The organism is Streptomyces sp. NPDC053560, assembly GCF_044544605.1.
Classification (GTDB): Bacteria; Actinomycetota; Actinomycetes; order Streptomycetales; family Streptomycetaceae; genus Streptomyces.
Genome location: NZ_JBITXI010000004.1, coordinates 1 through 55464 on the forward strand (window position 1 = coordinate 1; position 55464 = coordinate 55464).

Consider the following 55464-nt stretch of genomic DNA (forward strand, 5'->3'; position numbering starts at 1 on the left):
CCTCGTCCCAGCGGATGCTGGAGACGGGGTATCAACATATCTGGCGTTGACTTTTGGCACGCTGTTGAGTTCTCAAGGAACGGACGCTTCCTTTGTACTCACCCTCTCGGGCTTTCCTCCGGGCGCTTCCCTTCGGTCTTGCGTTTCCAACCTTACCAGATCCTTTTCGGTGATCCGGCCCCCTGCTGGAGCGGGGTTGCTTTCCGGTCCGGCCCTTTCGGGCTTTCCCTTTCGGCGGTTCCGACTCTATCAGATCCTGGTCCGTGCCTTTTCCGGCTCGAATTCGTTTCCGATTCCCCGTCGGGCGGGGTTACGCCTTTCGGCGTGCCGCCACTTTAGCGGATTCCCTTGATTGCTCATAATCGGCGCCGATCCGGTCGGCCCGGTACAACCGAAATCCGATTTTCGGCAACGCGAAAATGAACCCGGTTGAGGGAGTCGTTCGAAGTGATGGTTGTGCCGCCTGCGGCGTGCGCACACAGCGCTGCCCGTCTCAAGCGGCTCGGGCCACATTACGGGCGTGCTGCGGCAGAGTCAAGCAGCCCTGGTCCGTCGTTTCCGCGGGACGTGCGCGCGGTACGGACTGACCGTCGGATCGCCGTCGATCCAGAAGCGCCAGGGGTGGGTCGCCCCTTCGCCGCCGACCCCGGTGCGCGGGCCGTTGCGTACCCGGTCCCGGTCCGCCGGTGTGCCCGTCAGGACGGAGAGCGGCGCGTCCGGGCCCGCGCACACGTCCGTGCCGTTGAGTTGCCGGTCGACGGCGAGGCCGGTGGCCAGCCGGGCAGGGCCTTGAGCCAGTTCGCTCTCGCGGCGGGACTTCGGGCGGCGCTCCGCCACCTGGTCCGTGCCGGACAGCACCTCGCCGGCGCGCAGCAGGACACCGCTCGCGTAGCCGTCGGGGCCGCAGACGAGGTTCAGGCTGAACCACATGCCGTAGATGAAGTACACATACGCGTGGCCGGGCGGGCCGAACATCGATGCGTTCCGCTCCGTGCGTCCCCGATAGGCGTGCGAGCCCGGGTCGTTCTCCCCGTCGTACGCCTCGACCTCCGTGAGGCGCAGCTCGACGGGGCCCTCCGGGGTGTTGCGCACCAGAGTGCGGCCGAGCAGGTCGGGGGCTACCTCGAGGACGGGGCGGTCGAAGAATGTCCGCGGGAGCGGCATTCGTGCGGGTTCGGAGATCATGCGTTCCCAGGGTAATGGACCTCGGCGCGTTTCTTCCGAGGCTCCGGAGTGGCCGGTGTGCACCGCGTCTTGGCAGGGTGTGGGCGTGCGGCGGCCGGCCGCCCGGGGGAACCGCCGTACGCCGTTTCGCGTTCGTAGGGGTCAGGCCCGGGCCGGGCGGGATCGTCGCGGCCGGAGAACAACGGAGTACAGGCACGTGCCTGGGGAGGACGATCAATGGGGTTCAAGAAGCTGCTGGCGAGTCTGGGTGCGGGGGGCGCGTCCGTGGAGACGGTGCTCTTCGAGGAGAACGTCGTGCCCGGTGGCGTCGTACAGGGTGAGGTGCGCATCCAGGGCGGATCGGTCGCGCAGCAGATCGAGGGCCTCTCGGTCGGACTGCAGGCCGTGGTCGAGGTCGAGACCAGCGAGGGGGAGAGCAAGCGGAACATCGAGTTCACCAAGCAGCAGCTGGGCGGCGCCTTCGAGGTGCAGGCCGGTGCCACGCACACGGTGCCGTTCGGGCTGGAGATCCCGTGGGAGACGCCGGTCACGATGTTCCTCGGGCAGCACCTGCACGGGATGAGCGTCGGCGTCACCACGGAGCTGGCGATCGCCCGTGCGGTCGACTCCGGTGACCTCGATCCGGTGAACGTGCACCCGCTGCCGGCGCAGCAGGCGATCCTCGACGCCTTCGGGCAGCTCGGGTTCCGGTTCAAGAGTGCGGACCTGGAGCGCGGGCACATCCGGGGGACGCGGCAGAAGCTGCCCTTCTACCAGGAGGTCGAGTTCTTCGCGCCGCAGCAGTACCGGGGCCTGAACCAGGTCGAGCTGTCCTTCGTGGCGGACGACCGGGCGATGGACGTCGTCCTGGAGATGGACAAGAAGCCGGGGCTGTTCACCGAGGGCAGCGACACCTTCCGCTCCTTCGAGGTGGGGCTGCACGACTTCCAGAACACGGACTGGGCGGCGTACCTGAACCAGTGGCTGGCCGAGGTCGGCGGCAAGCGGAACTGGTTCTGAGCCGGTAACGGGTACTGAGCCGACAGCGCAGCGGTGTCCGGCGCGCGGGCATGAGTTCCGCCGGGCCGGGCACCGGTTCTGTCGCGAGCAGGTTCTAACCTGGCCGGACGGTCTCCGAACGCGATCAGGAGGTGTCGAAGTGTCCGAGCAGAAGCGCCGGCCGCTCCCGCACGACTTTCATCCGCAGGTGCCCTCGTTCACGGTGGTGAGCGACGATGTGCAGGAGGGCGGGACGCTGGCGGACGCCCAGGTGTTCAGCGCGGGGAACACCTCGCCGCACCTGCGGTGGGAGGGTGCCCCCGAGGGCACCAAGAGCTACGCCGTCACCTGTTACGACCCGGACGCGCCGACCGGCAGCGGTTTCTGGCACTGGTCGGTGTTCGACATTCCGGCGTCGGTGACGGAGCTGCCGGCCGGTGCGGGCTCCGGTGAGATGAAGGGGCTCCCCCAGGGCGCGGTCCACGCGCGCAACGACTACGGGTCGCGGGACTTCGGGGGCGCCGCACCGCCGCCCGGTGACGGCTCGCACCGCTACGTCTTCACCGTGTACGCGGTGGACCAGGAGAAGCTCGGTCCGGACGCGGACGCCTCGCCCGCCGTGGTGGGCTTCAACCTGCGGTTCCACACGCTGGGCCGGGCCCAGCTGATCGGCGAGTACGAGATTCCCGCCGAGAGCTGACCGCGGGCCCGTACGCCCGTACCCGCCCGCATGCCGTGCGCGGGTCCGTGCGTCCGTAATTCCGTTGCGCCCCGGCGCCCCGGATCGCACAGTGGTGTTCGGCCGACGGTTGCCACATGGCCGTCGGGCAGTCGGCACCGCAGTGGCGGGGGTGGCGGGGCGCAGGTGTGTCCCCCGCCGCCTGCCGGAGCCCGCCTCGTGTCGGGCGTCCGCGCCGGCTGCCGTGGGCGCTCCGGGTCCCTTGTCACGGGGGACGGGGCCCGGAGCGTTCCCTTGCCCTTCCTCTTCTCCCCGCGTGCCTCTCCCCTCGCCACGCGCTCCCGTACCCGGTTCGCCGTTCGTTCGTCTTCCGCTCACCTGTCATCTCCCTTGCGGCATACGGAAATTGCGTTGTCCAGGGGATCACTGGAACTGCACAGTGGAGCCACTTCGCCGAGCGGCGGACGGATGCGGGAGGTGGTCGGGATGCGCGAGACGCTGGTCCTCAATGCGAGCTTCGAGCCGCTGTCGACGGTGTCGCTGCGGCGCGCGGTGGTGCTGGTCATGCAGGACAAAGCCGTGGTCGAGCAGGCGCACCCGGGGCTGCGTGTCCGGGCCGCTTCGCTGGATCTTCCGGTGCCACAGGTGATCAGGCTGAGCCAGTACGTACGGGTGCCGTTCCGAAGACAGGCGCCGTGGTCGCGGCGGGGTGTGCTGGTGCGGGACCAGCACCGCTGCGCGTACTGCGGGCGGCGCGCGACGACAGTGGACCACGTCGTGCCGCGGGCGCACGGGGGCGGTGACACCTGGCTGAATACTGTCGCGTCGTGTGCCGCGGACAACCACCGCAAAGCGGACCGTACGCCGGAGCAGGCGGGGATGGAGCTGCTGCGGCGGCCGTTCGTGCCGACGCCGGCCGACACGATGCTGGCGGCGCTGGGGGTGTCCGCGCGGGAGTCGCTGCCGGACTGGCTGGCGCAGCCGGCGTAGGGGCGGGCGCACTGGTGCGTGTACGGGGGCGCGGGGAGACCCGCGCCCCTTCGTCGTACGTGTCCGTCGGCTCGTCGTACGCGCGGCTCGGCTTCGTCGTACGCGTCGTTCAGCTTCCTCGCACGTGCGGCTCGGCTCCCTCGTACGCGCCGTTCAGCGCAGCAGCAGTTGGGCGATGGCCACGATGCCGACGGTGACGATGACGCCGCGCAGGACGGTGGGCGACAGCCGGCGGCCGATCTTCGCGCCGATCTGGCCGCCGAGCGCGGAACCGACGGCGATCAGTACGACGGCGGTCCAGTCGAAGTCGGCGACGAAGAGGAAGAAGAGCGCGGCGACGCCGTTGACGAGCAGCGCGAGCACGTTCTTGAGGGCGTTGAGGCGTTGCAGGTCCTCATCGAGCAGCAGACCCATCAGGGAGATGTAGAGGACGCCCTGGGCGGCGCCGAAGTAGCCGCCGTACGCGCTGGCGAGCAGCAGTCCGGTCAGCAGGCCGAGGCCGCCGTCGCGGTGCGGTGTGGTGCCGTTGCGGGCGCGGCGGGCCTTGACCGCGGCGGAGAGCCGGGGCTGGAGGACGACGAGGACGAGCGCGACGGCGATGAGCGCGGGGACGATCGCGTCGAAGGCGTCGGAGGGCAGGGCGAGCAGCAGTACGGCGCCGGCCAGGCCGCCGAGGAGGGCGGCGATGCCGAAGCGGACGACGCGGCGGCGCTGGCCGCGCAGTTCGCGCCGGTAGCCTATGGCGCCGCTCACGGAGCCCGGTACGAGGCCGAGGCTGTTGGAGACGTTGGCGGTGATGGGCGGCAGGCCGACGCCGAGCAGTACGGGGAAGGTGATGAGCGTCCCGGACCCGACGACGACGTTGATGGCGCCCGCGCCCATACCGGCGGCGAGGACGGCGAGGGCTTCCCAGACGGTCATGCCGAACCCCCGGCGCGTGATCGATGCGTCATGAACCGATCATGCACCAGGGGTTCGGTGGGTGTGCTGCGGGACCACGGTCCGAGACGGCCGCGGTGGGGCGTCAGTCGATGGGCGGCTGCTGGCGGGGCGGGGCCGCCGGGGCGGCCGGGGCCGCGGGGGCGGCCGGGGCCGCGGGGGCGCCGCCGGTCGGGGCGAAGCTGTTGATGGCGCCGCCGAGGCCCTTGAGCGCGTCGCCGATCTCGCTGGGCACGATCCAGAGCTTGTTGGCGTCACCCTCGGCGATCTTCGGGAGCATCTGGAGGTACTGGTAGGAGAGCAGCTTCTGGTCCGGGTCACCGGCGTGGATGGACTCGAAGACCGTACGGATCGCCTGCGCCTCACCCTCGGCGCGCAGGGCCGCGGCCTTGGCCTCACCTTCGGCGCGCAGGATCGCGGACTGCTTCTCACCCTCGGCGCGGAGGATCTCGGACTGCCGGACACCCTCGGCCTGGAGGATCGCGGCGCGCTTGTCACGGTCGGCGCGCATCTGCTTCTCCATCGAGTCCTGGATGGAGGTCGGCGGCTCGATGGCCTTGAGCTCGACGCGGTTGACGCGGATGCCCCACTTGCCGGTGGCCTCGTCCAGGACGCCGCGCAGTGCCGCGTTGATCTCCTCGCGGGAGGTCAGGGTGCGCTCCAGGTCCATGCCGCCGATGATGTTCCGGAGCGTGGTGACGGTGAGCTGCTCGATCGCCTGGATGTAGCTGGCGACCTCGTACGTCGCGGCGCGTGCGTCGGTCACCTGGTAGTAGATGACGGTGTCGATGTTCACGACCAGGTTGTCCTGGGTGATGACCGGCTGCGGCGGGAACGGGACGACCTGTTCACGCAGGTCGATGCGGTTCCGGATGGAGTCGATGAACGGCACGACGATGTTCAGGCCCGCGTTCAGGGTGCGGGTGTAGCGGCCGAAACGCTCGACGATGGCGGCGCTGGCCTGCGGAATGACCTGGATCGTCTTGATGAGTGCGACGAACACCAGCACCACCAGGATGATCAGGACGATGATGATCGGTTCCACAGTGGCTCCCCGTGTCCCTTTCGTAGCTGTCGGCCGGTCCCGCCCGGCGTGTCGTTGATCGAGTCTTTCAGAGACTCACCCTCTTGTGCAGGCCGTTCTCCGGTCCCGCGAGGGCCTGTTGATCAAGAGGGTCACATCACGACGGCGGTTGCTCCCTCGATGTCCACGACGTCCACTTTCTGCCCTGGTTCGTAGACCTGGTCGTCGTCCAGGGCGCGCGCGGACCACACCTCGCCGTTCAGCTTGATCCGGCCGCCGCCGGAGCTGTCGACCCGTTCCAGGACGGTCGCCTGGCGGCCCTTCAGGGCGTCGACGCCGGATGCCATGCCGGGCCGCCGGGAGCGGGCGCGGTTGGCGATCGGGCGCACGACGGCGACGAGCGCGACCGAGACGGCGGCGAAGACGATGACCTGCATCACCGTGCCGCCGCCGAGGGCGGCCACGGCAGCACCGGCCACGGCGCCGACCGCGAACATCCCGAATTCCGGCATCGCGGTGACGACGAGAGGAATACCCAGCCCTACGGCGGCGATGAGCCACCACACCCATGCATCCACGGTGTCATGGTAGATCGGCGGGCGGCTTCGCGGACAGGGTCCGATCGATCGCGGCCGGATCGTGCGGGGCTTTTCGGCCCCGGCCGCGCGCCGGGGCCCTGCGCCGTGTCAACTGTCAGGCGAGCGGCAGACCTTGAGCCGTCCAGCGGTCGCCGTTGCGCTCGACGACCAGCGGGAGGCCGAAGCAGCGCGAGAGGTTGCTGGAGGTCAGCTCCAGGTCGATGGGGCCGGCGGCGAGCACCTTGCCCTGACGGATCATCAGTACGTGGGTGAAGCCCGGCGCGATCTCTTCGACGTGGTGCGTGACCATGATCATCGACGGCGCGAACGGGTCACGGGCGAGCCGGCCGAGGCGGCGTACGAGGTCCTCGCGACCGCCGAGGTCCAGGCCCGCGGCCGGCTCGTCCAGGAGGAGCAGCTCGGGGTCGGTCATCATCGCGCGGGCGATGAGGGTCCGCTTGCGCTCGCCCTCGGAGAGCGTGCCGAACTTCCGGTCGAGGTAGGCCGTCATGCCCAGCCGGTCGAGGAAGGCGCGGGCGCGCTGCTCGTCGACCTCGTCGTAGTGCTCCTGCCAGGTGGCGGTCATGCCGTACGCGGCGGTGAGCACGGTCTGCAGCACGGTCTGGCGGCGCGGCAGCTTGTCGGCGAGCGCGATGCCGGCCATGCCGATGCGCGGCCGCAGGTCGAAGACGTCGACCTTGCCGAGGGTCTCCCCCAGGACCGTGCTGGTGCCCGTGGTCGGGAAGACGTAGCTGGAGGCGACATTGAGGAGGGTGGTCTTGCCGGCGCCGTTCGGGCCCAGGATCACCCAGCGCTCTCCCTCCTTCACCGACCAGGAGACCTGGTCCACCAGAGCCCGGCCCTCGCGGACCACGGATACGTCCACCAGCTCCAGAACATCGCTCATGAGCGCGTTGTCTCCCATTGCATCTCGGTCCTCGCGTGCACCTGTAGGCGCAGCCCCCCTGCAAACCTACGCCACCCATTGTCAGTGCCTGTCCTTAGGCTGGGTCCATGCTCGATGAACCTCGCTCAGGACGGCTGGCCGCGTGGGGAAATGCCCTGTTGGCCGGATTGGTCCCACCTGATGACGCAGCGGAGCGGATCGCGGAGGGTGACGCGGTGCACCGCGTCACCGGGCTGCCCGGCGAATCGGGGCCGGTGGGGCTGACGCTCGCGCTGGGCCGGCTGCGGGCGCTGGGCGCGACCGGCCTGCGCGTGGCGCTGCCGGTGCCGGGCCATCCGCTGGGGCTGAGCGGCCCGCCGGAGTTCAATGCGCGGGCGCTGGCGGCCGGGGAGGCGGTGATCGCCTGCGGGGTGGCGCTGGGCCTGGTGCCGGAGGTGCACGAGGCCGGGCCCGAGGGCGATGTGCACGTCGAGGTCGTGTGGCACTGCACGGCCGTCCGGGACGCGCCGCCGGCCGACGTGCCCTCGCTGGGCGAGGCGGAGCGGGAGCTGGCGCAGGCGCTGCGGGAGGCGACGGAGCTGCTGGCGAAGCTGGACGTGGCCGGATCCGGACCGGTCGCCCAGGCGGCGCTGGAGGCGTACCGGGCGCGCGCCGAGGCCGGCCGGCAGCTGCTCGCGCCGGGATACCCGCCGCGCGCGGTGCGGGTGCTGGAGCTGGCGCAGAAGGTGGGGGCGCTGATCGGCATCGCCCAGGCCGGCGGGGACGAGCACGGTGCGGCCGTCAGCGCCTCACAGATCGCGGCGCGGGCGGAGGCGCTCCGTCCGGTAGAGCGGACCGCGCGGCGGGCGCAGGTGGCGGCGTACGACTCGTTCGTGGAGGAGCGGGAGCGGCGGGCGCCTTAGGCAGGCGCCTTAGTCCGCCGACGGGGGTGCGCCCCGAGGCTGGGTCCGTGGCGGGGCCGGGGGCGCGGCTGCCCACCGCGGGGCTTCGCGTGCGCGGTGGGGCGCGCCACCGCCGTGACCGGGCGCGCAGTTCCCCGCGCCCCTTAGTCGCGGCTGCCCGCCGCGGGCTTCGCGTACGCCGCCGGGTGCGCCGGCGTTGCGGTTGCTCGCGCAGTTCCCCGCGCCCCTGGTGGGCGCTTAAGCGCCCACTCCGTGGCGGACTGCCCAGAGGGCTGCTTGGGTGCGGTCTGCGAGGTCCAGTTTCATGAGGATGTTGGAGACGTGGGTCTTCACGGTCTTCTCGGAGAGGACCAGGGCCCGGGCGATCTCGCGGTTGGAGCGGCCGTCCGCTATCAGCGCCAGTACCTCGCGCTCCCGGTCGGTGAGGGAGCCGCCGCGGCCCTGGCCGTTGCCCGCGTCCTCCTGGCTGAGCAGCGCGTCGGCCACCTCCGGCTGCAGCAGCACGTGCCCGGCATGCACGGACCGGATGGCGCCGGCCAGCGCGTCGGGGTCGATGTCCTTGTAGACGTAGCCGGCGGCGCCCGCCCGGAGCGCCGGGATCACGGTCCGCTGCTCGGTGAAGCTGGTGACGATCAGCACCCTGGCCGGGTTGCGCTGCTCACGCAGCAGCCGCAGCGCCTCGACCCCGTCCATGCCGGGCATCTTGACGTCCATCAGGACGACGTCCGGCCCGAGCCGCTCGGCCGCCGCGACGCCCTCCTCGCCGTCGGCGGCCTCCCCCACGACCTCGATGTCGTCCTGGACCTCCAGGAACGTCCGCAGGCCCCGCCGCACGACCTGGTGGTCGTCGACGAGCAGCACCTTGATGGGGCCGCCGAGCGGGCCCCTGTCTCCGTCAGCCACCGGGGACCTCCATCTCGACAGCGGTGCCCTTGCCGGGCCCCGATTCCACCGTGAGCGTGCCGCCGACGCCGCTCGCCCGGTCCCGCATCGACACCAGGCCCAGATGGCGCCCGGCGCGTCGTACGGCGCCGGGGTCGAAGCCACAGCCGTCGTCGGCGATCCGCAGCACCGCGCCCTGCCGGTGCCGGGCGAGCGTCACGTCGACACGTTGCGCGTCGGCGTGCCGCAGCGCGTTGTGCAGCGCCTCCTGCGCCACCCGCAGCAGCGCCTCCTCCTGCGCGGCGGGCAGCGCCCGCAGCCCGTGCGCGGCGAAGGTGACCTTGGCGTTGTGCGCCCGGTCGAGGACCTGGATCTGGGTACGCAGTGTGGCGATCAGGCCGTCCTCGTCCAGGGCCGCGGGCCGCAGCTCCACGACGGCGGCGCGCAGCTCGTCGGCGGCCTCCGCGGCGAGCCGGGTGACCTGCTGCAGCTCGTCCTTGGCGCGGGCCGGGTCACGGTCGACGAGCGCGGTGGCGGCCTGCGCGGTCAGCCGCAGCGAGAAGAGCTTCTGGGAGACCGCGTCGTGCAGCTCGTGCGCCAGCCGGGCCCGCTCCCCCGCGATGGTCAGCTCGCGGCTCCGCTCGTAGAGCCGGGCGTTGGTCAGCGCGATGGCGGCGTGCTGGGCGAGCATGCCGAGCAGCGCCTCGTCCTCGGCGGTGAAGTTGCAGCCGCCGGTGGGCAACGGGCACCGCTTGTTGGCGAGGAAGAGCGCGCCGAGGATCTCGTCGCCGTCGGCCACCGGCATGCCCAGGAAGTCCGACATATCGGGGTGGGCGCTGGGCCAGCCCTCGAAGCGGGGGTCGTTGCGGACGTCGCCGAGCCGCTGCGGGGTGGCGTCCTTGAGCATCGCGGCGAGGATGCCGTGCTGGCGGGGCAGCGGGCCGATGGCCTTCCACTGCTCCTCGCTCACCCCGTCCACGACGAACTGTGCGAAGCCGCCGTGATCGTCCGGCACCCCCAGCGCCGCGTACTCGGCGTCCAGGAGCTCGCGGGCGGAGGCGACGATCGTCTTGAGCACGTCGCGCACCTCCAGATGCCGGCTCATGGCGAGGATGGCGCTGCTCACCGCGGAGAGCCCGGCACCCCGCTCCGCCCCTGGTCCGTTGGTCATGCGCTCACGGTACCGGCGGGCCGCACGGTCCGTATCGGCCCTCGGCGGGGCCCCGACCGGGCCCCGGGACGTAGGTCCGGAGTCCCGGTGCCGGGTGCCGGATCCGGCGGGTATTTCCGCCCCGGTCACGGGGGACCATGGCCGCTCCGGACGCGGGACTTTGTGCCCCCTATATATAGGGGAAAGGAACGGCGGCCTTTCGCGCCCGCCCGAGGCGGTCTTTTACGGCCGGCCGAAGGCGGTCCTTCCCGGCTGCCCGGAGGCGTTCTTCGCGGCTGCCCGGAGGCGTTCTTCGCGGCAGCCGGGAAGGCGGTCTTTCGCGGCAGCCCGGCACGGGCCACACTCCCGGCCATGACGACTTCACGGAAAAGCTGGTCCCCCGTCCACGGCGAGCCGTACCGCCCCGTCCCCTACCGGCCCGCACGGATGCCGGCCGAGGAATCCCGGGCGCGCGCCGCGGAACTGCGGGAACGGATGGCGGAGCGCCGTACGGTCCGCCGTTTCGCGCCCGATCCGGTGCCCGAGCAGGTGATCAGGGACGCCATTGCGTGCGCCGCCACCGCGCCTTCCGGGGCACATCAGCAGCCCTGGACATTCGTACTGGTCAAGGATCCGGAAGTACGGCGGCGCATTCGGGAGGCCGCGGAGGCGGAGGAGCGCCTCTCGTACGACGGGCGGCTGGGCGAGGAGTGGCTGACGGCGCTGCGGCCGCTGGGCACCGACGAGGTCAAGCCGCACCTGACCGACGCGCCGCACCTGATCGTGGTCTTCCAGCAGCGCTACTGGCTGGGCCCGGACGGCACCAAGCGCAAGCACTACTACGTGGATGAATCGGTGGGGATCGCGGTGGGCATGCTGCTGTCCGCGCTCCACCTGTCGGGCCTGGCGGCGCTGGTGCACACCCCCAGCCCGATGGGCTTCCTGCGGGCGGAGCTGGGGCGGCCGGTCAACGAGAAGGCCTTCGCGGTGATCCCGGTGGGACACCCCGCGGCGGACTGCGAGGTGCCGGATCTGGTGCGCAAATCGCTCGATCAGGTTCTGGTGGAGCGATAACGCTCACGGTGCGTGCCGCCTCGATGACATAACGCCATACGGGCTCCGCAAACATGTGAGCCCGCACATAGGGCGTACATCACTTACGAAGAATGTTAGTGGGATGCGAATGCGGGCAACGGCGGGATCGCATCCGGGGCACCCCATGGAGAGAACAGAACGGGACGCATTTCGGCGACCCCCGGTTCCACTAAACAGCTTCGTACGTCACATGATTGCAGCGCCAAATTCCGACCGCTAACAATGGCTGACGTCGCCCGGCGCCGTGGAAAAGGATCTCGGCGTTCTCGCGCCATTCCGGCCCACGCGACGTCCCCCATTGGAAGAGGTTCTTTCCGCATGCCCCTGCACGCCATTCCTGGCTACAGCCGCCTGAACCGGAATCACAAGCTCTCCGCCGCTGCCGTGGCCGCGGGCGGTGCCGCCGCCGTCGTCTTCGCCGTCGTTCCGGGTTCGGCCAACGCCGAGCCGGCGCACGCCGCGTCCGCCCAGAACGTGAAGCCCGTCGCCTACCACGTGGTGGACGACTCCTCGGCCTACAGCCTGGTCGACAACGCCGCCGCCAAGGCGCAGAACGCCGAGCTGACCCAGAACAGCGCGCGCGCCGCCGAGCAGGCCGGCAACGAGGCCTTCGCCGCGAAGAAGCAGGCCGAAGGCGACGCCAAGGCCGCCGCTCAGGCCAAGGCCAAGGCTGCCGCCGACGCGGCCGCCCAGGCCAAGGAGGCCGCCAAGAACAAGGCCGACCAGCAGCGCACCACGACGCAGGCCGCGAGCCGGTCCGCCGAGCGCAAGCCGGTCACCTACGCCAACAACCTCGACGGCTGGATCAAGGAATCCATGTCGATCATGAAGAAGCACGGGATCCCCGGCTCCTACGAGGGCATCAAGCGCAACATCATCCGCGAGTCCGGCGGTAACCCGCGCGCGATCAACAACTGGGACGTCAACGCCCAGATGGGTATCCCGTCCAAGGGCCTGCTGCAGGTCATCCAGCCGACCTTCGACCAGTACCACGTCGACGGCACGGCGAACGACCTGTACGACCCGGTCGCCAACATCGTCGCCGCCTGCAACTACGCGGCCGACAAGTACGGCTCCATGGACAACGTCGACTCGGCGTACTGAGCCACTGCTGCGAGCAGGAGCTCCGGCGCCGGACGATGAACGCCGCGAGGGGCGGCACCCGATTCGGGTGCCGCCCCTCGCGGCTGTCGTCGTGCGGACGACGGGACTACTTGCGCATGACCTCGGGCTCGTGGCGGCGCAGCAGGCGCGCCACCGCGAAGGCGAGCACGACGCCGAGCGCCAGCAAGAAGACCATGTCCATCACGTAGACGCCGGTCTGGTGCTGCCACAGCGGGTCGGGGTTGCCCTTCTCCCAGGGGAGGAGGGTGTTCAGGTCGGCGGTGGCGCCCAGCGCGGCGACCGCCCAGCGCGAGGGCATCAGCCAGGAGAGCTGGGCGACACCCGGGGTGTCGAAGAGCTGGAAGAGCACGCCGGTGAAGACGACCTGCACGATGGCGAACATGACCAGCAGCGGCATGGTCTTCTCGGCGGTCTTGACCAGCGCGGAGATGATCAGGCCGAACATCATCGAGGTGAAGCCCAGGGCGATGATCGCCACGGTCATCTCGACGGCCGGCAGGTCCTTCACGATCAGGCCCTCGGCGGGCATCTTGCGGGTCGAGAAGCCGATCGCCGCAATGATCACGCCCTGCACCGCGGTGACCACGCCGAGCACGATCACCTTCGACATCAGGTACGCCGAGCGGGACAGGCCGGTGGCCCGTTCGCGCTCGTAGATGACGCGTTCCTTGATCAGTTCTCGTACCGAGTTGGCCGCGCCGGAGAAGCACATACCGACCGTGAGGATCAGCATGATCGTCGCGGCGTCGCGGTTGGTGCGGGCCCGCTCGATCGGGCCGTACCCGAGGCCGAAGTCGCTGGGGATCAGCATGGAGACCACGCCGAGCACGGCCGGCAGGATCAGCATCAGCCCGAGGAAGCCGCGGTCGGAGGCGATCACGGAGACGTACCGGCGCATCAGGGTCCACAGCTGCGAGCCCCAGCTCTGGGACTTCTGCATCCGGGCCGGCGGCGCCTGGACGTCGACCGACTGCGGCGCGACGGCGTCGAGGTCGGCCGCGTACATCTGGTAGTGCGGGGAGCCGCGCCAGCGGCCCATCCAGTCGTAGTCGCGGTAGTTCTCGAACGCCGAGAAGACATCCGCCCAGGACTCGTACTGGAAGAAGTTCAGCGCCTCCTCGGGCGGGCCGAAGTAGGCGACACCGCCGCCCGGCGCCATGACCAGCAGCTTGTCACAGAGCGCGAGCTCGGCGACGGAGTGCGTGACGACCAGGACCGTGCGGCCGTCGTCGGCGAGGTCGCGGAGCAGCTTCATGACGTCGCGGTCCATGCCCGGGTCGAGGCCGGAGGTCGGCTCGTCCAGGAAGATCAGCGACGGCTTGGTCAGCAGCTCCAGGGCGACCGAGACGCGCTTGCGCTGGCCGCCGGAGAGCGAGGTGACCTTCTTCTCCTTGTGCACGTGCAGCTTGAGCTCGTGCAGCACCTCGTCGATGCGGGCCTCGCGCTCCGCCGTCGCGGTGTCACCGGGGAAGCGGAGCTTGGCCGCGTAGCGCAGCGCCTTCTGGACGGTCAGCTCCTTGTGCAGGATGTCGTCCTGCGGGACCAGCCCGATGCGCTGCCGCAGCTCGGCGAACTGCTTGTAGAGGTTCCGGTTGTCGTAGAGGACGTCGCCCTCGTTGGCGGGGCGGTAACCGGTGAGCGCCTTGAGCAGCGTGGACTTGCCGGAGCCGGACGGGCCGATGACCGCGACCAGCGACTTCTCGGGCACCCCGAAGGAGACGTCCTTGAGGATCTGCTTGCCGCCGTCGACCGTGACGGTGAGGTGGCGCGCGGAGAAGGAGACCGCACCGGTGTCGACGAACTCTTCCAGGCGGTCGCCGACCAGCCGGAACGTGGAGTGGCCGACGCCGACGGTGTCGTTCGGGCCGATGAGCGCCGAACCGCTCTTGGGGACCGGCTGGCCGTTGACGTACGTACCGTTGTGGCTGCCGAGGTCGTGGATCTCGAAACGGCCGTCGGGTGTGGCCCGGAACTCCGCGTGGTGCCGGGAGACCTGCAGGTCGGAGACGACCAGCTCGTTCTCCAGGGCACGGCCGATGCGCATGACGCGGCCGAGGTCCAGCTGGTGGAAGGTGGTCGGGCTGCGGTCGCCGGACGGCTGCGGGACCGCGGCGCCCTGTGCCGGGGGCTGCTGCGGTCCGCCCTGCGGCGGGACACCGGCGCCATACGAGGGCGGGCCCTGTTGCGGCGGCGCGCCCTGCCATCCCTGCTGCTGCGCCGGCGGCTGCTGCGCTCCGGCCCAGCCGGCGGCGCCCTGCTGGGCGGGGGCCGCGGCGGCCGGCTGGGCGGCGTTGGCCGGGGCTGTGGGCTGCGCGGCGTAGGCGTCGGCGGCGGCAGCGGCCGCGGTGCCGTTGAGGGTCAGCCGGGGACCGTCGGTGGCATTGCCGAGGTGCACGGTCGAGCCGGGGCCGATCTCCATCTGGTGGATCCGCTGCCCCTGCACATACGTGCCGTTGGTGCTGCCGTGGTCCTCGATGACCCAACTGCGCCCTCCCCAGCGCACGGTCGCGTGCCGCCACGACACCCTCGCGTCGTCCAGCACCATGTCGCCCTGCGGATCACGGCCCAGGCTGTACGACCGGGACGGATCGAGCGTCCAGGTCATTCCATTGATTTCGAGTACGAGTTCAGGCACTCCATGCCCCACTAGTTGTCCCCCGAGTGACCCCCTGCACGGGAAGTCTAGGGATGGTGAACATCGTGAGGAACTATTCCAGGCAGAGGGCCGCGACCGAAAGCCGGGCCGTGACAAGAGCATGAAGCGGACAGCGTTGACGCCGCCGAAAGCCCCCCGGAGAGTGGGAGAATCCCACGGATCCGCACCGATGCCACGCGATGCGGGCAACTCGGGGCAGGCGGGGCCGGGGAGCGAGGAGCAGCGATCGGGGGCTGCGATGAGCGTGACCGCGACTCCGCACACCGGAGCGGCCGCTGTGCTGCTCTCCGCCGTCGCCACGGTCTGCTGGGCGTTCCTGGCGATGACCGGGGTCGCGGCCCTCGGGCTGCATCTGCTGGGCGTCGACGCGTACGGCTCGCTGGGTCCGATGACGGCCGCCGTGGTGGTGCTGGCGGTGGGCGGAACCGTCTCCCCGCACGGTGACGTATCGGCCTTCGGGGTGTCCGGCGTCACGGCCGAAACCGCCATTGACATCGTGCCGTTGGGCGTCTCCGTGGTCGGCGCGCTGCTGCTGGGGCTGCTGTTCCTCCGGTCGCTGCGGGCCGTGCCGGGCGGGATCACGTCCGGCGCTCTGGCGGCCCGCGCGGCCGCGGTCGTCGCGCTCTTCACCGCGCTCGTCGGCGGCCTCGCCTGGGCCGGGCACGACTCCGTAACGATCCCGGCCCGGAAGCTGATTCCGGCGCCGGCGGGCGGGGGCGGCGGGCCGCTCGACCGGCTGCCGGACCTGCCCGGCCTCGGCGACCTCCCGGGCCTGGGCGACCTGCCGGGCCTCGGCGATCTCGGCGGGCTGCCCGGCCTCGGCGGCCAGGGCACGGCGCACGACCTGCCGGGGCTGCTGCTGCCCGGCCTCGCGGACGCCCGGCTCCGGGTGGACTTCGCGGTGGCGGCGGGGCCCTCGCTCGTGGCGGGCGCGCTGTGGGTGCTCGGCGTCCTGCTGATCGCGCTCGCGGCCTCCCGGCGCACCCCGCTCCCCCGCGCGCTGGCCGGGGCGGACCGCTTCGTCCGCCCCGCCGCCTCCGCGCTGACCCAGGTGCTGCTCGTCGCGGTGCTCCTGGGGCTCGCCGCCGGGCTGTACGGGGTCACCGAGGGCGGGCAGCCGCGGCGGGCACTGGGTGCCGCGCTGCTCGGCGCGCCCAACGGGGCGTGGCTCGCGCTGCCCCTGGGCCTGCTCGTGCCCTGGTACGGCTCGGCGAGCGGCGCACTGCTCCACGTGCTGCCCGCGTCCCTGCGGGAGCTGCTCGGCGGTGGCGGCGAGCGGCCGGTTACCCTGTCGCGACTGGCGGAGCAGACCCCTGGGGTGTGGGCGACGGCGCTGGTGGCGGTGGTGCTGATGCTGCTGGCCGGGGTGCTCACGGCGATGCGTACGGCCCGCACGGAGGCCGGTCTCCTGGCGTATGCGGGCGGCTGCGCGCTGCGCCTGGGCGTGGTCACCGCGCTCGCCGTACCCCTGCTGGTGTGGCTGACGGAGGTGGCGGTGGCCGTCCGGCTGAGCCTCTTCGGTATCGGCGTCCACGAGACCGGCCTGACCCTGCACGGGGGCCTCGGCACTGGAGCGGTCCTGGGAGCCCTCTGGGGCGGCGCTGCGGGGCTGGCGGGCGCCTTGCTGGCGGCCGGGGCAGGGCTGGCCGGGCGACGCGCCACGGTCCCGGCCCACCCGGCGCACGTGCCGTCGCCGTACGGGCCGGGGCCGGGCGGCGGCCCGGGGCCGTACACGCCGTCCCGTCCCTACCGGCAGCCGAACCCGGACACCAATCCGTACCTGCGCGCGCTCCCGCCCCGGGAGCCGGAGCGCCGCGTGCCGCCCCCGCCGGAGGGGCCTCCGCCCGGCGCACCACCCACGCCTGGCACACCGCCCCCGCCGGACCGTCCGCCGGCCGGCGGGCCGCCGCCGCACGGCAGCGACACCGCCTCGGCGCCGACCGTGAGCGGCACTCCGCTGCCGCGCCCCGGAGGGCCGCGGTCCCGCCCGAAGCGGCGGTGGGACGATCCGCCGCCGGAGCCCCCGCCACCGCCCCCGCCGCCCGGACGCCCGGACGCAGGCCGCTGAGGGTGGGCTCCGCTCGGACGCCCTGGGGCGGGCCGCTGAGGGCCGTCGCCGGACGCTTCGCGGCCCTGGCCTGGCGTCGCAGGCCACAGAACGCCCCATACGTCCCTTGAGTCCCACTCGGCCGCGTGGTGGGAGACGTCCACTCGGCGGGACACCTGTACGGTCCCGTGGCGGAGCCGGATACCGTAAGAGCACCATGAGCGCATCGCAGACACCGCCTGCCACCGCCGTACCGGGCGACGACGTACCGACCCTCCTCGTCAAGATCTTCGGTAAGGACCGGCCCGGCATCACCGCCGGCCTCTTCGACACCCTCGCCGCCTACTCCGTCGACGTCGTCGACATCGAGCAGGTCGTGACCCGGGGCCGCATCGTGCTGTGCGCCCTGGTCACGACGCCGACGGGGAGCGCGTCGAACGGCGCCTCCGAAGGTGACCTGCGCGCGACCGTGCACAGCTGGGCCGAGTCGCTGCACCTCCAGGCCGAGATCATCTCGGGTACCGGCGACAACCGCCCGCGCGGCACGGGGCGTTCGCACGTCACCGTGCTCGGCCACCCGCTCACCGCCGAGTCCACCTCCGCCATCGCCGCCGCCATAACGGCCACCGGCGGCAACATCGACCGTATCTTCCGGCTCGCCAAGTACCCCGTGACCGCGGTGGAGTTCGCGGTCTCCGGCACCCCGACCGACGTGCTGCGCACCGCGCTCGCCACCGAAGCCGCCGTGCTCGGCGTGGACATCGCCGTGAGCGCCTCCGGGCTGCAGCGCCGGGCGCAGCGGCTGGTCGTCATGGACGTGGACTCCACGCTGATCCAGGACGAGGTCATCGAGCTGTTCGCGGCGCACGCGGGCTGCGAGAAGGAGGTCGCCGAGGTGACCGCCGCGGCGATGCGCGGCGAGCTGGACTTCGAGCAGTCGCTGCACGCCCGGGTGGAGTTGCTGGCGGGGCTGGACGCCTCGGTCGTGGAGCAGGTGCGCAAGGAGGTGCGGCTGACCCCCGGCGCGCGGACCCTGGTACGCACGCTCAAGCGCCTGGGGTACCAGGTCGGCGTGGTCTCCGGCGGCTTCACGCAGGTCACCGACGCGCTCAAGGACGAGCTGGGGCTGGACTTCGCCTCGGCCAACACCCTGGAGATCGTGGACGGCCGGTTCACCGGCAAGGTCACCGGCGACATCGTGGACCGCGCGGGCAAGGCCCGGCTGCTGCGCTCCTTCGCCCAGCAGGCCGGCGTGCCGCTGGCGCAGACGGTCGCGATCGGCGACGGTGCCAACGACCTGGACATGCTGAACACCGCCGGGCTGGGCGTCGCCTTCAACGCCAAGCCGGTCGTACGGGAGGCCGCGCACACCGCCGTGAACGTGCCGTTCCTGGACACCGTGCTGTACCTGCTCGGCATCACCCGCGAAGAGGTCGAGGCCGCCGACACGATGGCGGACTGACACCGTGGCGCACTGACACGCCGGCGGGCTGAACAGTCACCCTCTGTACGCAGCCGTGGAAGCGGAACGCGCGGCATGAGCCGCGGAGGCTGAGCGCACGGCATACGAAGGGCCCCGGCACGGAGCGTGCCGGGGCCCTTCGGCGTGTGCGGTCGGCGGCGGGTCAGTCGTGCGGCGTCCAGTACGCGACCAGGCGGCCGACGCCGTGCTCGACGGACTTCCAGGAGCCGTTGAAGGACACCACCGCCATGGAGGCGGTCGGGAAGCCGCTGCGGTTCATCCGGGTCAGCAGCTCGCCGTCGGCCTCTCCGGAGAGGGCGTCGGCGAGGGCGTGCATGCCGGGGTTGTGGCCGACCAGCAGCAGGTCGCTCACCTCGTCCGGGACCTCGTTGACCACGGCGATCAGCTCGCCGAGCGAGGCTTCGTACAGCCGCTCTTCGTAGACGGTCTTGGGGCGCTGAGGGAGTTCATGGACGCAGAGTTTCCATGTCTCGCGGGTGCGCAGTGCCGTGGAGCAGAGGGTCAGGTCGGGGCTGACGCCCGCTCCTGCGAGCCATCGTCCGGCGGTGGGGGCGTCCCGGCGGCCGCGCTCGGCGAGCGGCCGCTCGTGGTCGCTCTCCTGCGACCACTCGGCCTTGGCATGTCGGAGAAGAACAATCCGGCGAGGAGAATCGACGCTCATGTGTCCCAGCTTCGCATGAAACGCAGCGCGGGGCGCGGGGTGTTGACAGCCTCGTCCCACGAGGCGGGATGCGGAACCGGCGGCTACACTCCGGCGCCGACCAGCCGCGCGAGCAAGTGGACCACGGACAGCACGGCGGGCGGCGCACCGGCCGCCTCGGGCTCCGCGGCGGGGGTCATCACGAAGAGCAGCGTCACGAACGAGACCACCGGCAGGGCCACGGCCCACCACGGCAGCCGCACGGGCCGGGCACCGTTCCCGGCGTGCCTGGGGTGAGCGGCGGACATGGGATCGCCTCCGTGCGGTCGAGCGGCCGCGCGGCCTTCGTAGCGGGCCGCGCCCACCGCTGCTGCGCGGTGTCCTTCGAACCTACGGTTCCCGGTCCGCCCGGCCCATCAGGTGCACCACCCACTTGCCCCTGACCCCGGCCCCCTAGGGGACGGTGGGGACAGCCCCACCGTGCGCGCCGGGGCGCCGTGTCACGGAGCGGCGATGCTGGCGATGATCCCGACGACGACGGTGACGGCGAGCATCGCGCCCAGCACGAGGAGCAGCTTCTTCTGTCCGCCCTGCGGATTCGGTTCGAGCACTGGCATGCGCCCAGTGTCGCAAACGCCTCCGGGCCACCGGTCGGCAGGACCGGGTAAGGGAGCCGGGGGCTCCGGTGAGCGGTACCGGGTAAGGGGGCCGAGGGCTCTCCGGTGCGCGATACCGGGTAAGGGAGCCGGGGCGGTCCCTTACCGCTCGTCCACCTCTACCGCTCGTCCTCGATGCGGCGGTCCCGGCCGGCCAGCATGCCCACCGCGATCTGCGGCACCATCAGCCCCGCCATCAGCGCGATCGGCAGGCCCCAGCCGCCGCTGTGCTGGTACAGCGCGCCCACCAGGAGCGGGCCGGGGATGGAGATCAGGTAGCCGATGCACTGGGCGAAGGCGGAGAGCTTGACGACGCCGGCGGCGCTGCGGGCGCGCATACCGATCATGGTGAGGGCCAGCGGGAAGGCGCAGTTCGATATGCCGAGCAGCAGTGCCCAGCCCCAGGCGCCGCCGGCGGGCGCCAGCCACAGGCCCGCGTACCCGGCGAGCCCGCAGGCCCCGAGGAGCACGGCCAGCGGCCCCTGGTGGCGCATCCGGGCCGCCACCCGCGGCAGCAGGAAGGACAGCGGGATGCCCATCGCCATGGTGATCGCGAGCAGGACGCCCGCGGTCCCGGCGGGCACTCCGGCGTCGCGGAAGATCTGCGGCAGCCAGCCCATGGTGATGTACGCGGCGGTGGCCTGGAGGCCGAAGAAGACGGCGAGCGACCAGGCGGTGGGCGAGCGGCTGATCCGGATGGCGGGGGCGTCCTCCCGCGCCGCGCCGGCCGCCTGCGGCGCCGTCTGCGGCGCGCGGTGCCGCAGCACGGCGAGCCAGGGGACGATGGCGAGGGCGCCGAGCACCGCCCAGATCGCCAGGCCGGCCTGCCAGCCGCCGCCGAGCGCGCCGGTGACCGGCACGGTGAGCGCGGCGGCGAGCGAGGTGCCCAGCGCCAGGGCCATGGAGTACAGCCCGGTCATCGAGCCGACCCGGTCGGGGAAGAAGGTCTTGATGACCACGGGCAGCAGGATGTTGCTGACCGCGATGCCGGCGAGGGCGAGGGCGCTGGCGACGAGGAAGCCGGCCGTGCCGCCGGCGAAGGGCCGCACCACGACGCCGATGGTGATCGCGGCCATGCCGGCGCACACGATGGCGCCTGGGCCGAAGCGGCGGGCGAGGCGGGGCGCCGCGATGCCGAAGACGGCGAAGCACAGGGCCGGTACGGAGGTGAGCAGGCCCGCGATGGTGCCGCTCATGCCGAGACCGTCCCGCACCTCCTCCATGAGGGCGCCCAGGCTGGTGATGGCCGGGCGGAGGTTGAGGGCGGCGAGGACGAGACCGGCGGTCAGGACCGCGCCGAGCCAGCGCGGTACGCGCGCGGGGGCGCGGTCGAGCGGGTCGCCGCCGGGCGTCCCGGTGGTCTGAGGTGCCTCGGTAACGGTGCCTAGGGTCGCGAGGTCGTCGTCTGCCATACGTACATCATAGAATCATGGGATGAATGTTTGTCCAGGTGATTCTCGCCTCCCGGTGACCGGCCGGGAAAGGCTTAGCATCAGCGATGCCGAATCCGTGCTCGTGTCCTCGGGAGCGCTCGTATGCCGCTGACCTCGCCCCGGCGTTCCGCCCTGGCCGACCAGGTGATCGCACAGCTGCGTGCCCAGATCACCTCGGGCGAGTGGCCGGTCGGCTCGCGCATCCCCACCGAGCCCGAGCTGGTCGAGCAGCTCGGCGTGGCCCGCAACACCGTCCGCGAGGCGGTCCGGGCGCTGGCCCACAACGGTCTGCTGGACATCCGCCAGGGCTCCGGCACGTACGTGGTCGCCACCAGTGAGCTGGCGGGCGTGATGAACCGCAGGTTCGCCGACGCCGACCCGCGGCACGTCGCCGAGCTGCGCAGCGCGCTGGAGGCGGAGGCCGCCCGGCGGGCCGCGGAGCGCCGTACGGAGACCGACCTCAAGCAGCTGGACGCGGCGCTGCAGCGGCGCGAGCAGGCCTGGGAGTCGGGCGCCGCCGCGGCCTTCGTGGAGGCGGACGCCAACCTGCACATGGCGATCGTGGCGGCCTCGCACAACGACGTACTGGCGGAGCTGTACGCGGACCTCGGCGGCGTGCTGCGGGAGTTCCTCCGCGCCGACGTGGGCGACGAACTGCGCCCGGAGTCGCACCTGGACCACTCCCGGCTGGTGGACGCGATCCGCGACGGCGACGGCGACCGCGCGGCGTCGGAAGCAGGAGCCCACCCGTACGGCTGCCGCCTGGGCCGCGCCTGAGGCGACCGGCCGGCCCGAGGACACCGGCCGGCCCGAGGGCAGCGTCCGCTCCGAGGCCGCCAGCGGTTCCCGTCCGCCCTCTCCACCGGCGGTTCCCGCCCGCGCCCCTTGGGTAACCCCCTGCTGGGGGGACGATCTCGTTCGATTCGCCCCGAAGACCGCCCCGAAAGCCGCCGCGCAAGCGCCGCGCAAGCGACGAAGGGCCGCGCAAGCGAAGCCTGGAGGGCGCGCAAACGAAACCCCGGAGGCGGGCGCGCCGGCGAAGCCCCGAAGGCGGCCCCGCCAAGCCAACGAAGAAGGGCCGCGCCCCGTCCCGTACGTCGCGTACGGGACGGGGCGCGGCCCTCACTCACTGCCGGGTGCGTCAGGCACCCTCACAGCCGGGTGGCCCTCACTCACAGCCGAGTGGGTACAGCCGGTGGGTACTGCCAGCTGCGTCAGGCGCCCATCATGTGCACGCCGCCGTCGACGTGCACGATCTCGCCGGTGGTCTTCGGGAAGAAGTCCGAGAGCAGCGCGACGACGCCCTTGCCGGCCGGCTCCGGGTCGCCCATGTCCCAGTTCAGCGGGGAGCGGGTGTCCCACACCTTGGCGAGCTCGGAGAAGCCCGGGATGGACTTGGCGGCCATCGAGCCGATCGGGCCGGCGGAGACCAGGTTGCAGCGGACGTTCCGCGCGCCGAGGTCACGGGCCACGTAGCGGCTGGTGGCCTCCAGCGCGGCCTTGGCCGGGCCCATCCAGTCGTACTGCGGCCAGGCGAACTGCGCGTCGAAGGTCAGGCCGACCACCGCGCCGCCCTCCTCCGGCATCAGCGGCAGGCAGGCCATGGTCAGCGCCTTCAGCGAGAACGCCGAGACATGCATGGCCGTGGAGACCGACTCGAAGGACGTGTTGAGGAAGTTGCCGCCGAGCGCGTCCTGCGGGGCGAAACCGATGGAGTGGACGACGCCGTCCAGGCCGCCGAGCTCCTCGCGGACCTTGGCCTCCAGACCGTCCAGGTGCTCCTGGTTGGTCACGTCCAGCTCGATGACCTTGGCGGGCTTGGGCAGCTTCTTCGCGATGCGCTCGGTGAGCGTGGGCCGCGGGAAGGCCGTGAGGATGACCTCGGCGCCCTGCTCCTGCGCGACCTTGGCCGCGTGGAAGGCGATGGAGGACTCCATCAGCACACCGGTGATCAGAATGCGCTTGCCGGCGAGGATTCCGCTCATATCGATCAGTGACCCATGCCCAATCCGCCGTCGACGGGAATGACGGCTCCAGTGATGTACGCGGCCTCGTCGGAGGCCAGGAAGCGGACCGAGGCGGCGATCTCCTCGGGCTGCGCGTAACGCGCGAGCGGCACCTGCTTCACGATGTTCTCGCGCTGCTCGTCGGTGAGCGCGCGGGTCATGTCCGTGTCGACGAAGCCGGGGGCCACGACGTTGCACGTGATGTTGCGGGAGCCCAGCTCGCGGGCGATCGAGCGGGCGAAGCCGACGAGGCCCGCCTTGGACGCCGCGTAGTTCGCCTGGCCCGCCGAGCCCAGCAGGCCCACCACCGACGAGATCAGCACGATGCGGCCCTTGCGCGCCCGCAGCATGCCGCGGTTGGCCCGCTTGACCACGCGGAACGTACCGGTGAGGTTGGTCTCCAGGACCGAGGCGAAGTCGTCCTCCGACATCCGCATGAGCAGCTGGTCACGGGTGACGCCGGCGTTGGCCACCAGCACCTCGACCGCGCCGTGCTTCTCCTCGATCTCCTTGTACGCCTGCTCGACCTGCTCCGTGTCGGTGATGTCGCACTTCACGGCCAAGAACCCCGCCGGGGGTTCGCCGGAGCGGTAGGTGATGGCGACCTTGTCGCCTGCCTCGGCGAAGGCGCGGGCGATGGCGAGGCCGATGCCGCGATTGCCTCCGGTGACCAGAACCGAGCGGCTCAAGAGATCACCCTTTCCGTGTCCTGTCCGACGTGTGTTCCCTACGAAACTAGCGGTCAGCGACCCCATACGGAGAATCGACCTCGCACAGGGGCACATCCCGGTCACTGTCGGGTCCCTACAGAACCGCGGCCACCGGGCCCGGCCGGACCATCAGGCAGGCCCTGCGGAAGTCCCCCGCGCCGGAGCGGCGCGCCGGTCAGCCGAACGTGACGGGAGTGGTCTGGGCCACGGCCCCGTTGACAATGACGAGGAGCAGGTCACCCACCGTCGCCTCCTTGCCGAGCCCGAGCTCCGAGACCGGTCGCGCTCCCGGCACCTCACGGGCGGTGACAGGCTTGAGGCGCAGCTCGTTCTCCTCGCCCTGGAACGCGAGCATCACCCAGGTCTCGTCCTGCCCGATGCGCGAAAGAACGGTGCTGAGCCGGTCGGTCAGAACAGCGCACACCACAGTGAGCCGCTGGCGCTCGGCCCTCGGGAACGCGGAGATCATCTCCAGGACGCCGGGAGCCGAGAGCGTGCCCTCCAGCAGCTGCGCCACGGCGGTGCGGTCGCCCGAGCGGTCGTCCGCCTCCACCGCGTGAACGAAGCGGACGATGGGCAAGCCGTCGTCGAGCACCTGCTGCCAGCGCGGCAGCATGAAGTCGATGTGGAGGGCCTCTTCACGGCTCGGGCCTGCGTCGCCCACCTCGCACCCGCGCCCTGCCAGCCAGGCCCGGACATCGGCCCAGCGCCAGACGAGTGAGCGCCCGGCTGTGCCTTCCGGCTCCGGGAACGGCGGCGCGTCATGGCGGCGCTCGCCGTTCACCCATTGCAGGATGTTCTGGCGGCTGCGGCCGGTCCGCTGGGCGATGTCCGGCACTCCCACGAGATCCGGATCGAGGCGCAGCAAGCGCAGCTGGGGCAGTTCCTGGCGCAGCCGTACGACAAGACGGTGTGCCGCGTCGATGGCGCTGTCGCCGGTTTCGGACACATCGAGGAGGTGTTTGCCGCGATGGCTGGTGAGCAGTCCGTCGAATGTTTCGAAGACGGCGCCGAGCGCCGTTTCGTCGTTCACGCCGACGCCATCCACGACGAAGAGAAACTCATAGTCCATCGCGACCCCATCCCCCCTCGCTCGTGCACTGTGATCCTTGGCAGCAGGGCTCACCACCCCCCTTCGAGCCTTACCCGGCCCGGCTATGTTGTCAAACGACAACACCCCCGTCCGGGGCACGTCCGCCTTCCGGAGCCCGGCGGGGGTCCCCGTCCGGCAGCGGGCACAGCGCCGCCCGCCACGCGAGCTTCCGGGCCGTACGGTCCGGATTCTTGGCCGTACCGGGGACAGGAATGGTCGTGCACCCGCCGGGACACGGGCAGTACAGGCGCCCCCAATGCCCTTCCTTGCGCAGGGTCCAGCCCGCAACCACGAGCCGCTTGAGGACCACGCGGATCTCCTTGTTCTGGTGATCCGCCGGCGACAACTCGCGCCCGACCATCCACCAACTCCCCAACGCTCGCTACCGAACCGGGAGTCGACCGTCAACTCCGCGTGCGCCAGAGACTACTCCGAGCATCCGACAATCGACGAAATCAGACACCCATGCAGTCATTTGGCATGTAAAACGATCAGATGCTTCCGCTTGAGGGGGCGTCGGCCATCACCCTCGCCAACGAAGAGCGAGGGAGGTCGCAGCTCTGCTCCACATCCGGGCGATCAAGGACAGGCCGCCCGCGGAGGCAGGCAGCAGCCCCGGAGAGGCAGGTGTCCGTGCCCTCAACTTGGCGAAGGATGACCGCCGTTGAGCATGATGCAGCGGCATATGCGGACTTGGGAAAACCTTGGCCGTTCCCGACCGGGGCGGGCATGGTTTGCAAAGACCCGGAAGAGAGGGAGAGCCCCGTGACCAAACAGGTCGATCAGTCGTTCCTCGCCCTGCCCCTGCGCGCGTTGGCGGATGCCGCGCTCGCGCGGGCGCGGGCGCTCGGGGCCGCCCATGCCGACTTCCGGCTGGAACGCATCCGGTACGCGTCCTGGCGGCTGCGGGACGCGAAGACCGCCGGTTCCTCGGACACCACCGACCTGGGGTACGCGGTGCGGGTGGTGCACGGCGGGGCCTGGGGCTTCGCGTCCGGTGTCGACCTGACCATGGACGCGGCGGCGCGAGTCGCCGCGCAGGCCGTCGCGATGGCCAAGCTGTCGGCGAAGGTGATCGACGCGGCGGGCTCGGCGGAGAGGGTCGAGCTGGCCGACGAGCCCGCCCATCCGGACCGCACCTGGGTGTCCTCGTACGACGTGGACCCCTTCGACGTGCCGGACGCGGAGAAGAGCGGGCTGCTGGCGGAGTGGAGCGGGCGGCTGCTGGCCGCGCCGGGCGTGACGCACGCGGACGCCTCTCTGCTCACGGTCCGGGAGAACAAGTTCTACGCCGACACCGCGGGCACCACGACCACGCAGCAGCGGGTCCGGCTGCACCCGGAGCTGACGGCCGTCGCGGTGGACGGGGGCACCGGCGAGTTCGACTCGATGCGGACCGTCGCACCGCCCGTCGGCCGGGGCTGGGAGTACCTGACCGACGGCCGGTACGACTGGGACGCGGAGCTGGCGGAGATGCCGGAGCTGCTCGCGGAGAAGATGCGCGCGCCGAGCGTGCGGTCCGGGCGGTACGACCTGGTGGTGGATCCCTCCAACCTCTGGCTGACGATCCACGAGTCGATCGGGCATGCGACCGAGCTGGACCGGGCGCTGGGCTACGAAGCGGCGTACGCGGGCACCTCGTTCGCCACCTTCGACCAGCTGGGCACCTTGAAGTACGGCTCGGAGCTCATGCACGTGACGGGCGACCGGACCGCCGAGCACGGGCTGGCCACGATCGGGTACGACGACGAGGGTGTCCGGACGCAGTCCTGGGACCTGGTCAAGGACGGCGTGCTGGTCGGCTACCAGCTGGACCGCAGGATCGCGAAGCTGACCGGCTTCGAGCGGTCCAACGGGTGCGCGTACGCGGACTCGCCGGGCCACGTGCCGGTACAGCGGATGGCCAATGTGTCCCTGCAGCCGGCGCCCGAAGGCCCGTCCACCGAGGAACTGATCGGGGGCGTGGAACGCGGCATCTACGTGGTGGGCGACCGGTCGTGGTCCATCGATCAGCAGCGGTACAACTTCCAGTTCACCGGGCAGCGGTTCTTCCGGATCGAGAACGGGCGGCTGGCGGGGCAGCTGCGGGACGTGGCGTACCAGGCCACCACCACCGACTTCTGGGGCTCGATGGCCGCGGTGGGCGGCCCGCAGACGTACGTACTGGGCGGCGCATTCAACTGCGGCAAGGCCCAGCCGGGCCAGGTCGCCTCCGTCTCCCACGGCTGCCCCTCCGCCCTCTTCACGGACGTCAACATCTTGAACACGACCCAGGAGGCCGGCCGATGAGCACCCGTACGCCGCGGACGAACGCGCCGCACGAGGTCGTCGAGCGCGCGCTGGCCCTCTCGCGGGCCGACGGCTGTGTGGTGATCGCGGACGAGACGACCACCGCCAACCTGCGCTGGGCGGGCAACGCGCTGACCACCAATGGCGTCACCCGTGGCCGCACCCTCACGGTGATCGCCACCGTGGACGGCAAGGAGGGCACCGCCTCGGGTGTCGTGTCCCGGGCCGCGGTCACCGCCGACGACCTGGAGGGGCTGGTGCGGGCCGCCGAGGCGGCCGCCGGTGCCGCCGGGCCCGCCGACGACGCGCGGCCGCTCGTCCCGGGCGGTGCCTCCTCGCCCGGCTTCACCGAGCCGCCCGCCGAGACCTCCTCCGAGGTCTTCGCGGACTTCGCGCCCGCGCTGGGCGAGTCCTTCCGGCGGGCCCGGGACGGCGGCCGCGAGCTGTACGGGTTCGCCAGCCACGGGATGGTCTCCTCGTACATGGGCTCCTCGACCGGGCTGCGACTGCGGCACGACCAGCCCACCGGGACGCTGGAGCTGAACGCCAAGTCGCCCGACCGCTCCCGCTCGGCGTGGGCGGGCCGCGCCACGCGGGACTTCGAGGACGTCGACCCGCTGGCCATGGATGCCGAGCTGGCGCGCAGGCTGGCCTGGGCGGAGCGGCGGATCGAGCTGCCGGCAGGCCGGTACGAGACGCTGCTGCCGCCCACCGCCGTCGCCGACCTGCTCGTGTACCAGCTGTGGTCGTCCGGGGCCCGGGACGCGGCCGAGGGCCGTACGGTCTTCTCGGCGCCCGGCGGGGGCACCCGGGTCGGCGAGAAGCTCTCCGGGCTGCCGATGACGCTGCGCAGCGACCCGGGGGCCGCGGGCCTGGAGTGCGCGCCCTTCGTGCTGGCGCACAGCTCCGGGGACGACGCCTCGGTCTTCGACAACGGGCTGCCGCTGGAGCCGACGGACTGGATCCGGGACGGCGCGCTGAACCAGCTGGTCACGACGCGCCACAGTGCGGAGCTGACCGGGCTGCCGGTGGCCCCGGCCGTCGACAACCTGCTGCTGGAGGCGGGCGGCAGCAAGGCGCTGGACGAGCTGGTGGCCGGTACCGAGCGGGGGCTGCTGCTGACCTGCCTGTGGTACATCCGCGAGGTCGATCCGGCGACGCTGCTGCTCACGGGGCTGACGCGGGACGGCGTGTACCTGGTGGAGGGCGGCGAGGTGGTCGGTGAGGTGAACAACTTCCGGTTCAACGAGTCGCCGGTGGACCTGCTGGGTCGGGCGACCGAGGCGGGCCGTACGGAGCGCACCCTGCCGCGCGAGTGGAGCGACTACTTCACGCGCGCCGCGACGCCAGCGCTGCGGATCCCGGACTTCAACATGAGCTCGGTGAGCCCGGGAGTGTGAGGGCGGGGCCCGCCCCACCAGGGTGCGGGCACTTGTCGTACCGCGTGGCCGGCCTGTGGATACTCGGTCGGCCACGCTGCGCACGGCGAATAGAATCGGTTCCGTCCTCCCGTTTGGGATCAACGACCGATCAGGAACGCCATGACACGCCTCGGCGAATCCGTCGCCCGCGCCAGCTCGCTGCTCTCCGCAGACCTCTCCGCAGACGCCACCGTCGCGGAGCTGCTGAAGGAGACCGGCTCGCGGCGCTATCTCGACCTGACGGACCTGCCGGCCAAGGAGCAGGCCGAGCTGATCGCCTCGCGTACGGTCGAGGTGCTGCCGGGCGTGGACCAGCTCGCCGAGCGCATCGAGGAGCGCACGGCGGCCGGCAAGGGTCTGCACATCAAGCTGGGCATCGACCCGACGGCGACCGATGTGCACCTGGGGCACGCGGTTCCGCTGATCATCCTCAGCCGCTTCCAGCGGCTCGGCCACGACGTCACGCTGATCATCGGCGACTTCACGGCCAAGATCGGCGACCCCTCGGGCCGTACGGCCGAGCGTCCGCCGCTGACCGACGAGGACATCGCGCACAACCTCGCGAGCTACCGCGAGCAGGTCCGGCCGTTCTTCGACTTCGACAAGGTCAGCTTCCGGCAGAACAGCGAGTGGCTGGCGCCGTACACCTTCCCCGAGCTGCTGAGCCTGCTCTCCAAGGTGCCGGCCTCCCAGCTGCTCCAGCGCGAGGACTTCCGTACCCGCCTCGCGTCGGGCGCGGGCCTGACCATGACGGAGATGCTGTACCCGATCGCGCAGGGCCTGGACTCGGTGGCGCTGGAGTGCGACGTGGAGCTGGGCGGCGCCGACCAGCTGCTGAACCTCCAGATGGGCCGCAAGCTCATGGAGCTCAAGGGCCAGCAGCCGCAGCTCGTGGTCACGATGCCGCTCATCGAGGGCACCGACGGCACCGGCGCGAAGATGTCCAAGTCCAAGGGCAACTACGTCGGCCTGAACGCGCCCGCCGAGGACGTCTTCGGCAAGATCATGTCGGTCCCGGACCGGCTGATGGAGCCGTACCTCAAGGCGTGGACGGAGTGGACGGACGAGGAGATCGCCCAGGCCCTGGCCCGTATCGAGGCGAAGACGCTGCACCCGATGGACCTGAAGAAGGTCCTCGCGGGTGAGGTCGTGGCCGCGCTGTACGGCATCGAGGCGGCGATGACGGCCCGCGCCGGGTTCGTCGCGCAGTTCTCCAAGAAGTCCTTCGCCGACGTCGGCACGCTGCCGTCGGTGGACCTCGCGGCGCACGGCTCGGACACGGTGGCCACGGTGCTCACCCAGGTGCTGGAGTTCACGCCGAGCGCGTCGGCGGCCCGCCGGCTGGCGAAGCAGAACGCCCTGCGGCTGGTCATCGAGGCCGAGTCGGGCCAGGAGACCGTGGTGCTGGCCGAGTCGGACGCGATCCGCCCGCTGGCCGAGGTGCTGGCGGAGAAGCTGGCCGTCACGCCCGGTACGCCGTACCTCAAGGCGGGCCGCAAGCTGGCCCAGCTCCAGGGCGAGGCGTAGCCGCCGCCTCAGGAAACGATCGCGGAGGCGTAACCGCCTTCGGGAACGATCGCCCGGGGCCACGCGGGTCTGCCCGCTCGGCGCCCCGGGGGCTCAGCACCGTTCCGGCGGACCTGTGCGCCAGGTCCGCCGGAACGGTTCACGACGGCGGGATCAGACCCGCTGCTGCCGGTGTGTCCTCCCACGCACCATGGCCCACAGCCGACTGCCCACGCCGACGACGATCACCGCGCCGATCAGCTGGAGCAGGTGCCGGGTCCAGTCGATGCCCTTGGTGTCCTCGACTCCGATGCCGGTGGCCGCCCAGTTGCCCAGCACGCTGCCGAGCATGCCGAAGATCACGGTCAGCCAGAGCGGAATCGCCTGTTTCCCGGGGATGAGGGCCCTCGCGATCACGCCCAGGACCAGACCCAGAATGATGGCCCACAACCAATTCATGTCGCCTCCCAGTGGGGCGCGGTGTACAAGGCCGTGCATCGTTCAGTGTCGTACCGCCACCCGTACGGCGCACGTCGGAGCCGCCCGTACGCATGAGACCGCTGTGCGGCCGATCCGGGACATCGCGCCCCGGTCTCGAACGCTGCGCAGGCCCGGCGTAACGTGGGACAGGTCCGGCATAGGGGTTGCCCGGTACGACAACAGGTGGTGGAACGTGATGCGGAAGCAGAGCAGCGCCCAGACTTTCCGGATCACGGGAGCCCGCCAGGGGCTGACCGAGGACGTCCGTGGGCGGCAGCGACGCTATGTGATCTCGATGTCCTTGCGGACGGTGGCGGTGATCCTCACCGCCGTGCTCTGGAACGTCGAGCGGCCCTTCGCCATTATCACCCTGATCGCGGGTCTGGTACTGCCCTACATCGCGGTAGTCATCGCCAACGCGGGCCGGGAGAACGCGACTTCACTTCCATCGAGCTTCATCGCGGCGCCGTCGCGGCCTATGCTGACCGCTCGTTCGGGTGACGCTCCGGCGGAACCCACGGCGGAAGCGGGCCGGGCCGGCTCCGCCGAACACCACGGCGACCACGACTGATCTTCCGACGGTACGCAAAGCTCAAGAAAAGCTCAGATCAATCATGTGGTTCCGGTGCACTCGGCACGGTCCCCCATGACATACTTCGTACGCGCTCCGCATCCCCCGTCGGAGCGACGGACCGACGCCGGGCGGCTCCCCCCGTGGCTGCCCGGCGTCGCCATGTCCGGGATCGGGGGGCGACGTAGGGTTGAGGCTGTGAACTCCCCTGATAACGCAGTGATCTGCTCCGCCAAGGGCTGCCGTGCGGCCGCGGTGTGGGTGCTGGCCTGGAACAACCCGAAGATCCACACGCCCGACCGGCGCAAGACCTGGCTCGCGTGCGACGAGCACCGTGAGCACCTCGCCCAATTCCTCGACGTCCGCAGCTTCCTGAAGGACGTGGTGAAACTGGCGGAGTGGGAGGCCCGGCAGGAGGGCGCCGAACCGTCGGGCCCGAAGCAGGACGGGCCGCCCCGAGAGGACTGAGCCCCGCCGGCCCGCCCGACCGGGCTGAGCTTCGTCGCCCCCGCCCGACTGCGGGCGATCTCCGGCCCCTTCGGGCCACGGGCGTCTCCGGAGCCGGACGGCCGCGGGCGGCGGTCCCCGGAGGACGGCAGTCCGGGTGCCGGGCACGGCCGGAGCCGGACGGCAGCCCGGGCACCGGGCGCGGTCAGCCGCCGATCGCCGACATCGGCCGCTGCGGCTGCAGGAAGCTCGGGTCGTCCAGGCCCGAGCCCGCCTTCTTGCCCCACATCGCGCCCTTCCATATCTGCGCGATCTCCTCGTCCGGCGCGTCCGAGCGGAGCGCGGCCCGCAGGTCGGTCTCCTCCGTGGCGAACAGGCAGGTGCGCACCTGGCCGTCGGCGGTCAGCCGGGTACGGTCGCAGGCCCGGCAGAAGGGGCGGGTCACCGAGGCGATGACACCGACGCGGCGCGGGCCGCCGTCCACGAGCCACCGCTCGGCGGGCGCGGAGCCACGCTCCTCCTGGCCCTCGGGGGTCAGCTCGAAGCGGGTGCGCAGCGAGGCCAGGATGTCACCGGCGGTGATCATGCCGTCGCGCTTCCAGCCGTGCTGGGCGTCGAGCGGCATCTGCTCGATGAAGCGGAGCTCGTAGTCGTTCTCCACGGCCCAGGCGAGGAGGTCGGGCGCCTCGTCGGCGTTGAGCCCCGGCATCAGGACGGAATTGACCTTGACCGGGGTGAGCCCGGCGGCGCGGGCGGCCTCCAGGCCGCGCAGCACGTCGGCGTGGCGCTTGCGGCGGGTCAGGGCCTGGAAGACGTCCGGGCGCAGGGTGTCCAGCGAGACGTTGACCCGGTCCAGGCCGGCGTCGCGCAGCGCGGCGGCGGTGCGCTCCAGGCCGATGCCGTTGGTGGTGAGGGACATCTGCGGGCGCGGCGCGAGGGCCGCGACGCGCTCGACGATCGAGACGAGGCCGGGCCGGAGCAGCGGTTCCCCGCCGGTGAACCGGACCTCTTCGATGCCGAGGCGGGTGACCGCGATGTCGATGAGGCGGACGATCTCGTCGTCCGTGAGCAGGTCGGGCTTGGCGAGCCACTGCAGGCCCTCTTCGGGCATGCAGTAGGTGCACCGCAGGTTGCACCGGTCGGTCAGTGAAACCCGCAGGTCGGTGGCTACCCGCCCGTACGTGTCGATGAGCACGAGGCCCCCTCCCCCGGTGTCGGATCAGTACGGTGTCGAGCCTACGCGATGGGGGTGACAACGAGCACGGCTCCGATGTCACGATGCGCGGCCGGCCGCGTCGTAGGGATCTACGACGCGGCCGGTTCTCCGCGGGGACGGGGTACGCGTCAGTGTGCTCCGGTGCCGGTCAGGGACCGGACCTCCAGCTCGGCGTACTTCTTCACGTCCGGCTCCTCCTTGGAGAGGAGGGAGCCGAGCCAGCCGAGCAGGAAGCCCAGCGGGATGGAGATCAGGCCCGGGTTCTCCAGCGGGAAGACGGCGAAGTCGGCGCCGGGGAACATCGAGGTCTCCTTGCCGGAGACGACCGGCGAGAAGAGCACGAGCAGCACGGAGGAGATCAGGCCGCCGTAGATCGACCACAGCGCTCCGGAGGTGGTGAAGCGCTTCCAGAAGAGGCTGTAGAGGATCGTCGGCAGGTTGGCGGAGGCCGCGACCGCGAAGGCCAGCGCGACCAGGCCCGCGACGTTCAGGCCGCGGGCGAAGACGCCGAGGACGATGGCGACGGCGCCGATGCCGACGGTGGCCCAGCGCGCGGCCCGCACCTCCTCCTTCTCCGACGCCTTGCCCTTCTTGATCACGTTGACGTACAGGTCGTGCGCGAAGGACGAGGACGAGGCGAGGGTGAGGCCCGCGACCACCGCGAGGATGGTGGCGAAGGCGACCGCCGAGATCACGGCGAGCAGGATCGCGCCGCCGGTGGAGTTCGCGCCGCCGCCGATCTCCTGGGCGAGCAGGGTGGCCGCCGTGTTGCCCGCCGGGTTCGACTCGGTGATCGTCTTCGGGCCGACCAGGGCCGCGGCACCGAAGCCGAGCGCGATGGTCATCAGGTAGAAGACGCCGATGATGCCGATGGCCCAGTTCACCGACTTCCGGGCGGCCTTGGCGGTGGGCACGGTGTAGAAGCGGATGAGGATGTGCGGCAGCCCCGCGGTGCCGAGCACCAGCGCGATGCCCAGCGAGATGAAGTCGATCTTCGAGGTGGCGGTGGCGCCGTACTTCAGGCCGGGCTCCAGGAACGCCGCGCCCTTGCCGCTCTCCTCGGCGGCCTTGCCGAGCAGCTCGGAGACGTTGAAGTGGAACTTCAGCATCACCAGGAACGTGATGAGCAGGGTGCCCGCGATCAGCAGGACGGCCTTGACCATCTGCACCCAGGTGGTGCCCTTCATCCCGCCGATGGAGACGTAGAGGATCATCACGATGCCGACGAGGACGACGACGAGCATCTTGCCGGCCTCGCTGGTGATGCCGAGCAGCAGCGTGACCAGCGCGCCCGCGCCCGCCATCTGGGCCAGCAGGTAGAAGATCGAGACCACGATGGTGGAGACGCCCGCCGCGGTACGGACGGGGCGCTGCCGCATCCGGTACGCGAGCACGTCGCCCATGGTGAAGCGGCCGGAGTTGCGCAGCGGCTCGGCGACCAGCAGCAGCGCGACCAGCCACGCGACGAGGAAGCCGATGGAGTACAGGAAGCCGTCGTACCCGAAGAGGGCGATGGCGCCCGCGATGCCGAGGAAGGACGCGGCGGACATGTAGTCGCCGGAGATCGCCAGGCCGTTCTGGAAGCCGGAGAACTGCCGGCCGCCGGCGTAGAAGTCCTCGGCGCCCTTGGTCTGCCGGCCGGCCCACACGGTGATGGCCAGGGTGGCGGCGACGAAGACCGCGAAGATCGTGATGATCAGGGCGCGGTGCTGGCCGGCGCCCTCGGCGGCCAGGGCCGGGGTCCCGGCGGCGAGCTGGTACGTGAGGCTCATGCGTCACCCTCCCCGCGCGGGGCGTCGTTCTCCAGGCGGGCCCTGATCGCCTCGGCCTTGGGGTCGAGCTTCGCGGCGGCGTGCCGGGAGTACCACCAGGCGATGAGGAAGGTCGTCAGGAACTGGGCGAGGCCGAAGACGAAGGCGACGTTGACGTTGCCGACGACCTTGGTGCCCATGAAGCCGCCCGCGTAGTTGCTGAGCAGCACGTACAGCAGGTACCAGAGCACGAAGGCGATGGTCAGCGGGAAGGCGAACGAGCGGTACGAGCGGCGCAGTTCGGTGAACTCCGCGCCGGACTGCACTTCGACGAAGGGCGGCGTCGCATGGGGCGCGTCGGGCGGCGCTTCGTGGGCCTTGTGCGGCCCGTCATCGGCGGGCGGCTGGGCGGCGGTGCTCACGCGGTCTCCTGTTTCTCGCAATGTCCGGCGGGGTTGCGTCCGGCGACATAAAGTCCAGATCAGTGATGCGGATCACGCATGCTAGAGGTGCGCAGGCTCCTTACGACAGAGGCCGGGACCGAAATCCCCAGGAAATCGGGGGTTACGGCCGCCACCGGCCGGGGGCCGGGTCGTTGTCCGGGTGTGACGCCTTCGCCGCCACTGCAGCCACCGGGACCCGGCCGACTGCCGTACGGCGCCGTCAAGTTGCCCTCCCCGATCGCCGCCCCTCCTCCGGTGCCACCCCGTCCCACCAGGGGCGATGCCCGTGGCTGGGACGGCCGTCGGATCACGCTGCCGCTGCTGAGCATCGGTGCGCTGCGCCGCCGCCGAAGTGGTTGACGAACCCCCGCACCTGCGGCAGTTGACGGGTTTTCCCCGCCGGTCGGCGGGTTTTCTTTACCGGCCATTGAACTGTCCGAGTGATCACGGATAGCTTCACTCGTCACGAACCGGCTCGCGCGCGACCTGCCCGCGAGCGGTCAGAGATGATGTGGAGTACCCATGGCACATCGGAGATCCAGACGGGTGCGCGCGCTCGGCGTACCGGTCGGACTGGCCCTCGTGGCCTCCCTCGGCTTCCTCCCGCAGGCGGCCACCGCCGCCCCTCAGGAGGCACCCCGCACCACGGCGGCGGCCGACGGCCCGCTGCTCTCGTACGTCGTCAACGCCACGCCCGGCAAGGCCTCGGCGGCCAGGGTCGGCAAGGCGATACGCGCGGCCGGCGGCACGGTGGTCGTCGCCCACGCGAAGATAGGCGTGATAGTCGCCCACTCCGCGAACCCGCGGTTCGCGGAGACGATACGCACGGTGCGCGGCGTCCAGTCGGCCGGCGCCACCCGCACCGCCCCCCTGAAGGCCAGCGGCACCACCGACATCGGGAAGCCGCAGAAGGCCGATCTGAGCAAGGCAGCACAGCTGGCCGGCACCAAGGCGAAGGCCGCGGGCGAGGAGCCCCTTGAGTCCCTGCAGTGGGACCTGCCGGCCATCAAGGCCGACCAGGCAGCGAAGGTGAACCCCGGCAGCAAGAAGGTCACCGTCGCGGTCATCGACACCGGTGTGGACGACACCCACCCGGACCTGAAGCCCAACTTCTCCGCCGGGCAGTCCGCGAACTGCGTGGGCGGCGTGGCCGACACCACCCGCGGCTCCTGGCGCCCGTACGACCCCGCCGAGGACTACCACGGCACGCACGTCGCCGGCACGATCGCCGCGGCGCGCAACGGGGTCGGCATGGCCGGTGTAGCGCCGGGCGTGAAGATCTCCGCCATCAAGGTCAGCGAGCCGAAGACGAGCCTGTTCTACGCCGAGAGCGTGGTCTGTGCCTTCGTGTTCGCAGCCGACCACGGCGTCGAGGTCACCAACAACAGCTATTACGTCGACCCGTGGATGTTCAACTGCAAGGACGACCCCGACCAGGGTGCGATCGTCGACGCGGTGGGCCGGGCGGCCAAGTACGCCGAGCGCAAGGGTGCGATCAACGTCGCCGCGGCCGGCAACTCCAACCTCGACCTGGCGGCGAAGGAACTCACCGACAAGTCGAGCCCGAACGACACCACTCCGGTGGAGCGGAAGATCGACCCCGCCAAGTGCTGGGACGTGCCCACCCAGCTCCCGGGCACCGTCACGGTCGCCGCGACCGGCGTGAAGAAGCTCAAGTCGTACTACTCCAACTACGGCAACGGCGTGATCGACGTGGCCGCGCCGGGCGGTGACAGCCGTCAGGTCCCCGAGCTCCCGGCGAAGAACGGCAACATCCTCTCCACCATGCCGGGCGGCGACTGGGCCTACCTGGCGGGCACCTCGATGGCCTCGCCCCACGTGGCGGGCGTCGCGGCGCTGGTGAAGAGCGCGCACCCGAAGAGCAGCCCGCAGGAGATCCAGTGGCTGCTGAAGAAGGACGCCGACAACCCGGGCTGCCCCCAGGGTGACGCGACGTGCACCGGTACTCAGCACGTCAACGGCCACTACGGGTACGGGATCGTGGACGCGCTGGACGCCGTCGAACAGCGCTGACCGAAGCGGCGCCGGGGCCCGTGGCAGCCGGGGCCCGGCGGCCGGGCGGTCCGTCCGTCCCTGAGGCGGGCGGACCGCGTCGGCCCTGATGTGCCGCGACCGCTGCCCTGCATGTGCTGCGCCCGCGGCCCTTCGTGTGCCGCGGGCGCGGCGTCTCATGCCGCGTCGGCGCCCGGTACGACGGTGGGCCGCGCTTCTCCGCCCGAGGCGGCCGCGCGTGCGGCGCCCTGCGGGCCCGTGGTCCGCAGCACCCCGTCGGCCAGCAGCCACTGGGCCGCGATGTAGCTGAGCATGATGCAGAACTGCGGGGCCGGCGGCTGCGGCCAGTGCGCGATACCGCTCGCGATCAGGGTGTCGGAGCCCAGGAAGAGCAGGCCTCCGAGGAGGGCCCGCGGCCCGGCCCGCAGCGCCCCGTACGCCATCGCGGTGAGCAGCAGGCTGTACCCGGCGACCGGGCCGCGCAGATCGGCCGGCAGGCCCGGCCACAGCAGCGCCACGGTGCCGAGCCAGGCCGCGGCGTACCCGGCGGCCACGGCGGCCGGCGGAACCCGGCGGGCCCATCCCGGTGCGACGCCCCGCCGCACGAACAGCACCAGGTAGCAGACGTGCCCGGCCGCGAAGGACGCCATCCCCGCGAGGAAGGCGGTGTCGCCGCCCACTTGGAGGAGGGTGTCGCCGCCGCATCCGAAGAGCAGCGCGACGGCGAGCAGTACGGGGCCGCCGCGGGCGAGCACGTACGCGGCGAGGACCGGCATCAGTGCCGGCTTGGTCACCACGTCCACCGTCCCGGCCCCGGCGAGCAGCGCACCGAGATGCACGACGGTGAGCGCCCCGAAGGCGGTGAGGAGGGCGCGGGCGGCGGCCTCGCGGGTCATGCGGCGGACGCCTCGGCCTTGGTGTCCGGCACCCGGGGCGTGGCGTCGTCCCCGCCGCGTGCGGGCTGCCATCCCGGCCCGCGGAAGACGCGCCCGGCGCGCTCCCGCCAGCTGCCGGCAGCGCGTACGTCCCGGGCGATGGCCGCGTATTCGTGCGTGGCGACGCGGAGCGGGTTGAAGGTGTCGATGTTCTTCGTGAGCCCGAAGACGGGCCGTTCGGTCTCCGCGACGAACGAGCCGAACATCCGGTCCCAGACGATGAGGATGCCCCCGAAGTTGCGGTCCAGGTAGCCGCCCTGGGAGGCGTGGTGGACGCGGTGGTGCGAGGGCGTGTTGAGCACGAACTCGAAGGGGCGGGGCAGCTTGTCGACCCGCTCGGTGTGCACCCAGAACTGGTAGACGAGGTTGGCCGACGAGCAGAACGCGAGGGCCGCCGGGTGCACGCCGAGGGCGATCATCGGGAGGTAGAACGGCCAGACGGTCAGGGAGGTCCAGGGCTGGCGGAGCGCCGTGGTGAGGTTGAACTTGCGGCTGGAGTGGTGGACCACGTGGCAGGCCCACAGGATGCGGATGACGTGGTGCCCGCGGTGCGACCAGTAGTAGAAGAAGTCCTGCGCGAGCAGCATCAGGGGCAGCGTCCACCACAGCACGGGGATCCGCAGCGGTGTCAGCGCGTAGACGGCGGAGTAGATCGCCACGATCGGGATCTTCCACAGCGCGTCGAAGACCAGACTGCCGAGCCCCATGCCGACGCTGGTGGCGGCGTCCTTGGTCTCGTATCCGGCGGCGTCCTCGTCCGGGTGCAGCCGGTAGCTCACCATCTCCAGGACGGTGAGCAGGACGAAGGCCGGTATCGACCACAACACGACATCGGGCAGGTGCGGCATGCGGGCACCATAGGACGGCGTACAGGGACTCGGCTAGAGGTTGTTACCAACGAGTATCGGTCAAAGTTACCGCCGGTACGATCAGGGCGGCCGGCGCGGCCCTCTCGCACCTCCGCGACGGCACCGACCCACCCGCCTCACTCGCCCATGCCGACGAAGGGGAAGTCGAAGCCCGTCAGCCAGTGCCGTCCGGTCTCCCGGGCCCGCCGCCAGGAGGCCTCCACCGGCGCCTGGTTGCGCGGCTGCCCGAGGTCGTCCGGGGTGGGCCCGATGCGGCGCGCGACCGGCGAGAGCTTCCCCTTGTCGAAGCCGAAGGCCTCGGCGGCGGACTCGCCCAGCAGCCGGCGGGTCTCCCCCACCGGGATGTCGTGGAAGGCCCTGCGCAGCCACTCCCGGGTGTGCGGCCAGGTGCCCTCGGGGTGCGGGAAGCCGGAGCCCCAGAGGATGTTGTCCACTCCGATCTCGTAGCGCCGCGCCAGCTCGCGCCGGGAGGGCGCGGTGGCGCAGACGAAGACCTGGCGGTCGAGGTACTCGTGCGGGGAGCGCTTCAGGGCGGCGAACGGCGAGAGCTTCCGGCCGCCGTGCGCGCCCGCGTAGAGCCGGTCCATGTGCCACAGCAGGTCCGGCAGCCACCAGCAGCCCGCCCCCACGACTCCGAAGCGCAGCCCCGGGTGGCGCTCGAAGGCGCCGGACCACATCAGGAACCACAGCGGACGGGCCGGCCACCACGCCGCTTCGGAGAGCTGGATGCCGAGGTGGCCGCCGTGCTCCGGGCGGGGCGCGGCGTCCGCACGGGTGAGGACGGGCAGCGCGGTCTCGGCGGCGGCCGCCCACACCGGGTCGTACCGGCGGTCGTGGTAGGGCGCCCCGTCGCCCCACGAGGCGGGGATCAGCAGCGCCCCGAGGCCCGACTCCGCGGCCCGGTGGATCTCGTCGACCACCGCGTCCGGGTCGGCGGCGGCCGGGAGCACGGCGACGCCGCGGTGCCGCTCGGGATCGGTGGCGCAGAACTCCGCGAGCCAGCGGTTGTAGGCGCGGGCGCCCGCCATGACCGCCTCCGGGTCGTGCCCGGCGGCCGGCGCCAGGCCGGCCCCGAAGGGCGGCGCTGTACCGGCGTCCGCGGTGTCCGCGTCGGGGAACACGACCTCGCCGGCCACCCCGTCGCCGTCCAGCTCCTTGACGCGCTGCACGGCGTCCCAGCCGCCGCGCAGGCCCTCCTCGTTGTCCTCGTACCACTTCATGGCGGACGTGCCGTTCCGGGCACCGCGCCGGCCGGCGCCGGCGCGCCGGGCGTCCCGCTGCCCGAGGTGTTCGTCGAATGCCCGGTGGTGAGCGGCTTCCAGGTAGGGCCGGTACTGCTCGGCAGGCAGCCCGGCATGGCAGGCGGCGGAGATGATCAGGTACGGGTCGGTCGGGTCCGTCATCGCGGCTCCTCGGTCGGTCCGGAAGGAAACGTTCGAGGTGGTCCCGCACGCGCGTGTCGCGTGCATGTCGTGCCCGTGCTGCATCAGGGTTACAGCGCTCCACCGCAAGGGGTAAAGAGACGTGCACGGGTCGCGGCACCGTGGCGCAATCCGTATCACCGGTCCTACCCCGGCACGGCGCCCGGATCCCGCCAACGGGCCGTGCAGAAGCGGACGTTCGGGACCGCCCGGCCGGCGCGCCCCCAAAATGCGCACGTCACGGGGCGGGGCGGGGATGCACGCACCGCGCCGCCGGGCTCCGCAGGACCTACCCGGCACAGGGGACCTGACGCCCTTTCGGGGGCCGCCCGCGCAGGGGGCGCACGATGTCCGAAACGTCCCCAAGCGCGAATCTGCGCGCCCCCGCAGGGCGGCGCTGTCAGTCCCGGCCCGTATCCTCATGGACCATGCTCGAAGACCGCACGGCAGCCGACCGCCCGCTCTCCCCGGAGATCGTGCGGCAGCCGGCCCCGCAGGAGGAACAGGCCGCCTGGCCCGCCGCGTACCCCGAGGGGTATGCGGTGGTCGACGTCGAGACCACCGGCCTGGCCCGCGACGACCGGATCATCTCTGCCGCCGTGTATCAACTGGACGCCCGTGGCGAGGTCCAGGACCGCTGGTACACCCTCGTCAATCCCGAGCGCGACCCCGGCCCGGTCTGGATCCACGGCCTGACGAGCGACGTGCTGGAGAGCGCCCCGCTCTTCCCGGAGATCGTCCCCGAGCTGTCCCGGCGCCTGGAGAACCGCGTCCTCGTCGCGCACAACGCGATGTTCGACTGGTCGATGATCGCCCGCGAGTACGCCCGCGCGAAGGCCCAGGCACCGGTACGCCAGCGGCTGTGCACGATCGCCCTCTCCAAGGAGCTGAAGCTCCCCCTCCCCAACCACAAGCTGGAGTCCCTGGCCGCGCACTACGGCGTCATGCAGGAGCACGCGCACCACGCCCTGGACGACGCCCGGGTGCTCGCCGAGGCGTTCCGGCCCAGCCTCCTGCTGGCCGCCCGGGAGAACCTCCGGCTGCCGCTGCTCACCTGCCAGCCGCTGACCGAGTGGTCCGACGCGCCGCGCCCGCCCGCGCAGCGCTCCGGTTACGGCGGGGGGTACCGCCCGACGACCTGGCGCCCCTCCCGCAAACGCCCGGCCTGCCCGTATCCGAACCCCGGGCGGTACGAACCGGCCGGCCGGCTGAAGCAGGGCATGCGGGTCGCCTTCTCCGGCGACACCTCCGTGGACCGCGAGCTGCTGGAGGACCGCGCCATCGAGGCCGGACTGCACGTCGCGACCAGCGTCTCCCGGCTGACCAGCCTGCTGGTCACCAATGACCCGGACTCCCCCACGTCCAAGACCGCCAAGGCCCGCTCCTTCGGCACCCCGGTCATCGACGAGGCCGCCTTCATGCAACTCCTCCAGGACGTACAGCCGGCGGACTGATCCCCGGACTGCGGAAGGCGCCCCGTAAGGGGCGCGGGAACTGCGAGCAACCACCACGGCGGGAGCGCCGGGCGACGGCCGAGGCCCCACGGCGCGCAGCCGGCCCCCACCCACCGTCCGGGTGAAGCCGCACAACACACCCCCGCCCGGGCCGGGCCCGCCGGAAACCCGCGCCCATCCTGAGCGCATGGCAAGTTGCGAGGTCTGCGGAAACGACTACGGCATGACGTTCGAGGTGCACGCGCAGGGCGCGGTGCACGTCTTCGACTGCTTCTCCTGCGCCATCCACCGCATGGCACCCATCTGCGAGCACTGCCGCTGCCAGGTCATCGGCCACGGCGTCGAGGCCGACGGCCACTGGTACTGCTGCGCCCACTGCGCCCGCGCGGAGGGGAAGGTGGGCATCGTCGACCGGGTCTGACGGCCGGGGCAGCGGGCTCCCGGCGGCCCACGGCGGGACCCTGCCGTCGTGGGCGGAATCGTGACAGGTACCGTCAATACCGTGTACCGCTTCCTGTTGTCCCGGCAGTGGGTGATCCTCACCCTCATCGCCCTCGTCCTGATCCCTGTGATGATCAAGCTGGGCTTCTGGCAGCTGCACCGCCACGAGCACAAGGTCGCGCAGAACGCCCAGATCGCCAGGGCGCTGAACGCGAAGCCGGTACCGGTCACCGACCTCGCGAAGCCGGGGCGGGACCTGCCTGAGGCGGACCGCTGGCACCCGGTGAAGGCCACGGGCCGGTACGACACCCGGGGCGAGGTCGTGGTGCGGAACCGCACCGCCGCCGACGAGCAGTCCATCGGCTACTACGTCCTCACCCCGCTGCGGCTGACCGGCGGCTCCACCGTCCTGGTCAACCGCGGCTGGATCGCGCCCAGCGGCGGCGCGCTCACCACCTTCCCCGACGTGCCGCCCGCGCCGAAGGGCACGGTCACCGTCACCGGCCGGGCGATCCCCGACGAGACCACCGCCGAGAGCGGCATCAAGAACACCAAGGGCCTGCCCGACCGCCAGGTCATGCTGATCAACAGCAAGCAGGCGGCCGAGCGGCTGCACCGCCCGGTGCTCGGCGGCTACCTCGAGCAGACCGCCCCGGAGCCCAAGGGCGGCAAGCCCGAGCTGGTCCCCGAGCCGGACCACGACAGCATCGGCCCGCACATGGCGTACGCCGTTCAGTGGTGGCTCTTCGCCGCCGCGGTACCGGTCGGCTGGGTGATTCTCGTACGCCGCGAGCGCCGGGACCGCGCCGCGGCCGCCGCCACCGCCGAGGACACCGCCGCACCGGCAGAGCCCGAGCGGGCCCAGGAAACGGCCGGGTCCGCCGCCGCCGACTAGCCGAGCACCTGGCCCTGCCGGGGGCCATGTGCCGGCGAGCGGCCGGTGCACCGGGCAGCGGCCACTGCATAGCCCCCGCCCGCTCCGGGCAGTCGTGACAGCGTGCACCCACCTATCGAGGACTACGCGCTCATCGGAGACCTGCAGACCGCCGGGCTCGTCGGTCGCGACGGCTCCATCGACTGGCTGTGCCTGCCCCGCTTCGACTCGGCGGCCTGCTTCGCCGCGCTGCTGGGCAACCGGGACAACGGCCACTGGCGGCTCGCACCCGCCGACCACGAGGCCCGTGCCGAGCGCTCGTACCGGGGCGACTCGCTCGTGCTGGACACCGAGTGGACCACCGGGACCGGCCGCGTCCGGGTCACCGACTTCATGCCGCAGCGGGACCGCGCGCCCGACGTCGTCCGCATCGTCGAGGGCCTGGAGGGCAGCGTCGAGATGCGGGGCGTGCTGCGGCTGCGCTTTGACTACGGACGCGTCGTCCCCTGGGTGCGGCACGTCGAGGACTGCCGGGTGGCCGTCGCCGGGCCCGACTCCGTCTGGCTGCACGCCGAGCCGGAGGTGACGACGTACGGCCAGGGCTTCAGCACCCGCTCGGACTTCACCGTCGAGGCCGGCGAGAAATTCGCGTTCATCCTCACCTGGCACCCCTCGCACCAGCCCTGCCCCCGCCGCATCGACCCGTACGACGCGCTCCAGTGCACGCTGGACGACTGGAAGCAGTGGGCGGCGCACTGCACGTACGAGGGGCCGCACCGGGACGCCGTCATCCGCTCCCTGATCACGCTGAAGGCGCTGATCTACGCGCCCACCGGCGGCATCGTCGCGGCGCCCACCACCTCCCTCCCCGAGGAGATCGGCGGCGTCCGCAACTGGGACTACCGCTACTGCTGGCTGCGCGACGCCACCCTCACCCTCAACGCCCTGCTCTCCGCCGGGTACACCGAGGAGGCCGCGGCCTGGCGCGACTGGCTGCTGCGCGCGGTGGCCGGCTCCCCCGCCGACCTGCAGATCATGTACGGCCTGGCGGGCGAGCGGCGGCTCCCGGAGGCGGAGCTGCCCTGGCTGGAGGGGTACTCCGGCTCCGCACCCGTACGCATCGGCAACGCCGCCGTCGACCAGCTCCAGCTCGACGTCTACGGCGAGGTCCTGGACTCCCTGTTCCTCGCCCGCCACGCGGGCCTGGAGGACAAGCCGCACGCCTGGAACATCCAGTGCGCCCTGCTCGCCTTCCTCCAGAAGAACTGGCGGGAGCCGGACGAAGGCCTGTGGGAGGTACGCGGCCCGCGCCGGCACTTCGTGCACTCCAAGGTCATGGCCTGGGCCGCCGCCGACCGCGCCATCCGGACCGCCGAGGCGCACCCCCGTCTGAAGGCGGACCTGGACGGGTGGCGCGAGATGCGGGACGAGGTGCACCGGGAGGTGTGCGAGAAGGGGTACGACCCGGAGCGCGGCACGTTCACCCAGTACTACGGCTCCGAGGAGCTGGACGCCGCGACGCTCCTCATCCCGCGCGTCGGCTTCCTGCCGGGCGACGACCCGCGCGTCATCGGCACGGTCGACGCGGTCCGCCGAGAACTCACACTCCCCCATGGCCCTGAAGGCATGGGAGGTGCCCCCACCGGCCTGGTACGCCGCTACAGCGCCCAGCATGCCGACGGCGAGCACGCGACCGACGGGCTGCCGGGTGAGGAGGGCGCCTTCCTGGTGTGCTCCTTCTGGCTCGCCGACGCGCTGTACCTCACCGGGCGGCAGACGGAGGCCCGCGAGCTCTTCGACCGGCTGCTGGACCTCCGTACGGACCTCGGCCTGCTGGCCGAGGAGTACGACCCGGCCAGCGGCTGCCAGCTCGGCAACTTCCCGCAGGCGTTCAGTCATGTCGGCCTGATCGGTACCGCCTTCACCATGGCGGGCCTGCCCAAGGCAGACTGACCCCATGGATCTTGGACTCACCGACCGGACGTACATCGTCACCGGAGCCACCCGCGGCCTGGGTAACGCCACCGCCGCTGCGCTCGTCGCCGACGGCGCAAACGTCGTGATCACCGGCCGCACGGACGAGGCCGCCGCCGCGGCCGCGGAGAAGCTGGGGCCGCGCGCCCTGGGCATCGGCGCGGACAACGCCGACCCGGCGGCCGCGCAGCGCCTGGTGGACGCGGCCCGCGACCGCTTCGGCGGCCTGGACGGCATCCTCATCAGCGTCGGCGGCCCGCCGCCCGGCAGCGGCGCCACGGGAGACTCGGCCAACACCGACGAGCAGTGGCAGGCCGCCTTCGAATCCGTCTTCCTGGGCGCGGTCCGGCTGGCCCGTACGGCCGCCGGGGCGCTCGGCGAGGGCGGCGTGATCGGCTTCGTGCTCTCCGGCTCCGTGCACGAGCCGATCCCCGGCCTCACCATCTCCAACGGCCTCCGGCCCGGCCTGGCCGGCTTCGCCAAGTCGCTCTCCGTCGAGCTGGGCCCGAAGGGCATCCGGGTCGTCGGCGTGCTGCCCGGCCGTATCGCGACCGACCGCATGACGCAGCTGGACGAGCTGTCGGGCGACGCGGAGGCCTCGCGGACCCGCAACTCCGCCTCGATTCCGCTGCGCCGCTACGGCTCGCCGGAGGAGTTCGGCCGCACCGCGGCCTTCCTGCTCTCCCCGGCGGCGTCCTACGTCACCGGCGTCATGGTGCCCGTCGACGGCGGCGCGCGGCACGGCTTCTGACCGTCCCGCCCGCAGGTCTCGTGCCGTGCGCCCCGGAGTGCCGCCAGGCCTGCGGTACTCCCGGGCGGACGCTCAGGTGACCCGTTCGGCGCGGTGCCGCACGGCGCGCAGCCGTACCTCGGCCGGGAGTTCCGCCAGGCCGGTCGCCTCGCGGGCCCCGGCCACCGCCCGGGTGCCCAGCAGGTGCACGGCGCCGGCCGGGTCCGCGTGCGGCTCCAGCAGCAGGCGGACCCGTACGTGCGGCTCGCGGCGCCGCCCGGTCAGGCGGACGACGGCGCGGTGCACCCCGTCCGCGCTCTCCGCCTCGGCGGCGAGGACGTCCTCCAGGGCGCGCCCGCGCAGCAGGGCCCCCTCGCCGTCCCCGGTGTCGACGAGGACCTCCCGCAGCCGGCGGTTGCGGAACTGGACCAGCAGCCACCACAGGGCCAGCAGCACCAGCACGGCCAGCGCGGCGAGCACGGCCGGCCACCACCAGCCCTCACCTGTCCAGCGGGTCCGGTCCGCCGCCGGGAGCAGGACGTCGCCGGGCGCGTCCCACGGCCAGCCGTCCGGCAGCCCCGCGTGCCACTTCTCCGGCAGCGCGAGGCCGGCGAAGAGCACCGTCCCGCCGGTCCCCAGCAGCACCAGTCCGGTCAGCCCGAGCAGCACCCGGTTGACGGTCCGCCGTACTTGACGCATCGCCACCGCTCACCTCTTCCCGGCACGGCGTACGTGGACGGACATGCCCGGCGGGCGGGCGAGGCCGAGTCGCTCCAGGCCCTCGGCGAGCGCGGCGTCCACGTCGCCGCGCACCTCGTCCAGCTCACGGAAGTGCGCGACCGCGCGCGCCGTGACCTTGCGCCGGGACATCGAGATCCGTACGGCCTGCACGCCCGGCACCTCCATCACCCGGTCGCGCAGCACCAGCGCGGCGGCCGAGCGGTCCAGGCCCGCCCGGACCGCGGGCGTCGCGGGCCGCATCGGCAGGATGCCGCGCAGTCCGGGCGTCACCGCGAGCACGAGCAGCCAGAGGCCCAGGGCCATGGCGAGCGCCGCGGCGGCCAGCACCCAGGTGTTCTCCAGCGGGCGGCTCGCCAGCTCGTCGGCCAGCCGCCGGCGCCAGGCCATCGCGGGCCGTCCGGACCGCACGGCGGCCACGTCGTAGAGGAACAGCGCGGCCACGGCGAGGACCACCAGCGCCACCAGTCCGGCCGGCAGCCGCCGGGCGGACCAGAAGCGCCCCGCCCGGCCACCGCCGGCCGAGGTGTACGCGGCGGCGGAGGCCGACTGCTCGGGGCCGTCGGGGCCCCGCTCCGTCTTCTCCAGCGTCGGGAGACGTCGCGTCGTGTCCGGTTCGCTCATGTCCCGCGTCCCGTCGCCCGGGTCACCGTACGTGTCATCGCACTCTCCCCTGCCCGGCCCGCGTCAGATGCGGCGAGTGCAGGCGGGTCACCTGGATCGCCACCTCGGGCACCGTCATGCCCGCCAACGTCCATACCCGTTCGGTCACCCGCCGACGCACGGCGCCGCACTGCGCGCCGATGTCGCCGGGGTAGCCGAGCTCGACGGTGACCCGTACGCGGGCCTCGCCGAAGGTGTCCTGGGTGTTGTGCCGCCGTACGGCGACGGTGGCGTCGGCGTCACCGGGACGGACGTCACGCGAACGGGGGCCGGGGGCGGCCGGCCCGTCCCCGGGAGCCGCGTCGTCGGGCGCCCGGTCCCCGCGCGCCGGGGTGGTACCGGCGTCCGCGGCGTCGCGGTCCGGCGCGCCGGGGGACGTGCGGCCGGCGGCGTGCGCGCCGCTGCCGTTCGCCGCCGCGCCTTCCGGGCCGTGCCGCAGCGCCTCCCGTGCGGCCTGCGCCGCGATCTTGGCGACCACCCGGTCGGCGATCCGTGTCGCGCCGCGCCGCCCCGCCTCGACGGCGGGCTCCGGAAGCTGTTCGGCCACGCCTCACCGCCGCCGGGCGTCGCGGTCACGGCTTCCCGGCCGCCGGAAGAACTCACCGGGCTCCAGGTCGCCGTCCAGGAACCGGCCGGCCACGAACCCGACCGCTCCCAGCGCAGCCACCAGCAAGAAGGCCCCGAATCCGCCGAAGTACCCGGCGAAGCCCAGTGCCATGCCGGCCAACAGACCGGCCACGGCCATGCTCATCGTGCACTCCCTCGCTGCCACCCCGGGCGGGGTGGCGGACCTGCCGGAACAGTGCCGGAACCCGGCCGCCGGCATCCGTGGCGTCCGGCCGGCCGGGCCGCCCGAACGGTTCGTCGCTACTGGAGCCGGGGCTCCGCTTCCTCTTCCTCTTCCTCGTCCGGCAGCTTCACATCGCTGACGGCGATGTTGACCTCGACGACCTCCAGGCCCGTCATCCGCTCGACCGCCGCGATGACGTTCTCCCGTACCGCCCTGGCCACTTCGCCGATCGCCACGCCGTACTCGACGACGATCTCCAGGTCCAGCGCCGTCTGGACCTCGCCCACCTCGGCCTTCACGCCACGCGTGACGGACCGGCCGCCGGGCACCCGGTCGCGTACCGCGCCGAAGGTGCGGGACAGGCCGCTGCCCATCGCGTGGACCCCCAGGACGTCCCGGGCGGCCATTCCGGCGATCTTCTCGACGACGCCGTCCGCGATGGTCGTGCGTCCCCGGGTCGCCGGGTCACCGCCGCCGCGCTCGGAGCCGAGGGTCTTCCGGGCGGCACCCTCGCCTTGCGGCCGGCCGCCCTGTGCGGTGTCGCTCATCGCATCGTCCCTTTCTTCGAGGAGGAGCGGACACACCTGGCATGCGCTCCGGGGCCCACATTAGGCGCGGTCGGCGCGGACCGCCGCTGGGATGCCACCGGGATACGCCGACTGGACGGGGCGGGGGCGGAAGAACGGCGCGGAGCAGTCGCACGTGTGCCCGGGGCGCGCATCAGCACGCCCCGGGCACAAGGAGGTACGCGTGGGTTACTCGCCCGCGCCGGCGAGGTCGCGCAGCCGGCGGCCCTGCGCCGCCCGCTCCGCTGCGCGCTGCTCGTCGAGCGTGCGCGCGGCGGCCCCGGCCAGCAGGGCCTTGGTCTCGATGACGGCGTCCCGGGGCGCGGCCATGAGCGCGGCGGCGAGGTCGGCGACGGCACCGTCGAGCTGGTCGCCGGGCACCACGAGATTGGCGAGGCCGGTGCGCTCGGCCTCCTCGGCGTGGACGTACCGCCCGGTGGCGCAGATCTCCAGGGCACGGGCGTAGCCCACCAGATGGACGAGCGGCTTGGTGCCGGTCAGGTCCGGCACCAGGCCCAGGCTCGTCTCACGCATCGCGAACTGCACGTCCTGCGCGACCACCCGCAGGTCGCAGGCGAGCGCGAGCTGGAAGCCGGCACCGATGGCATGGCCCTGAACAGCCGCGATGGAGACGATGTCGTTCCGCCGCCACCACGTGAACGCCTCTTGGTACTCGGCGATCAGCGCGTCCATGTCGTGCTCCGGGCCGCGCCCCATGTCCAGGAAGGACGGCTCGCCCGGGAAGCCTTCGGGGGTGAAGGCCTGCCGGTCCAGGCCGGCGGAGAAGGACTTGCCCTCCCCGCGCAGCACGACGACCCGCACGCTCCCCGGCAGCTGCTGCCCCGCCTCGGCCAGGGCCCGCCACAGGGCGGGCGACTGGGCGTTGCGCTTCGCGGGGTTGGTCAGGGTCACCGTGGCGACGGCGTCGTCAACGGTAAGCCGGACACCGTCCTTGTCGAGCAGGGTCATCGAGCGCCTCCGAGTCTTCAACGGTCACTGCACAGCAACCGCTAAGTTAACTGAACAGTAACCACCCGGTCGATCACTTCTTCGACCGGGTGGCACCGTCGGCTCTTCGGAGTCGCGGGCCGCCTCGGTTCAGGCCGAGGCGGCCTTCTTGCCCCTCGTTGCCCCGCCACGACCGCGCAGGACCACACCGGATTCGCTGAGCATCCGGTGCACGAATCCGTAGGAGCGGCCGGTTTCCTCGGCCAGCGCCCGGATGCTCGCTCCGGAGTCGTACTTCTTCTTCAGGTCAGCCGCGAGCTTCTCGCGCGCGGCGCCGGTCACCCGGCTGCCCTTCTTCAGAGTCTCGGCCACCCGTGCCTCCTCATGGGAAGTGCGCTCTGGACTCTCATGATCACCCCTCCCGCCCGTCCTGGCCACCCATTCGGCAAGGTCCGTAGGACAACGTTTGGCGCGCGGGACGGCGCGCAGCGGCTCGGAATGAAAGATTCCAAGGGCCTTACTGAGCGGCCTCGGCCGAGCGGCGCAAAGAAGGGCCAGGTCAGGGGGTGCGGGGTGGAACAAGAGCACCCACGCGGTCGTCCGCGGCCCCCCGCACGGCGTGGCGCGCCGGGTACGAGCCGTTCTCACTCAGATGATGGATCACCCGTCGGCCGAATGATCCATACCGCGTTGATCAAGATGCCTACGGCCGTGCCGCGCGGTGCCGGGCCCCGCGCGGGGGCCGCGGCGGGGCCTCAGGCGAGCGCCACCAGATCCGCGTAGTCCGGGCCCCAGAGGTCCTCCACGCCGTCCGGCAGCAGGATGATCCGCTCCGGCTCCAGCGCGTCCACCGCACCCTCGTCGTGGGTCACCAGGACCACCGCGCCCTCGTACGTGCGCAGCGCGCCGAGGATCTCCTCGCGGCTGGCCGGGTCGAGGTTGTTGGTGGGCTCGTCCAGGAGGAGGACGTTGGCGGAGGAGACGACCAGCGTCGCGAGCGCGAGCCGGGTCTTCTCGCCGCCGGAGAGCACGCCGGCCGGCTTGTCCACGTCGTCGCCGGAGAACAGGAAGGAGCCCAGGGTCTTGCGGATCTCCACGAGGTCCAGGTCCGGGGCCGACGAGCGCATGTTCTCCAGGACCGTGCGGTCCGGGTCGAGCGTCTCGTGCTCCTGCGCGTAATAGCCGAGCTTGAGGCCGTGACCGGGGGTGACCTGGCCGGTGTCGGGCTTCTCCGCGCCGGCCAGCAGCCGCAGCAGGGTCGTCTTGCCGGCACCGTTCAGGCCCAGGATGACCACCCGGGAGCCCTTGTCGATGGCCAGATCGACGTCGGTGAAGATCTCCAGCGAGCCGTACGACTTGGACAGGCCCTCCGCCGTGAGCGGGGTCTTGCCGCACGGTGCGGGCTTCGGGAAGCGCAGCTTGGCGACCTTGTCGGACTGCCGCACCTCCTCCAGGCCGGCCAGCAGCTTCTCGGCGCGCCTGGCCATGTTCTGCGCGGCGACGGTCTTGGTCGCCTTCGCGCGCATCTTGTCCGCCTGGGTGTTCAGCGCGGCGGCCTTCTTCTCGGCGTTGGCGCGCTCGCGCTTGCGGCGCTTCTCGTCGGCCTCGCGCTGCTGCTGGTACAGCTTCCAGCCCATGTTGTAGATGTCGATGTGCGACCGGTTGGCGTCCAGGTAGAACACCTTGTTGACCACGGTCTCGACGAGGTCCACGTCGTGGGAGATGACGATGAAGCCGCCGCGGTAGGTCTTGAGGTAGTCCCGCAGCCAGAGGATCGAGTCGGCGTCGAGGTGGTTGGTCGGCTCGTCCAGGAGGAGCGTGTCGGAGTCCGAGAAGAGGATCCGGGCCAGCTCGACGCGGCGGCGCTGACCACCGGAGAGGGTGTGCAGCGGCTGGCCGAGGACGCGGTCGGGCAGGCCGAGGCTGGCGCAGATGGTCGCGGCCTCCGCCTCGGCGGCATACCCGCCCTTGGTCAGGAACTCGGTCTCCAGGCGCTCGTACTTCTTCATCGCGCGCTCGCGGGTGGCGCCCTTGCCGTTGGCCATCCGGTCCTCGTTCTCGCGCATCTTGCGCAGGACCTCGTCCAGGCCGCGGGCGGAGAGCACGCGGTCGCGGGCCAGCACGTCCAGGTCACCGGTGCGCGGATCCTGCGGGAGGTAGCCGACCTCGCCGGACCGGGTGACCGTGCCCGAGGCGGGGATGCCCTCGCCCGCCAGCACCTTGGTGAGGGTGGTCTTGCCCGCGCCGTTGCGGCCGACCAGGCCGATGCGGTCGCCCTTGGCGATGCGGAACGAGGCGGACTCGATGAGGACTCGGGCGCCGGCGCGCAGCTCGAGACCGGAGGCGGTGATCACGGAAAGACTCCAGGGCAGGGTGGACGGCGGAACGGACGGGCGGGAGAAGCCGCAACGCGGCGCGCTCCGCGAGGAGCGCGGACGGGCCGGCGCCGTCTAATGCACAAGGAGAATTGCCATGGGGCCAGTCTAACGGTGGTGTGCAAGCAGATTTCCCCGCCGTCACCGGCGCCGCGGCGCACCGCGCACGGCGCCCTCGGGACAGGGGGTGCGCCCAGGTCACATGGCGTTGTCGGACCCCGCTGGCAGACTGATGTGAGTCAGGCCACACCGGCTCGCGAAGGGACCGAGACCATGTCCGCCACCCCGTCCCCCTCGATCTGTCCGACCCTGCTCTACCGCGATCCCAAGGCCGCGATCGAGCTCCTGACGGCCGCCTTCGGCTTCACCCGCGGCGCGCTGTACGAGGACGAGTCCGGCACCGTGCTGCACGCCGAACTGTCCTACGGCAACGGCACGGTCATGCTCGGCGCGAAGGGCCGCGGCGGGGTCTTCGCCGAGGCCATGGGCGACGCCGGGCCGACCGGGGTCTACGTCGCCGTGGCCGACGTCGACGCCCACCACCGGCGGGCCGCGGCGGCCGGCGCCGAGATCCTCGTGCCGCCCACCGACCAGGACTACGGCTCACGCGACTACATGGCGCGGGACAAGGAGGGCAACATCTGGAGCTTCGGTACGTACGCCCCGACGACCACGGAGGCCGACGGCACGGGCGCCTGAGCCGCGCCCGCCCGGCGCGGGGCCGGGCGGGCATGGCCGTCCGACAGGCGGTCAGGCGCCGCCGGTGTGGACCTGGAACGCCGCGCGGCGGACGGCCTTGGCGAGCGCCGGGTCCGGGTGCGCCGCGGCCAGCGCCACGAGGACCTGGACGGTGCGCGGGTGCCCAACGGCGCGCACCTCCTCCAGGAGGCGCGGCACGGAGCCCTGCACGGCGGAGTCCAGGTGGCGTACGAGCAGTCGGCTCTCGCCGTGGTCGGCCACGGCGGCCGCGGTGTCCACCCAGAGCCAGGTGGACTCCTCGCGGGTGAGCACGTCCGGCGCGGTCTCGGGGTCGCCCCCTTCGTGCTCCACCAGCCACAACAGGGCGTAGGGCCGCAGCGCCGCCTCGGAGGCGGCAGCCCGTACGGCGGGCTCGGCCGGCGCGCCGACCGTGCGCAGCGCTTCGAAGGCGAGCCCGCGCAGCAGGGCGTCCTCGCCGCGGGCGACCGCCAGCAGCTCCTCGACCGCGCTGCCGGCGGAGCGCGCGGCCAGCCATGCCCGGTACTCCGCCCGGGCGGGGCCGGGGGTCAGCCGCGCGCAGCCGCGCAGCATCGCCTCGGCGGACTGCTCGATGTTGCCGGCGGGGCTCTGCGCGGCCACGCAGATCTGCTCCAGCTTGACCCAGACCGCCCAGCTGCCGAGCGGGGTGAGCCGGGCCTGCCGCTCACCGGCCGGTTCGCCGCCGCGCAGCAGTGCGGCGGCGTCCGCGGCACCGCGCGTACGGGTGCCGCCGCCCGGTACGACCAGCGCGCCGACCGCGGCCAGCGCCTCCAGCGCCCAGTCCAGCAGCGACACGGACGACGCCCCCGCGCCGTCGCCGGCGTCGGCCGTGCCGTCCGGGCCGCCGGGAGCCGGCCGGCCGTACGCCTGGTCAGTGGTCTGGCCACCGGCATCCGGGGCGCCGCCGCCCTCGGCCGCCGGGCCCTGAGCGGGGGTGCCGTCCTCGGCCGCCGCGATCGAGGCATCGGCCCCGTCCGGCCCGCCGGGCTCCGTGGCCTGCCCGGACTCCGCGTCCTGCCCGGACTCCGGGACAGGCACCGGGCCCGCCGCGGCGCCGGATCCCGCCGCCGGCGGCTCGCTCCGGATCGCGCGCTCGTACGGCACCTCGCAGCGCTCCGTGCGGAGTTCGGCGATCCGCTGGTCGAGGAGTTCCAGGAGGTCGGTCACCTCGACCGGACCCGCGGAGAGGTAGAGCAGCGACAGCACCTGCGGCAGCGCCTCGATCACCTCCGCGACCGCTCCGGGGCCGGCGTCCGCGGGCGCGGGGAGCGCCAGCGACCAGGCGTCGAAGAGCGCGACCCAGCCGCGCAGCGCGGCGGAGTCGTCCCGGTCCCAGGCGCGCAGCCGCCAGCCGGGGCGGGCCACGCCTCCGTGCAGTTCGATGAGGCCGGCGAGCCGGGCCCGGTCCCAGTCGGCCCGGACCTGCTGCGGCGTCAGTTCCAGTGCCTCGGCTGCCTGCTCGGCCGCGCTGTCCGGCAGCGAGCCGTCGGCGGCGGCGCGCGCGCCGGTGCCCTCGCCCCGCTCGCGGGCTGCCCAGCGGGCCACTCGGACGGCGCCCGCCAGCGCGCCGCGTGCCATCCGGGCCAGCTCCGCGGGCGGCGGAGTGCCCTCGGGCGGCCGTGGCGCGGGCCTGGTGGTCCGCGTGCTCACCGCACGGCGGGCGGCGGCGATCGGTTGTCTGGGGACGAGGCGGAGCCGGGAGTCGCGCGGAGTACGGGACGTCACAGGAGCAGTCTTGCTCTTGTGGGCCCGAAAACCCAATCGGAAGTCCGCTTGCGTTCTCCGGAAGGGCTCTTCATGCCCGATCCGCCCGCGATCGCCCCCTTCCCCGCGGCACCCCGTGCCACGCCCCCGGCGCTGCGTGCCACGCCCCTGCACACACCGGGCGGACGCTCACCGACGCCGTCGCGGCCGTTGCGCCGACGGTGCCTACGACAACTTCGGACCGGCGCCTGAATCAACCGCTCCGGAAAGGCGCCCATCTCACTACATCAACGGCGTCAGGAACCGGCGGAGCGTCTCTTCGTACTCCTCGGGCCCGGCGTTCCACATGGCGCCGTGCGGGGCGTCCCTGACGGTGTGCAGGCTGACCAGGTCCGGCCGGGCGGCCGCCAGGCGGCGGGAGGCGGACCACGGCGCGACGGTGTCGCCGGGGCCGTGCAGGATCAGCGTGGGGACGGAGAGCAGTGCCGGGTCGCACGCCTCGGCCAGCCGGTCGGAGTGCAGGCCCGTACTGCCCTCCGCGGCCCGTACCGCCAGCGGCAGCAGCGGACGCGGCACACGCCGGGCCGCCGCCAGCGCCCGTACCGTCGCGCGCCAGTCCAGCACCGGCGAGTCCAGCACCAGTCCGGCGATCCGGTCCCGCAGCGCGGAGTGCGCCGCGGCGTGCAGCGCCATCGTCGCGCCGGTGGACCAGCCGTGCAGGACCACCCGGCGCGCGCCGTACCGGAGGGCGTACCGGATCACCGCGTCCACGTCGCGCCACTCGGCGTCCCCGAGATGGGCCTTGCCGTCGGCGGTGCGCGGTGCGCCCTGGTCGTTGCGGTAGGCCGGGGCGAGCACCGGGAAGCGGTGGCGGTGCAGGAACGGCATGACGACCATCGGGTGCTCCCGGGTCGTGCCGAGGCCGTGCACCGTGATGACCCAGGTCTCC

General features: G+C 72.2%; 53 protein-coding genes (1 of these 53 only partly in view). 21 read left to right on the top strand and 32 right to left on the bottom strand.

Annotation, left to right across the window (positions count from 1 at the left end):
• Positions 1 to 534: 534 nt before the first annotated feature.
• Complete coding sequence (locus ACIGQF_RS09810; protein ID WP_399707658.1) at positions 535 to 1185, bottom strand: DNA-3-methyladenine glycosylase; 651 nt, start codon at positions 1183 to 1185, stop codon at positions 535 to 537.
• Positions 1186 to 1401: 216 nt separating this feature from the next.
• Here ACIGQF_RS09810 and ACIGQF_RS09815 point away from each other — a divergent pair, with 216 nt between their 5' ends.
• From ACIGQF_RS09815 to ACIGQF_RS09825, 3 genes are all read left to right on the top strand, one after another.
• Positions 1402 to 2184 (top strand): sporulation protein, encoded by a 783-nt coding sequence (locus ACIGQF_RS09815; RefSeq protein WP_399707660.1) that lies wholly within the window; start codon positions 1402 to 1404, stop codon positions 2182 to 2184.
• A gap of 139 nt (positions 2185 to 2323) precedes the next feature.
• Positions 2324 to 2863 carry a YbhB/YbcL family Raf kinase inhibitor-like protein gene (locus ACIGQF_RS09820; protein ID WP_399707662.1) on the top strand — a complete coding sequence of 180 codons (540 nt, stop codon included), beginning with the start codon at positions 2324 to 2326 and terminating at the stop codon, positions 2861 to 2863.
• A gap of 465 nt (positions 2864 to 3328) precedes the next feature.
• Positions 3329 to 3832, top strand: coding sequence for an HNH endonuclease (locus tag ACIGQF_RS09825; RefSeq protein WP_399707664.1), 504 nt, complete (start codon positions 3329 to 3331; stop codon positions 3830 to 3832).
• Positions 3833 to 3985: 153 nt separating this feature from the next.
• On the opposite strand, the gene ACIGQF_RS09830 is transcribed toward ACIGQF_RS09825, so the two are convergent.
• The 4 genes from ACIGQF_RS09830 to ACIGQF_RS09845 form a co-directional block, all read right to left on the bottom strand.
• Positions 3986 to 4753 (bottom strand): sulfite exporter TauE/SafE family protein, encoded by a 768-nt coding sequence (locus ACIGQF_RS09830; protein ID WP_399707666.1) that lies wholly within the window; start codon positions 4751 to 4753, stop codon positions 3986 to 3988.
• A 103-nt stretch (positions 4754 to 4856) separates the two neighbouring features.
• Complete coding sequence (locus tag ACIGQF_RS09835) at positions 4857 to 5816, bottom strand: SPFH domain-containing protein (protein ID WP_399707668.1); 960 nt, start codon at positions 5814 to 5816, stop codon at positions 4857 to 4859.
• Positions 5817 to 5947: 131 nt separating this feature from the next.
• The gene (locus ACIGQF_RS09840) at positions 5948 to 6361 is read right to left on the bottom strand and encodes an NfeD family protein (RefSeq protein ID WP_399708559.1); all 414 of its coding nucleotides are present in this window, start codon (positions 6359 to 6361) and stop codon (positions 5948 to 5950) included.
• A 127-nt stretch (positions 6362 to 6488) separates the two neighbouring features.
• Entirely contained in the window at positions 6489 to 7298 is an 810-nt protein-coding gene (locus ACIGQF_RS09845; RefSeq protein WP_399707669.1) for an ABC transporter ATP-binding protein, read from the bottom strand.
• Between the two features lie 89 nt (positions 7299 to 7387).
• Between ACIGQF_RS09845 and ACIGQF_RS09850 the strand changes: the two genes are divergently transcribed.
• Entirely contained in the window at positions 7388 to 8182 is a 795-nt protein-coding gene (locus tag ACIGQF_RS09850; protein ID WP_399707671.1) for a hypothetical protein, read from the top strand.
• 237 nt (positions 8183 to 8419) lie between these two features.
• On the opposite strand, the gene ACIGQF_RS09855 is transcribed toward ACIGQF_RS09850, so the two are convergent.
• A complete protein-coding gene (locus ACIGQF_RS09855) occupies positions 8420 to 9085 on the bottom strand; it encodes a response regulator transcription factor (RefSeq protein WP_361559988.1) in 666 nt (221 codons plus the stop codon).
• Positions 9078 to 10235, bottom strand: coding sequence for a GAF domain-containing sensor histidine kinase (locus ACIGQF_RS09860; RefSeq protein ID WP_399707673.1), 1158 nt, complete (start codon positions 10233 to 10235; stop codon positions 9078 to 9080). Before ACIGQF_RS09860 ends, ACIGQF_RS09855 begins: the two co-directional genes overlap by 8 nt.
• Before the next feature lie 351 nt (positions 10236 to 10586).
• On the opposite strand from ACIGQF_RS09860, the gene ACIGQF_RS09865 reads away from it, so the two are divergent.
• Positions 10587 to 11288, top strand: coding sequence for a nitroreductase family protein (locus ACIGQF_RS09865; protein ID WP_399707675.1), 702 nt, complete (start codon positions 10587 to 10589; stop codon positions 11286 to 11288).
• Positions 11289 to 11627: 339 nt separating this feature from the next.
• Positions 11628 to 12413 (top strand): transglycosylase SLT domain-containing protein, encoded by a 786-nt coding sequence (locus ACIGQF_RS09870; protein ID WP_399707677.1) that lies wholly within the window; start codon positions 11628 to 11630, stop codon positions 12411 to 12413.
• Positions 12414 to 12519: 106 nt separating this feature from the next.
• Here the strand turns inward: ACIGQF_RS09870 and ACIGQF_RS09875 are convergent, their stop codons facing one another.
• Positions 12520 to 15039: an FHA domain-containing protein gene (locus ACIGQF_RS09875; protein WP_399708562.1), complete on the bottom strand. Its 2520-nt coding sequence runs from the start codon at positions 15037 to 15039 to the stop codon at positions 12520 to 12522.
• Positions 15040 to 15328: 289 nt separating this feature from the next.
• Between ACIGQF_RS09875 and ACIGQF_RS09880 the strand changes: the two genes are divergently transcribed.
• Together ACIGQF_RS09880 and serB are read left to right on the top strand one after the other, a co-directional pair.
• The gene (locus ACIGQF_RS09880; RefSeq protein ID WP_399707679.1) at positions 15329 to 17158 is read left to right on the top strand and encodes a streptophobe family protein; all 1830 of its coding nucleotides are present in this window, start codon (positions 15329 to 15331) and stop codon (positions 17156 to 17158) included.
• 196 nt (positions 17159 to 17354) lie between these two features.
• Positions 17355 to 18599 carry a phosphoserine phosphatase SerB gene (gene serB, locus ACIGQF_RS09885; protein WP_361560005.1) on the top strand — a complete coding sequence of 415 codons (1245 nt, stop codon included), beginning with the start codon at positions 17355 to 17357 and terminating at the stop codon, positions 18597 to 18599.
• Positions 18600 to 18762: 163 nt separating this feature from the next.
• Here the strand turns inward: serB and ACIGQF_RS09890 are convergent, their stop codons facing one another.
• From ACIGQF_RS09890 to ACIGQF_RS09905, 4 genes are all read right to left on the bottom strand, one after another.
• Positions 18763 to 19281: a SixA phosphatase family protein gene (locus tag ACIGQF_RS09890; protein WP_399707682.1), complete on the bottom strand. Its 519-nt coding sequence runs from the start codon at positions 19279 to 19281 to the stop codon at positions 18763 to 18765.
• Between the two features lie 83 nt (positions 19282 to 19364).
• Positions 19365 to 19568 (bottom strand): hypothetical protein, encoded by a 204-nt coding sequence (locus ACIGQF_RS09895; RefSeq protein WP_399707683.1) that lies wholly within the window; start codon positions 19566 to 19568, stop codon positions 19365 to 19367.
• 192 nt (positions 19569 to 19760) lie between these two features.
• Positions 19761 to 19877, bottom strand: a complete 117-nt coding sequence (locus tag ACIGQF_RS09900; RefSeq protein ID WP_267881145.1) for an SGM_5486 family transporter-associated protein — start codon at positions 19875 to 19877, stop codon at positions 19761 to 19763.
• A gap of 158 nt (positions 19878 to 20035) precedes the next feature.
• Positions 20036 to 21328 carry a CynX/NimT family MFS transporter gene (locus ACIGQF_RS09905; RefSeq protein WP_399707685.1) on the bottom strand — a complete coding sequence of 431 codons (1293 nt, stop codon included), beginning with the start codon at positions 21326 to 21328 and terminating at the stop codon, positions 20036 to 20038.
• Between the two features lie 123 nt (positions 21329 to 21451).
• On the opposite strand from ACIGQF_RS09905, the gene ACIGQF_RS09910 reads away from it, so the two are divergent.
• The gene (locus tag ACIGQF_RS09910; RefSeq protein ID WP_399707687.1) at positions 21452 to 22126 is read left to right on the top strand and encodes a FadR/GntR family transcriptional regulator; all 675 of its coding nucleotides are present in this window, start codon (positions 21452 to 21454) and stop codon (positions 22124 to 22126) included.
• Positions 22127 to 22563: 437 nt separating this feature from the next.
• Here ACIGQF_RS09910 and fabI read toward each other — a convergent pair whose 3' ends face one another.
• The 3 genes from fabI to ACIGQF_RS09925 all read right to left on the bottom strand — a co-directional run bounded on the left by fabI (position 22564) and on the right by ACIGQF_RS09925 (position 25137).
• Complete coding sequence (gene fabI, locus ACIGQF_RS09915) at positions 22564 to 23334, bottom strand: enoyl-ACP reductase FabI (protein WP_361560023.1); 771 nt, start codon at positions 23332 to 23334, stop codon at positions 22564 to 22566.
• 5 nt (positions 23335 to 23339) lie between these two features.
• Positions 23340 to 24044, bottom strand: a complete 705-nt coding sequence (fabG, locus tag ACIGQF_RS09920) for a 3-oxoacyl-[acyl-carrier-protein] reductase (protein ID WP_030618957.1) — start codon at positions 24042 to 24044, stop codon at positions 23340 to 23342.
• A gap of 196 nt (positions 24045 to 24240) precedes the next feature.
• Positions 24241 to 25137, bottom strand: coding sequence for a helix-turn-helix transcriptional regulator (locus ACIGQF_RS09925; protein ID WP_399707690.1), 897 nt, complete (start codon positions 25135 to 25137; stop codon positions 24241 to 24243).
• Between the two features lie 786 nt (positions 25138 to 25923).
• Here ACIGQF_RS09925 and ACIGQF_RS09930 point away from each other — a divergent pair.
• The 3 genes from ACIGQF_RS09930 (at position 25924) to tyrS (ending at position 30395) form a co-directional block, all read left to right on the top strand.
• Positions 25924 to 27447 (top strand): TldD/PmbA family protein, encoded by a 1524-nt coding sequence (locus ACIGQF_RS09930; protein ID WP_399707692.1) that lies wholly within the window; start codon positions 25924 to 25926, stop codon positions 27445 to 27447.
• Positions 27444 to 28847, top strand: coding sequence for a metallopeptidase TldD-related protein (locus ACIGQF_RS09935; protein WP_399707693.1), 1404 nt, complete (start codon positions 27444 to 27446; stop codon positions 28845 to 28847). The genes ACIGQF_RS09930 and ACIGQF_RS09935 overlap by 4 nt, the downstream gene beginning before the upstream one ends.
• Before the next feature lie 141 nt (positions 28848 to 28988).
• The gene (tyrS, locus tag ACIGQF_RS09940; RefSeq protein ID WP_399707695.1) at positions 28989 to 30395 is read left to right on the top strand and encodes a tyrosine--tRNA ligase; all 1407 of its coding nucleotides are present in this window, start codon (positions 28989 to 28991) and stop codon (positions 30393 to 30395) included.
• A 153-nt stretch (positions 30396 to 30548) separates the two neighbouring features.
• Here the strand turns inward: tyrS and ACIGQF_RS09945 are convergent, their stop codons facing one another.
• Entirely contained in the window at positions 30549 to 30833 is a 285-nt protein-coding gene (locus tag ACIGQF_RS09945) for a GlsB/YeaQ/YmgE family stress response membrane protein (protein ID WP_030618968.1), read from the bottom strand.
• A gap of 217 nt (positions 30834 to 31050) precedes the next feature.
• On the opposite strand from ACIGQF_RS09945, the gene ACIGQF_RS09950 reads away from it, so the two are divergent.
• Positions 31051 to 31425 (top strand): DUF3099 domain-containing protein, encoded by a 375-nt coding sequence (locus tag ACIGQF_RS09950; RefSeq protein ID WP_399707697.1) that lies wholly within the window; start codon positions 31051 to 31053, stop codon positions 31423 to 31425.
• Between the two features lie 162 nt (positions 31426 to 31587).
• The gene (locus tag ACIGQF_RS09955) at positions 31588 to 31893 is read left to right on the top strand and encodes a hypothetical protein (RefSeq protein WP_399707699.1); all 306 of its coding nucleotides are present in this window, start codon (positions 31588 to 31590) and stop codon (positions 31891 to 31893) included.
• Positions 31894 to 32077: 184 nt separating this feature from the next.
• Here ACIGQF_RS09955 and moaA read toward each other — a convergent pair whose 3' ends face one another.
• From moaA to ACIGQF_RS09970, 3 genes are all read right to left on the bottom strand, one after another.
• The gene (gene moaA, locus ACIGQF_RS09960) at positions 32078 to 33067 is read right to left on the bottom strand and encodes a GTP 3',8-cyclase MoaA (protein WP_399707700.1); all 990 of its coding nucleotides are present in this window, start codon (positions 33065 to 33067) and stop codon (positions 32078 to 32080) included.
• A gap of 149 nt (positions 33068 to 33216) precedes the next feature.
• Complete coding sequence (locus ACIGQF_RS09965; RefSeq protein WP_399707702.1) at positions 33217 to 34860, bottom strand: cation acetate symporter; 1644 nt, start codon at positions 34858 to 34860, stop codon at positions 33217 to 33219.
• Positions 34857 to 35261 carry a DUF485 domain-containing protein gene (locus ACIGQF_RS09970; protein ID WP_399707704.1) on the bottom strand — a complete coding sequence of 135 codons (405 nt, stop codon included), beginning with the start codon at positions 35259 to 35261 and terminating at the stop codon, positions 34857 to 34859. Before ACIGQF_RS09970 ends, ACIGQF_RS09965 begins: the two co-directional genes overlap by 4 nt.
• A gap of 543 nt (positions 35262 to 35804) precedes the next feature.
• Between ACIGQF_RS09970 and ACIGQF_RS09975 the strand changes: the two genes are divergently transcribed.
• Positions 35805 to 37316 carry a S8 family serine peptidase gene (locus tag ACIGQF_RS09975; RefSeq protein ID WP_399707706.1) on the top strand — a complete coding sequence of 504 codons (1512 nt, stop codon included), beginning with the start codon at positions 35805 to 35807 and terminating at the stop codon, positions 37314 to 37316.
• Between the two features lie 155 nt (positions 37317 to 37471).
• Here the strand turns inward: ACIGQF_RS09975 and ACIGQF_RS09980 are convergent, their stop codons facing one another.
• From ACIGQF_RS09980 to ACIGQF_RS09990, 3 genes are all read right to left on the bottom strand, one after another.
• Positions 37472 to 38191 carry a lysoplasmalogenase gene (locus tag ACIGQF_RS09980; protein WP_399707707.1) on the bottom strand — a complete coding sequence of 240 codons (720 nt, stop codon included), beginning with the start codon at positions 38189 to 38191 and terminating at the stop codon, positions 37472 to 37474.
• Complete coding sequence (locus ACIGQF_RS09985; protein ID WP_399707709.1) at positions 38188 to 39078, bottom strand: sterol desaturase family protein; 891 nt, start codon at positions 39076 to 39078, stop codon at positions 38188 to 38190. Before ACIGQF_RS09985 ends, ACIGQF_RS09980 begins: the two co-directional genes overlap by 4 nt.
• 137 nt (positions 39079 to 39215) lie before the next feature.
• The gene (locus ACIGQF_RS09990; protein WP_399707711.1) at positions 39216 to 40502 is read right to left on the bottom strand and encodes an amidohydrolase family protein; all 1287 of its coding nucleotides are present in this window, start codon (positions 40500 to 40502) and stop codon (positions 39216 to 39218) included.
• 446 nt (positions 40503 to 40948) lie between these two features.
• On the opposite strand from ACIGQF_RS09990, the gene ACIGQF_RS09995 reads away from it, so the two are divergent.
• The 5 genes from ACIGQF_RS09995 to ACIGQF_RS10015 all read left to right on the top strand — a co-directional run bounded on the left by ACIGQF_RS09995 (position 40949) and on the right by ACIGQF_RS10015 (position 46014).
• Positions 40949 to 41974 carry a DEDDh family exonuclease gene (locus ACIGQF_RS09995; RefSeq protein WP_399707713.1) on the top strand — a complete coding sequence of 342 codons (1026 nt, stop codon included), beginning with the start codon at positions 40949 to 40951 and terminating at the stop codon, positions 41972 to 41974.
• A gap of 187 nt (positions 41975 to 42161) precedes the next feature.
• Positions 42162 to 42395, top strand: a complete 234-nt coding sequence (locus ACIGQF_RS10000; RefSeq protein WP_399707715.1) for a hypothetical protein — start codon at positions 42162 to 42164, stop codon at positions 42393 to 42395.
• An 81-nt stretch (positions 42396 to 42476) separates the two neighbouring features.
• Entirely contained in the window at positions 42477 to 43310 is an 834-nt protein-coding gene (locus ACIGQF_RS10005) for an SURF1 family protein (protein ID WP_399707716.1), read from the top strand.
• A 102-nt stretch (positions 43311 to 43412) separates the two neighbouring features.
• The gene (locus ACIGQF_RS10010) at positions 43413 to 45242 is read left to right on the top strand and encodes a glycoside hydrolase family 15 protein (RefSeq protein ID WP_399707718.1); all 1830 of its coding nucleotides are present in this window, start codon (positions 43413 to 43415) and stop codon (positions 45240 to 45242) included.
• Between the two features lie 4 nt (positions 45243 to 45246).
• Positions 45247 to 46014: an SDR family oxidoreductase gene (locus tag ACIGQF_RS10015; RefSeq protein ID WP_399707720.1), complete on the top strand. Its 768-nt coding sequence runs from the start codon at positions 45247 to 45249 to the stop codon at positions 46012 to 46014.
• Positions 46015 to 46086: 72 nt separating this feature from the next.
• Here ACIGQF_RS10015 and amaP read toward each other — a convergent pair whose 3' ends face one another.
• The 8 genes from amaP to abc-f all read right to left on the bottom strand — a co-directional run bounded on the left by amaP (position 46087) and on the right by abc-f (position 52052).
• Positions 46087 to 46692, bottom strand: coding sequence for an alkaline shock response membrane anchor protein AmaP (amaP, locus tag ACIGQF_RS10020; RefSeq protein WP_399708565.1), 606 nt, complete (start codon positions 46690 to 46692; stop codon positions 46087 to 46089).
• Positions 46693 to 46701: 9 nt separating this feature from the next.
• Complete coding sequence (locus ACIGQF_RS10025; protein ID WP_399707722.1) at positions 46702 to 47355, bottom strand: DUF6286 domain-containing protein; 654 nt, start codon at positions 47353 to 47355, stop codon at positions 46702 to 46704.
• Between the two features lie 34 nt (positions 47356 to 47389).
• Entirely contained in the window at positions 47390 to 47941 is a 552-nt protein-coding gene (locus ACIGQF_RS10030; protein ID WP_399707724.1) for an Asp23/Gls24 family envelope stress response protein, read from the bottom strand.
• A 3-nt stretch (positions 47942 to 47944) separates the two neighbouring features.
• Complete coding sequence (locus ACIGQF_RS10035) at positions 47945 to 48145, bottom strand: hypothetical protein (protein WP_399707725.1); 201 nt, start codon at positions 48143 to 48145, stop codon at positions 47945 to 47947.
• A gap of 116 nt (positions 48146 to 48261) precedes the next feature.
• A complete protein-coding gene (locus ACIGQF_RS10040; RefSeq protein ID WP_399707727.1) occupies positions 48262 to 48732 on the bottom strand; it encodes an Asp23/Gls24 family envelope stress response protein in 471 nt (156 codons plus the stop codon).
• Positions 48733 to 48939: 207 nt separating this feature from the next.
• A complete protein-coding gene (locus ACIGQF_RS10045) occupies positions 48940 to 49719 on the bottom strand; it encodes an enoyl-CoA hydratase/isomerase family protein (protein ID WP_399707729.1) in 780 nt (259 codons plus the stop codon).
• Positions 49720 to 49848: 129 nt separating this feature from the next.
• Positions 49849 to 50070, bottom strand: coding sequence for a helix-turn-helix domain-containing protein (locus tag ACIGQF_RS10050; RefSeq protein ID WP_006606369.1), 222 nt, complete (start codon positions 50068 to 50070; stop codon positions 49849 to 49851).
• A 383-nt stretch (positions 50071 to 50453) separates the two neighbouring features.
• Positions 50454 to 52052, bottom strand: a complete 1599-nt coding sequence (gene abc-f / locus ACIGQF_RS10055; RefSeq protein ID WP_399707731.1) for a ribosomal protection-like ABC-F family protein — start codon at positions 52050 to 52052, stop codon at positions 50454 to 50456.
• A 294-nt stretch (positions 52053 to 52346) separates the two neighbouring features.
• Here abc-f and ACIGQF_RS10060 point away from each other — a divergent pair, with 294 nt between their 5' ends.
• Positions 52347 to 52772, top strand: coding sequence for a VOC family protein (locus tag ACIGQF_RS10060; RefSeq protein ID WP_399707734.1), 426 nt, complete (start codon positions 52347 to 52349; stop codon positions 52770 to 52772).
• Positions 52773 to 52823: 51 nt separating this feature from the next.
• Here the strand turns inward: ACIGQF_RS10060 and ACIGQF_RS10065 are convergent, their stop codons facing one another.
• Positions 52824 to 54536 (bottom strand): hypothetical protein, encoded by a 1713-nt coding sequence (locus ACIGQF_RS10065; RefSeq protein ID WP_399707736.1) that lies wholly within the window; start codon positions 54534 to 54536, stop codon positions 52824 to 52826.
• A gap of 261 nt (positions 54537 to 54797) precedes the next feature.
• Positions 54798 to 55464 carry the 3' portion of an alpha/beta hydrolase gene (locus ACIGQF_RS10070; RefSeq protein ID WP_399707738.1) on the bottom strand. Its footprint extends 461 nt past the window's final position, so only the last 667 of its 1128 coding nucleotides appear in the window; its start codon lies beyond the right edge, outside the window — the gene reads right to left on this strand; its stop codon occupies positions 54798 to 54800.

Bases quoted from the DNA above. Each gene is read 5' to 3' on its own strand.
- ACIGQF_RS10040 (WP_399707727.1), bottom strand. From the start codon at position 48,732: ATGAGCGACACCGCACAGGGCGGCCGGCCGCAAGGCGAGGGTGCCGCC.
- ACIGQF_RS09950 (WP_399707697.1), top strand. From the start codon at position 31,051: ATGCGGAAGCAGAGCAGCGCCCAGACTTTCCGGATCACGGGAGCCCGC.
- ACIGQF_RS09935 (WP_399707693.1), top strand. From the start codon at position 27,444: ATGAGCACCCGTACGCCGCGGACGAACGCGCCGCACGAGGTCGTCGAG.
- ACIGQF_RS10015 (WP_399707720.1), top strand. From the start codon at position 45,247: ATGGATCTTGGACTCACCGACCGGACGTACATCGTCACCGGAGCCACC.
- ACIGQF_RS09975 (WP_399707706.1), top strand. From the start codon at position 35,805: ATGGCACATCGGAGATCCAGACGGGTGCGCGCGCTCGGCGTACCGGTC.
- ACIGQF_RS09945 (WP_030618968.1), bottom strand. From the start codon at position 30,833: ATGAATTGGTTGTGGGCCATCATTCTGGGTCTGGTCCTGGGCGTGATC.
- ACIGQF_RS09865 (WP_399707675.1), top strand. From the start codon at position 10,587: ATGACGACTTCACGGAAAAGCTGGTCCCCCGTCCACGGCGAGCCGTAC.
- ACIGQF_RS10035 (WP_399707725.1), bottom strand. From the start codon at position 48,145: ATGAGCATGGCCGTGGCCGGTCTGTTGGCCGGCATGGCACTGGGCTTC.
- ACIGQF_RS10000 (WP_399707715.1), top strand. From the start codon at position 42,162: ATGGCAAGTTGCGAGGTCTGCGGAAACGACTACGGCATGACGTTCGAG.
- ACIGQF_RS09890 (WP_399707682.1), bottom strand. From the start codon at position 19,281: ATGAGCGTCGATTCTCCTCGCCGGATTGTTCTTCTCCGACATGCCAAG.
- ACIGQF_RS09830 (WP_399707666.1), bottom strand. From the start codon at position 4,753: ATGACCGTCTGGGAAGCCCTCGCCGTCCTCGCCGCCGGTATGGGCGCG.
- ACIGQF_RS09880 (WP_399707679.1), top strand. From the start codon at position 15,329: ATGAGCGTGACCGCGACTCCGCACACCGGAGCGGCCGCTGTGCTGCTC.
- ACIGQF_RS09965 (WP_399707702.1), bottom strand. From the start codon at position 34,860: ATGAGCCTCACGTACCAGCTCGCCGCCGGGACCCCGGCCCTGGCCGCC.
- ACIGQF_RS09825 (WP_399707664.1), top strand. From the start codon at position 3,329: ATGCGCGAGACGCTGGTCCTCAATGCGAGCTTCGAGCCGCTGTCGACG.
- ACIGQF_RS09955 (WP_399707699.1), top strand. From the start codon at position 31,588: ATGTCCGGGATCGGGGGGCGACGTAGGGTTGAGGCTGTGAACTCCCCT.
- ACIGQF_RS09870 (WP_399707677.1), top strand. From the start codon at position 11,628: ATGCCCCTGCACGCCATTCCTGGCTACAGCCGCCTGAACCGGAATCAC.
- ACIGQF_RS09985 (WP_399707709.1), bottom strand. From the start codon at position 39,078: ATGCCGCACCTGCCCGATGTCGTGTTGTGGTCGATACCGGCCTTCGTC.
- amaP (WP_399708565.1), bottom strand. From the start codon at position 46,692: ATGCGTCAAGTACGGCGGACCGTCAACCGGGTGCTGCTCGGGCTGACC.
- ACIGQF_RS09910 (WP_399707687.1), top strand. From the start codon at position 21,452: ATGCCGCTGACCTCGCCCCGGCGTTCCGCCCTGGCCGACCAGGTGATC.
- ACIGQF_RS09990 (WP_399707711.1), bottom strand. From the start codon at position 40,502: ATGACGGACCCGACCGACCCGTACCTGATCATCTCCGCCGCCTGCCAT.
- ACIGQF_RS09925 (WP_399707690.1), bottom strand. From the start codon at position 25,137: ATGGACTATGAGTTTCTCTTCGTCGTGGATGGCGTCGGCGTGAACGAC.
- ACIGQF_RS09845 (WP_399707669.1), bottom strand. From the start codon at position 7,298: ATGGGAGACAACGCGCTCATGAGCGATGTTCTGGAGCTGGTGGACGTA.
- ACIGQF_RS09895 (WP_399707683.1), bottom strand. From the start codon at position 19,568: ATGTCCGCCGCTCACCCCAGGCACGCCGGGAACGGTGCCCGGCCCGTG.
- ACIGQF_RS09815 (WP_399707660.1), top strand. From the start codon at position 1,402: ATGGGGTTCAAGAAGCTGCTGGCGAGTCTGGGTGCGGGGGGCGCGTCC.
- fabI (WP_361560023.1), bottom strand. From the start codon at position 23,334: ATGAGCGGAATCCTCGCCGGCAAGCGCATTCTGATCACCGGTGTGCTG.
- tyrS (WP_399707695.1), top strand. From the start codon at position 28,989: ATGACACGCCTCGGCGAATCCGTCGCCCGCGCCAGCTCGCTGCTCTCC.
- ACIGQF_RS09980 (WP_399707707.1), bottom strand. From the start codon at position 38,191: ATGACCCGCGAGGCCGCCGCCCGCGCCCTCCTCACCGCCTTCGGGGCG.
- ACIGQF_RS09905 (WP_399707685.1), bottom strand. From the start codon at position 21,328: ATGGCAGACGACGACCTCGCGACCCTAGGCACCGTTACCGAGGCACCT.
- ACIGQF_RS09900 (WP_267881145.1), bottom strand. From the start codon at position 19,877: ATGCCAGTGCTCGAACCGAATCCGCAGGGCGGACAGAAGAAGCTGCTC.
- ACIGQF_RS09875 (WP_399708562.1), bottom strand. From the start codon at position 15,039: ATGACCTGGACGCTCGATCCGTCCCGGTCGTACAGCCTGGGCCGTGAT.
- ACIGQF_RS09860 (WP_399707673.1), bottom strand. From the start codon at position 10,235: ATGACCAACGGACCAGGGGCGGAGCGGGGTGCCGGGCTCTCCGCGGTG.
- ACIGQF_RS09810 (WP_399707658.1), bottom strand. From the start codon at position 1,185: ATGATCTCCGAACCCGCACGAATGCCGCTCCCGCGGACATTCTTCGAC.
- ACIGQF_RS10060 (WP_399707734.1), top strand. From the start codon at position 52,347: ATGTCCGCCACCCCGTCCCCCTCGATCTGTCCGACCCTGCTCTACCGC.
- ACIGQF_RS10045 (WP_399707729.1), bottom strand. From the start codon at position 49,719: ATGACCCTGCTCGACAAGGACGGTGTCCGGCTTACCGTTGACGACGCC.
- ACIGQF_RS10025 (WP_399707722.1), bottom strand. From the start codon at position 47,355: ATGAGCGAACCGGACACGACGCGACGTCTCCCGACGCTGGAGAAGACG.
- serB (WP_361560005.1), top strand. From the start codon at position 17,355: ATGAGCGCATCGCAGACACCGCCTGCCACCGCCGTACCGGGCGACGAC.
- ACIGQF_RS09995 (WP_399707713.1), top strand. From the start codon at position 40,949: ATGCTCGAAGACCGCACGGCAGCCGACCGCCCGCTCTCCCCGGAGATC.
- ACIGQF_RS09850 (WP_399707671.1), top strand. From the start codon at position 7,388: ATGCTCGATGAACCTCGCTCAGGACGGCTGGCCGCGTGGGGAAATGCC.